Source organism: Streptomyces sp. NPDC018610, from assembly GCF_044391765.1.
Lineage (GTDB): Bacteria > Actinomycetota > Actinomycetes > Streptomycetales > Streptomycetaceae > Streptomyces.
The window spans coordinates 148,357-202,768 of record NZ_JBISAL010000014.1; the positions used below are offsets into that span (position 1 = coordinate 148,357).

Genomic DNA, 54,412 nt, shown 5'->3' on the forward strand with positions numbered 1-54,412 from the left:
GCCCCCCCGGCGGCCCCCCCGGGGCCCCCCCCCCGGGGGCCCCCCCCCCCCCCGGGGGGGGCGGGGGGGGGGCCCCCCCCCCCGGGGCCCGCGGGGGGGGCCCCCCCCCCCCCCCCCGCCGCGCAAGGCTTCAGGCTTCCTCAGGACTTGAAGGTGTCCTTGGTCTTCTCCTTGGCCTGACGGGCGTCGCCCTTCGACTTCTCGGCCTGGCCCTCGGCCGTCATGCGCTCGTTGCCCAGCGTCCGGCCGACCGTCTCCTTGGCCTTGCCCTTCATCTGTTCCTTCTTGGCCTTGCCCTTTTCGTCACCAGCCACTGTCGCTCACTCCAAGCCGCAATCGACGTCGGTGTCCACGGCCTCGGGTGTCCGGCCCGGCGGCCGGCAAACCCGCGCGCCGGCCGTCGTTGCCCGCGCGGCGCCCCTGGGTACCCGGCGCCCAGCAACAGGAGAGGAGCGTCGCCATGCCCGAGATCCTGACCGTCGACGCCCGCGAGCACGGCCTGGCCGGCGACGGGGTGACCAACGATCAGCCGGCCTTCCAGCGCCTGGTGGACGCGCTGGGCGCCGCCCGCGCCGCCGACGGTCGGCCGCGGGTCCTGCGCGTGCCCGCCGGGCGCTATCTCCTGCGCGACCGGCCCACCCTCTGGCGCAGCGGCGTCTCCCTGCTCGGCGCGGGACGGGGCGCCACCTGTTTCGTGCTGGCCAACCCGGGCGCCCCCACGACGCCCGTGCCCCTGGCGTGGTTCACCACCGCGCAGCACGGCGCCGGCCGGGACGACCACCTCGCGGACCTCACCTTCGCCCACTTCGAGATCGACGGCTCGGGCGTGGTCACCGAGGAGTACGACCCGCTGGCCAAGGGGCTCGGGCTCCAGTACGTGCTGCGCGGCCGGTTCAGCGACCTGTACATCCACGACACCGCGGCCACCGGCCTCGGCTGCGACTTCCTCCAGGACACGGTCGTGGAGGGCGTACTGGCCGAGCGGTGCGGGCGGCAGGACAGCGGCGAGCAGATGGGCGGCGCGGGGATCGGCATCGGCATCGGCGGCTGGGGCCGCGTCGAACGGCTCACCGTCACCGCCTGCACCGCCGTCGGCAACGGCACCAACGGGATCTTCCTGGAGCTGCAGAGCGACGACTGGCCGCTGCCCAGCGGCATCCGGATCACCGCCTGTCACGCCGAGGACAACCGGTTCGGCATCTCCGACTGGGGCGCCGACGGCCTGCTGGTCACCTCCTCCACCATGATCGGCAACCATGAGGCGGGGTTCGACGTGTCCTCGCAGGGGACCTCGAAGACCGGCGGCCGGGGCGGCATCGTGACCGGCTGCGTCATCGACGGGAACATCCGCGACGGCGTGGGGCTGGGCAACACCCCCGGCCCCTACGCCCTGCGCGGCAACCGGATCAGCGGCAACGGGCGGCACGGCTACTGGCAGCACGACCTGGCCGGCGGGGACCACGGGCCGGCCGCGGACGTCGTGCTGGAGGCCAACGACATCCGGGACAACGCCCTCGACGGTGTGCGCGTGGACGCCGCCCTGCGGGACTGCGCCATCGTGGGCAACCGGATCCGGGAGAACGGCCGGCGCGGCGCGGACGCCGCGTCGGGCGGCGGCGACGGGGTGCGCTGCGCCTCGCTGTCCCTGACCGACGAGGGCGCCGACTGGCCTTCGGACGGGCACCGGGGCAAGGAGGTGACCGTGGGGGCCCAGGCGGCCGTGGTGACCCGCAACACCGCGACCGAGCTGACCTTGGCCCCTCACCGGCCCGGTGCGGACACCGCCTGGCCGGACGGCGTCCCCGCGCCCGGGTCGCGCTATCGGCTGCCTGCCGCCCCGGACATGCGCGCCGGACTGGCCGTCGGCGCCGCCGTGACACGGGCGGAGATGCACGGCAACACGATCGGCGACGGCCGGGCCGCCCCGACGCAGACCCACGGCATGGGCGTCACGGCGGACGGCGCCTGGACCGACGGCCGGGTCTGCGACAACGATCTCCGCGGGAACGCGGTCGCGGCCACCCTGTTCGAGACACCGCCCTCGGGCGGCCGGTGGCGCGACAACGACGAGTGACGCGGTGCGTCGGCCCGCCCAGGGAAAGCCCCTGGCCCCTCGCGGGCGGAGGCGGGTCACCCCGGCCGGTCTCACTCCCGGCCGGTCTCACCCCCGCCCGGGGGCCCGGCAGGCCGGTGCGGGCTCGTCGGCGGGGCGCCGCGGATGCCCCGACGGCCGGCCGACGTGGTCGTGGCGCCAGTCGGCGACCGCCACCGCCAGGGCCGCCAGCATGGCCACCAGGGCGGCGCCCACCGACAGCGCCACCGCCTCGCGGTAGTCGCGGCCGGTGGCGGCGAGCACCGTGTAGAACAGGCCCGGCAGGGCCGCCGTGCCGATCGCGCCGCCCAGGCGCTGCCCGGTCTGCAGCGCGCCGCCCGCCGCTCCGGCCATCCGCACCGGCACGTCGCGCAGGGTCATGGTCACGTTCGGGGAGATCACGCAGCCGCTGCCCAGGCCACCGACGAACAGGGCGGGCGCGGCCAGCCAGGTCATGACGCCGGTGGGCGCGGACCACAGGATCCACGCCGACACGCCCAGGCCCGCGATCACGCCCACCAGCCCGCACAGGGTCAGCAGCCGCCCCGACCGCTCGACCAGCCGCCCGGACAGCACCGCGCCGAGGGCCGAGCCGATCGCGAACGGCGTCACCGCCAGTCCGGAGCGCAGCGGCTCGTAGCCGAGGCCGTTCTGGAAGAACAGCGCGAACACCAGCCAGACCCCGCTGAACCCCACGAAGTACAGGGCGCCCAGCGCCGTGCCGGCGGCGTAGCCGCGCGTGCTGGTGAGCAGCCGCGGATCCAGCAGCGGCCGGCCGTCGCGGGCCGCGACCCGCGTCTCCCAGCGGGCGAAGACGACCAGCAGTGCCAGACCGACGGGGAAGAGCCACCACAGCCGGCTCAGTCCCCCGCTCTCGGCGAACACCAGGGGCAGCATCAGGGCGAGCACCCCCGCGCCGAGCAGGGCCACGCCCGGCAGGTCGAGCCGTTCCCGGCGGCCGGGGGCCACCCGGGGCAGCAGCCGCAGCCCCAGCACGAGGGCGAGGGCCCCGACGGGCACGTTGACGTAGAAGATCCAGCGCCAGCCCTGGGCGCCGTGCGCGAGGGCCAGGATCAGGCCGCCGGTGACGGGGCCCACCGCACTGGAGACGCCCACCGTCGCACCGAACAGGCCGAAGGCCCGGCCGCGCTCGGCGCCGCGGAACATCTGCTGGATCAGGGCGGAGTTCTGCGGCGCCAGGCATCCCGCGCAGGCGCCCTGTGCGAGCCGGGCGGCCACCAGCCATCCGATCGTGGGCGCCGCGCCGGCCGCGGCGCTGCAGATCACGAAGCCCGCCAGGGCGCACAGGAAGATCCGGCGGCGGCCCACCGCGTCGCCGAGCCGGCCGGCCGGCACGAGGACCAGGGCGAACGCCAGGGCGTACCCGGACACCACCCACTGCACGGCGGACGCCGAGGCGCCGAGGTCGTGCTGCATCGACGGCAGGGCCACGGCCACGATCGTCACGTCGAGCAGGCTCATGAAACCGGTCGCCAGGGTGACCCACAGGGCCTTCCAGCGCCTGGGGTCGGGGCCGCCGCCGGGTCCGCTCGGCCGCGCTTTGCTGTTCACGAACGCTCCTCCTGGTCGCGTCCCGAGCACGCACCGGCCGTCGTGGCTGTGCGCCGAAGTGGCGCGTTCCCCCGTGGCGGCGGGCGGAACACCTCATCCACACGATCGCCGCATCCGGCGGCCGGGGCCACTTCGGCCGCCGTCCGGGGCCTTCCGGGTCGGGCCGGCTTCGGACGCGGAACACCGGGTAGCCGTAGCCAGGTCGGAGAGCACGAACCAAGACGAGCGGTGCAAAACGGTACTCCTATGATCACCCACCTGGGCAAGAAGGCGCCGGACGAGCGGGAGCGGAACAGCCCCGCCGCCGCGCTGCGCTACGGCGCGGCGTGGGTCGCCGGGGCCACTCGCACCGCCGACGCGCGGCGGGCCGTGCACGCCTTCCTCGCCCTGGCCGTCCGGACCGCCCAGGCCCGCGTCCCCCAGCGTGCCGAGCAGGACGCGCAACTCGTGGTGAGCGAGCTGGTCGCCAACGCCACGCGGCACGCGCCGGGGCCGTGCGGCCTGATGCTGGAGCTGTCCGCGGACCGCGCGCGGCTCGGCATCACCGTCTGGGACACCTCCCCCGCGCTGCCGCGGGTGCACGAGCGGGACGGGGCGCGCGTCGGCGGGCACGGCCTGTACCTGGTGCGGGCGTGCAGCCGGGCCGTGCGCGCCGTCGCCGGGCCGGGCGGCAAGCGGATCACCGCCGAGGTGGCCCTGTAGGCGAAGACGGGGCGCGGGCCGCGTATGCGCGTCCCCCGACCGGGGTACTCCGCACGGGTCCGGACTCCGCACGGCCTCCTCGTGTCACGGGGCGCGATCCCCCGGACGGACCCGATGCCGCCCCGCCCGGAACACGGCGCGGCGCCACCGGCCCGGACAGCCCGGTCCGGCACCCCTGCGGCACAGTCCCCGAAGAGCAAAGACGGGCCCCGTCCCGTCGGGCAAGGATCCCCATGGCCGCCTTCGACGACGACGTCATCGACCTGCATTTCCTCGGCACCGCGACGGTCCTGCTGCGGTACGGCGACCTCACCCTGCTGACGGATCCGAACTTCCTGCACCGCGGCGAGGCGGCCCATCTCGGGTACGGGCTGGTGAGCCGGCGCGTCACGGAGCCGGCGCTGGACGTCGCCGAGCTGCCGCGCCTGGACGCCGTGGTCCTCTCCCACCTGCACGGCGACCACTGGGACCGGCGGGCCCGGCGGGGCATGGACCGTTCGGTGCCGATCGTCACCACCCCGCACGCCGCCCGGCGGCTGAGCGGCTGGCAGGGCTTCCGGCACGCCGGCGGTCTGCGCACCTGGGAGAGCGGCGTCTTCCGGCGCGGCGCGTCGCAGGTGCGGGTGACGGCACTGCCCGGCCGGCACTCGCTGCATCCGGTGCTGCGCCGGATGCTGCCGCCGGTGATGGGCAGCATGCTGGAGTTCGGCCCGACCGGCGGGCCGGTGCGGCAGCGGCTGTACCTGTCGGGCGACACGTTGCTGTACGACGGCCTGGACGAGATCGCCCGCCGCTTCCCCACCGCCGACCTGGCCGTGCTCCACCTGGGCGGCACCCGGCTGCCGGGCGGTTTCGTGGTCACCATGGACGGCGCGCAGGGCGCGGAACTCGCCCGCCGCCTGGGACCGCGGCGCATCATGCCGGTGCATTACGACGACTATCCCGTCTTCCGCTCCCCGCTCGGCGACTTCCTGACCGAGGCGCGCCGGCTCGGCCTCGCCGAGCGGCTCGTCCACTGCCCCCGCGGACAGCACGCCCGGCTGCTCCCGCACGCCGACCGCGCCACGGTGCACTGACCCGGGCCCTGGCGGACGAGAGGCCCCGGGCGGCCGCCCGAGGTCCCCGACCGGACAGGCAGCGGCTGCCGGACCGCCGCCGAGGTGTTTTCCTCGTGGGGTGAGGGCAACTCGGCCCGCGCCTTGGCCCCGCACCGTCCCCGCAGCCGCTCCCCGGCCCCACGCAACCGGAGTCCCGGATGACCACTTCACCGCACCGGCCGCCCCGCTCACGGGCCCCGCGCATCGGCCTGCTGGGCTCCTACGGCGGCTACAACGTCGGCGACGAAGCCATCCTGCAGTGCGTCCTGGGCTGTCTGCGCGGTCACCGGCCCGGGGCGCGCCTGATCGTCTTCAGCCGCGACGCCGAGCACACCCGCGCGCACCAGCCGATGGCCGACGAGGTGGTGGCCTGGGAGGGCGTCCCGCAGAAGCAGGTCACCGACGTGCTGGCCGGTCTGGACCTGCTGGTGCTCGGCGGGGGCGGCATCCTCTACGACGGCGAGGCGCGCCGCTACCTGAAACTCGTCCGGGCGGCCCAGCTGCGCGGGGTGCGCACGTTCGCCTACGCGGTCGGCGCGGGCCCGCTGCACGAGAGCGACGACCGGGAGGCGGTGCGCACCGTGCTGGCGGACATGGACGAGGTGGTCGTGCGCGACCAGGAGTCGCGGCTCGTCCTGGAGGAGGTCGGCGTCGAGCGGGACCTCGTCGTCACCGCCGACCCGGCGCTGCTGCTGCCGCCCGAGCCCTTCACCGTGGAGATGATGCGCCAGGAAGGCGTGCCGGCCCACGCCCGGCTGGTGGGGATGTCGGTGCGCGAGCCGGGCCGGGCCGCGGAGAAGCTGGACGAGGGCGACTACCACGCGCTGCTCGCCGACGTGGCCGACTTCCTGGTGCGCCGCCTGGACGCGCATGTGGTGTTCATGCCGATGGAGCGCCACGACGTGCGCCACGCCCATGCCGTGCTGTCCCGGATGACCGCGCCGGACCGGGGCCGGATCCTGCACAGCGCCTACACGCCCGGGCAGGTGCTCGGTCTGATGAGCCATCTGGACCTGGTGGTCGGCATGCGTCTGCACTTCCTGATCTTCGCGGCCGTCTCCGGGCTGCCGGTCCTGCCGCTGCCGTACGCGGGCAAGGTCTTCGACTTCGCCCGCCGGCTGGGGGCGCCGGCGCTGGTCGGTGTGGCCCGCGAGCAGGTCGGGCTGCTGCTGGCGGAGGTGGACCGGCTGTGGGACGAGTTCCCGCAGCGCCGGGTGGACCTCGGAGCGCGGGTGCGCGAGCTGAGGGAACTGGCCGGGGAGACCTGCGCGCGGTGCGGACTCCTGCTGGACGACATGGACCGGCGGGCGGACCGCGCCGGCGATCCCCGGACCGAGGCCGCGCAGGGCGAGGGTGCGACGGCGGCGGTCGAGGGCGAGGACCCTGCCGGGCCGGCGGAGGGCGCGAGCCCGGCCGGTGCGGCGCAGGCCGCTCCCGGGCCCGGTGACCCGGGAGGATCCGACGCTCCCCGGGGGCCGGCCGAGGACGCCGCCGTGCCGGCCCCGCACGGTCTGCATCTGCTGGAAGCGGGGCCCGAGGACGGCGCGGTACGCAGCGGCGGCGCCGGACAGGAGGCGTGATGCCGGTCCTGCGCCGTCCCGAGCAGCCGCTGACCGTCGACCTGCCGCCGCGCACGGCCCGGCACGCGGGGCGCACGGACGTCCTGGTGGTGGGCGGCGGCCCGGCCGGGACCGCGGCGGCCTGCGCGGCGGCCGAGGCCGGCGCCGAGGTGATCCTGGTCGAGCGCTACGCGTTCCTCGGCGGCAACGCCACGGTCGCGCTGGTGATGCCGCTGATGTCGTTCCACAACGAGCACAAGCAGGCCGTGTTCGGAAAGGACGCGGCCCGGGAGCGGCTGCTGCCCACCGACCACGGCGAGGGCGAGCCGGTGGTCGCCGGCTTCCTGTGGCGGCTGCTGGACCGGCTCACCGCGTGCGGCGGCTGCATTCCGCCGTCCCTGCTGACGGGCTACACCGTGCCGTTCGACCCGGAGCTGTTCAAGCTGGTCCTGCTGGACCTGATGGACGAGGCCGGGGTGCGGCTGCTGTTCCACTCCTTCGCCTCGGGCGCGCTGCCGCTGGAGGACGGCTGGCGGGTCGTCTTCGAGACGAAGTCCGGCCCGGTGGTGATCGACGCGGGGGTCGTCGTGGACGGCACCGGCGACGGTGACGTGGCCGCCGCGTGCGGGGCGCCGTTCGAGGTGGGGCGCTCGGAGGACGGGCGGGTCCAGCCGATGACGCTGATGTTCCGGATGGCCGATTTCGCCCAGGAGCGCTTCAGCGGGTACGTCCGCGACCACCCCGACCAGTGGCGGGGCGTGCACGGGCTGTGGGACCTGGTGCAGGAGGCAGCCGAGGCGGGCGAGCTGAGGCTGCCGCGCGAGGACATCCTGTTCTTCGGCACCCCGCACCCGCGCGAGGTCGCCGTCAACAGCACCCGGGTGACCGGCGCGCTCGGCATCGACGTGTGGGACCTGAGCCGGGCCGAATGGACGGCGCGGCGCCAGCTGGCCGAGATCGACCGGTTCCTGCGCTCGCGGGTGCCGGGGTTCGAGGAGGCGTACGCGGTGCAGAGCGGCACCCAGATCGGGGTGCGCGAGACCCGCCGGGTGATGGGCGACTACCGGCTGACCGGCTACGACATCCTCGACGCCCGTTCCTTCCCGGACGTGGTCGCGCACGGCGCCTATCCCATCGACATCCACAACCCGGAGGGCACCGGTACGGTGATCAGGCGCGTCCCGCGGGGCCGCTTCTACGACATCCCGCTGCGCTGCCTGCTGCCGGCCGGGACCGACCGGCTGCTGGTCGCGGGACGGTGCATCTCGGGTTCGCACGTGGCGCACTCGTCGTACCGGGTGATGCCGATCGCCATGGCCACCGGCCAGGCGGCGGGGGTCTGCGCCGCGCTGGCCGGCCGCCTGGGGCGTTCCCCCCGCGAGGTGCCGTACGGCCTGGTGCAGCAGGAGCTGGCCCGTCAGGGCGCCCGGCTGCGGCTGCCCGAGGCCGGCCCCGGGGCCGCTCAGACCGTGTAGGCGTCGGTGTCCAGGTCGCGCCGTCCGCCGCGCAGCTCGTAGCGGGCGCGCAGGACGGCGGCGGCCTTCTCGCGGGGCACCGCGAGAAGCCCGAAGTGCTGACGGGCGTACTCCAGGACGTCGTCGACGGTGACCCGCCCGCGCGGTTCGCGCTCGCCGGGACCGGACCGCGGGGTGTTCTGCGCTCCGGCCAGGGCGCGGCGCCGGGCCGTGATGGCGATGTCGGCGGCGACCCCCAGTTGCGCCCGCACGTGCCGGGCCCGCTGTGCCGCCCGCTCGCGCGGCGACCGGCCGCCCAGACGATGGACCAGACGTCTCATCCCAACCCCCTGTCCTCGCGGCGCCGCGCCCCGGCCCGGGACGCGGCGCGATGATCACGTGCCGGGCCCCGGCTACCCCCGGGCGCGCCGATCAGGCTTCGTGGCGTGCATCACACGGACCGCTGGAGAAATAATGGGTGTGAGGTTTCGCGAGGGGGGTAGACGCTGCGGAGCCCGCCCGTGATCACGGGGCGGTCTTGGCAGGAAACACGTATCAGTCGGCGAAGGAGGACCGCACGATGGCGGTGACCACAGAGGTGAAGGCGACTCGGGCTCGGACGGAGCTGCCGGAGGTGGCCGACCCCTCCCAGGTCGCGCCGACCGACGCGCGGGCTCTGTCGCGGGTGTTCTTCGACCGGCTGGCGAGCCTGGAAGAGGGCACGCACGAGTACCAGTACGCCCGCAACACGCTGATCGAGATGAACATGTCCCTGGTCCGCTACGCGGCCGGCCGGTTCCGCAGCCGGGGCCCGCAGGAGATGGAGGACATCGTCCAGGTCGGCATGATCGGACTGATCAAGGCGATCGACCGGTTCGAGCTGGCCCGCGAGGTGGAGTTCACCTCCTTCGCGGTGCCGTACATCGTCGGCGAGATCAAGCGTTTCTTCCGCGACACGTCGTGGGCGGTGCACGTGCCGCGGCGGCTGCAGGAGGCCCGGGTCGAGCTGGCCAAGGCGACCGAGGAGCTGAGCAGCCGGCTGGGCCGCAAGCCCAGCACCAAGGAGCTGGCCGAGCTGATGAACCTCCCGGAGCCGGAGGTCGTCGACGCGATGGTGGCCTCCAACGGCTACACCTCCGCCTCGCTGGACGCCGCGGTGGGCGGCAGCGAGGACGGCGAGAGCGTCCTGGCCGACTTCATCGGCGCCGAGGACATGTCGATGGAGCTGGTGGAGGACCTCCACAGCCTGGCGCCGCTGCTGGCCGAGCTCGACGAGCGGGACCGGCAGATCATCCACATGCGGTTCGTGGAGGAGCTGACCCAGGCGCAGATCGGCGAGCGGCTCGGCATCTCCCAGATGCACGTCTCCCGTCTGCTCAACCGTCTGCTGGCGCGGCTGCGGCAGGGTCTGCTGACCACGCGCTGAGCCCCGGTTCGAGGGCCGGACGCCGCCGTCCTGGGGAGGTGGGCGGCGTCCGGCCCTTTCGCGTGCCGTCCGCGCCGGTCAGCGGGTGACGACGTGCCGTTCGTCGGGGACGCAGTGGGTCATGGTGAGGCCCTCGACGTCGCGCGGCGGGTTCTTGCCGAGGTTGGACAGGCGCTTGCGGTCCTCGTCCGTGAGGTCCTGTCCGGCCAGCGGCTCGAGCCCGGCGACGTCCTCGGGAGAGATGCCCAGGCGCTCGCCGACCTTCAGGCCGAGGTCGTTCTCGACCAGCAGGAAGTGCCACACCATGCGCTCCTGCACCGGCCGGTCGCACCGGGAGAGCAGGGCGACGAAGTTCCTCACCAGGTCGTCGCGCTCCCACTCCTCCAGCAGCAGGTAGCGCTGGCCGGCCTGGAGGTAGTCGTTGGCGCGCGGGATGCGCTTGCGGGTGAGCCGGCCGCGGATCTCGGGTCCCTGCTCGTCGTGGCGCGGGAGCGGGGCCTCATGGAGGCCGCCGGTGATCGACGGTTCGTAGTTGACGATGGGGTTGGCCCCGCCGCCGTCGACGTGGTACGTCATCTGCCCGTCGCGCTGGTTGGTGCGCACCTGGGCGTTCTTCGGCTGGTTGACCGGGAGCTGGAGATAGTTGGGGCCGACCCGGTAGCGCTGGGTGTCGCTGTAGGAGAAGGTCCGGCCGACGAGCATCTTGTCGTCGGAGAAGTCGAGGCCGTCGACGAGCACGCCGGTGCCGAAGGAGATCTGCTCGTTCTCCGCGAAGTAGTCCTGCGGCATCCGGTCGAGCACCATCCGGCCGACCGGTTTCGGCGGGAAGTCCTGCTCGGGCCAGGTCTTGGTGTCGTCCAGCGGATCGAAGTCCAGCTCCGGGTGGTCGTGGTCGTCCATCATCTGCACGAGCAGTTCCCACTCTGGGTACTCGCCCCGCTCGATCGCCTCGTACAGGTCCTTGGTGGCGTGGCCGAGGGAGTCCGCCTGGACGTTGGCGGCGTCCTCCTCGGTCATGCTGTGCACGCCCTGCTTGGGCATCCAGTGGTACTTCACCAGGACGGTGCGGCCCTCCTCGTCCACCCACTTGTAGGTGTTGACGCCGAAGCCCTGCATGTGCCGGTAGTCGGCGGGGATGCCGCGCGGGCTGAACAGATTCACCAGCATGTGCATGGACTCCGGGGTCTGCGACATGAAGTCGAAGATCCTGCGGGGCTGCTGCTCGAAGGTGACCGGGTCGGGCTTGAGGGCGTGGATGACGTCGGGGAACTTGATGGCGTCCCGGATGAAGAAGACGCCGAGGTTGTTGCCGACGAGGTCCCAGTTGCCGTCCTCGGTGTAGAACTTCACCGCGAAGCCGCGCGGGTCGCGGGCGGCCTCGGAGGAGTCCCGGCCGCCGATCACCGTGGAGAAACGGACCGCGACGTCGGTGCGCTTGCCGCGCTCCTGGAAGAGCTTGGCCCTGGTGTAGCGGCTGACGGGCTCGTCGCCCCAGGCGCCGTACGCCTCGAAGTAGCCGTACGCCGTCACGCCCCGGGCGTGCACGACGCGCTCCGGGATGCGTTCGCGGTCGAAGTGGCTGATCTTCTCCAGGAACTGGTAGTTCTCCAGCGTGGCCGGGCCACGGGCGCCGACGGTGCGCTGGTTCTGGTTGTCGTGGACGGGGTGGCCCTGCCGGTTGGTGAGGACCTTGCGGTCGCCGCCCGGGGCGGACCCCTTGCTGGATACGTCCGTCATGCCCGTGGACTCCTTCGACTTCGACTCGTCTCGTCCCTGCGGTTGCGGCGCGGACGCGGGCCGCGCGGCACTCGCCGTCCGGCGCGGCGCGGCGGGCCGGACACCCTCGGGGCCCGGCTTGCCCTGTCTCACGCGGATACGGCCACCTTCGCACCCCCGGGGCGGTTCCAGCGGCCGGGGTTAGGCCGAACGGCGCGGGTGCCGCGGCCCAGGGTGCTCCGTCCACAGCCGCCAGGCCGACCACAGCCACAGGGCGCCGAAGGACGCCAGCAGGGCGAGCAGGACGAGGACCTGCCGTACGTCGGCGTCATGGCCGAGCACCGCCGCGAAGAGCGCAAGGGTCCACAGGCCCGTGCCGGCCGCGTACACGTCGTACAGCCGGCGCAGCCGGTCCGCGGCCGTCGCGCCGGACGGGGAGGGAGCCACCGTAGGAGTCATGGGCTGCCGGTTACCCCGCGCCGCCGTTCGTATGACCGTGTGACCGCCAACAGCTGTGGGCGCGGGGTCAGTCGGAGGTGCGGACGGCCGGCTCGTCGCCGGCCAGGGTCTCCTGGGCGTGCGGGACGACACGGGTCAGGCGCAGGACCCCCCACAGGATGAGTCCGGTGCCCAGGAGTTCGGGCACGAGCCAGACGCCGGTGCGGATGTGCTCGCCGAAGAGCAGGACGCCCAGCAGCAGGCTCACCGTCGCGTCGCCGATGGTCAGCGCGGGCTGGGAGGCCGCCAGCGAACCGGCCTGCAGCGCGTTCTCGAGCAGCAGCAGCGAGCTGACGCCGAGGACGGCGAACCCGTACGTCTGCCAGGTGGTGAGGAAGGCGACGAAGCCCTCGGTCTCCAGGGTGGCGCTCGCGGACTTCAGCATCGCGGCGGTCAGCGCGTTGCCGGTCGCGGCGGCGGCCGCCAGTACGGCGGCCTTGAACAGCGACGACCGCGTCGCACGGGCGAGGGCGACCGCTGTCACCATCGCCCCGAGGCACAGGGCCAGTGCGGGCAGCCACCGCACCATGGGCGCCTGGTCGTGGGAGCCGGAGGGGGCGGCCGCGACCAGCACCAGCGCCAGGCCCCCCACCATGCCGCCCACGGCCCACCAGCCGGCGGCCGGCAGCTTCTTGCGCATGAGCAGCCCCGCGATGAACAGGGCGAACGGCAGCTCCATGATGAACAGCGGCTGCACCAGCGCCATCGGCCCGTTGACCAGCGCAAGCGCCTGGAACATGGCGGAGCACACCACCCCGGCGATGCCGGCCAGCCAGACCGGGTGCCGGGCGAGTGTCATCATCAGCCGCAGTCCGCCGCCGGAGGGTACGGTGGCGGCGGCCTTGCGCTGGCAGGCCGTGCCCACGGCGTTGCTGGCGGCTCCCAGGAGGGCGAAGCAGGCGGCCAGTCCGATCACAGACTCCACCATGCCCGACCGGAGGCGTCCCGTCCTGCCGCGGCGCTCCTCGCCGCGCGTTCACGATCATTACCGCGGCTTTGATCAGGCATAACCGTGCCTTATGACCTCATAGACGGGACCCGCGTACCAAGTTAGGCATGCCTCAGTTTAGGGTTGCCGACGAGTCCGCCCATCCCCGCTCGAAGGGAACCTGATCATGCCGCGCCCACTGCGGGTAGCCATCGTCGGAGCCGGCCCCGCCGGCATCTACGCCGCCGACGCCCTGCTCAAGTCCGGCGTGGCCGCCGAGCCGGGCGTGTCCATCGACCTCTTCGAGAGGATGCCGGCCCCGTTCGGCCTGATCCGCTACGGCGTCGCCCCCGACCATCCTCGGATCAAGGGCATCGTCACCGCGCTCCACCAGGTGCTCGACAAGCCCCAGATCCGGCTGTTCGGCAACGTCGACTACCCGAACGACATCGGCCTGGACGACCTGCGCGCCTTCTACGACGCGGTGATCTTCTCCACCGGCGCCACGGCCGACCGGGCGCTGCCGATACCCGGCGTCGACCTCGACGGCTCCTACGGGGCCGCCGACTTCGTCTCCTGGTACGACGGCCACCCGGACGTGCCGCGCACCTGGCCGCTGGAGGCCGAGAAGGTCGCCGTGCTCGGCGTCGGCAACGTGGCCCTCGACGTGGCCCGGATCCTGGCCAAGACGGCCGACGAACTGCTGCCCACCGAGATCCCGCCGAACGTGTACGACGGCCTGAAGGCCAACAAGGCGCTGGAGATCCACGTGTTCGGCCGGCGCGGTCCCGCGCAGGCGAAGTTCAGCCCGATGGAGCTGCGGGAGCTGGATCACTCCCCCAACATCGAGGTCATCGTCGACCCCGAGGACATCGACTACGACGAGGGCTCGATCGCCACCCGGCGCGGCAACAAGCAGGCCGACATGGTCGCCAAGACCCTGGAGAACTGGGCGATCCGCGACATCGGCGACCGTCCGCACAAGCTGTTCCTGCACTTCTTCGAGTCGCCGGCGGAGATCCTCGGCGAGGACGGCAAGGTGGCCGGGCTGCGCACCGAGCGCACCGAGCTCGACGGCACCGGCAACGTCAAGGGCACCGGCGCCTTCAAGGACTGGGACGTCACCGCGGTCTACCGAGCCGTCGGCTACCTCTCCGACCGGCTGCCGAAGCTGCCGTGGGACGAGGCCTCGGGCACGGTTCCCGACGAGGGCGGCCGGGTCGTCGGCGAGACCGGCGAGCACGTCCGGTCGACGTATGTCACCGGCTGGATCCGGCGCGGCCCCATCGGTCTCATCGGCCACACCAAGGGCGACGCCAACGAGACGGTCGCCAACCTGCTGGACGACCACGCGAACGGGCGGCTGCACACGCCCGCCTCGCCCGCCCCGGAGGCCGTCGACGCCTTCCTCACCGAGCGCCAGGTCCGCTTCACCACCTGGGAGGGCTGGTACCGGCTGGACGCCGCCGAGAAGGCCCTGGGCGAACCGCAGGGCCGCGAACGCGTGAAGATCGTCGAGCGCGAGGACATGCTGCGGGAGAGCGGCGCGTAGGGCGACGGCTGTTCGCCTGACGGGCGGTCGCCGACCCGGGCCGCCCCACCCCACAGCGGCCCGGGCCGCCGCCCCGGCCCGCCACGGCCGGGGCGGCGGCCGTCCGTCCGCTCCGGCTCGGCCCTCACGGGCCGCGGGGCGGTGCGCCGCCGTCCCGGCGGAACACACGCGGGCCCGCCACGCGTGTTTGCGGGCTGTGCGGACACCCGGACAGCATGAACCGTCTGCACCTTCCCGGTCGCCGGGACCACTCCACCGGCAAGGACGCCCGACAGCACGACGGGCGGGCCGTGCGCGACGAGGACGACGGGCGGAAGAGCGACCGCGGCTCGCGGCGGCCGCCCGACGCCGCGGGGGCGTCGCCCGACGCGGCGGACAGGTCGCCCGACGCGTTCGGGCCGGACGCCGCGGCCGAGCGGGACGCGCCCGACTCGCCCACGGAGCTGCCCGGCCGTTCCTGGCTCGCGGTGCTGCGGCGGGTCCTCGCGGAGTTCAAGGACGACGAGCTGACCGACCGCGCCGCGGCGCTCACGTACTACGGGGTGCTGGCGCTGTTCCCGGCGCTGCTCGTGCTGGTCTCCCTGCTCGGCATCGCCGGTCACTCGGCCACCGAGCGGGTGCTGGACAACCTGCAGAAACTGGCGCCGGGTCCCGCGCGGGACATCATCGTCAACGCGGTGCACCAGTTGCAGAACAGCGCCGGGCTGGGCTCGGTGCTGGCGGTGGTGGGCGTGCTCGGCGCGGTGTGGTCGGCGTCCGGCTACGTCGCCGCGTTCATCCGGGCGGCCAACGCCGTGTACGACGTCCCGGAGGGCCGCCCGGTGTGGAAGGTGCTGCCGCTCAGGGTGGTGCTGACCGTCTCGCTGATGCTGCTCGCCGTGGCCAGCGCGCTGATCGTGGTGTTCACCGGCAGCCTGGCCCGTCAGGCGGGGACCGCGGTGGGCCTCGGCGACGCGGGGATGACCGTGTGGTCCATCGCGAAGTGGCCGGTCCTGGTCGTCCTGGTCACAATGATGATCGCGCTGCTGTACTGGGCCACCCCCAACGCCAAGGTCCGGGGCTTCAGGTGGATCACCCCCGGCAGTGTGCTCGCCCTGCTGATCTGGCTGGCTGCCTCGGCCGGCTTCGCCTTCTACGTCGCCAACTTCGGCTCGTACAACAAGACGTACGGTGCGCTGGCCGGAGTCATCGTCTTCCTCGTGTGGCTGTGGGTCACCAATCTGGCCATCCTGCTGGGGCTGGAGTTCGACGCGGAGATGGCGCGGCAGCGTGTGATCGACGGCGGGCACCCGGCGGACGAGGAGCCCTATGTGGAGCCCCGGGACACGCGTGCCTGGGACGAGCAGGACCAGCGCCGCATGGACGAGGGCTGCTGAGCCCGCACGGCCGCCGGTCCCGCGGGGCCTGCCCGGCGGCGCCTCCCCGTAGGAGCGGGACCGTCGCGGGCGGAGGGTTTCGCCACGAGGACGCCGAGGAGCGGTCGTGCCGCGGTCCCGGATCCCCCGGTACCGCGAGCGCGGGTCGCCCGCGCACGAGCCGTGCCCCGGACAGGGGCACGGCTCGTCGCGTCGGCTGCCCCCGGGCTCCTGCGCCCGCCGGTGCGGGCGTGAGCGGGCCCGGACGGGGAAGCCGAAGCGGACCGAGCACACACCGACGAACCCCTGTGGGAGGAGAGAACTGTGTCGCGAGCACGGATCGCAACCGCCGTCGCCACGCTGAGCCTGGTGTTAGGGGTGAGCGCCTGCGGCAACGGCTCCGGGAACGGGGCGGGCAAGGGCGCTTCCACCGGAGCGGGGGCGAGCACGACCCCCAGGGCCGAGGCCGTCCAGGACGCGTACCGCAAGACCGTGGCCGCCGACAGCGCGCGGATGACGCTCACCAGCGAGGCCGTCACCGAGGGGCAGAAGGTCACCGCGCACGGCGACGGCGTGGTGGACCTGAAGGACCGCGCCAGCCGCATGACCCTCACCTCGCAGGGCAGCACGGTCGAGCAGCGCGTCGTCCACGACACCGTGTACCAGAAGCCGTCCGACACGAAGCGGACCGGCCTGCCCGCCGGCAAGACCTGGACGAGCATCGACCTGAAGCGCCTGGTCCGCTCCGGGTCCGCGAGCAGTTCCCGGGCGAGCGACCCGGCCGAACCGCTCGGCTACATCGAGCACGTCCGCCCGCAGGACGTCACCCACGTCGGCGAAGACACGGTGGACGGCGCGTCCACCGCCCACTACCGGGTCGACGTGCCGGTGTCGACGCTGGCCAAGGGCAACGCCGCACAGGCCGACGAGCTGCGCCGGCAGCTCGGCGCCACGTCGCTGCCCGTGGACCTGTGGCTGGACGACGAGGGCCGGCTGCGGCAGGAGAGCGTGCGGATGACCCTGCGGCCCCTGAAGCAGCGGACGCCGGGCCGGGAGAACACGCGGCTGACGAGCACCACGGTGCTGAAGTTCTCCGACTTCGGCACCGACGCCGACGTGACGCCGCCGCCCGCCCGGGACACCGCGGACGTCACCGACAAGCTGATCAAGAGCGACGGGTCCGCGGCGCTGCGGGACTGACCTCGGCGGCGGCCCTGAGGACGGGAGCGCCGGGGGCCGGGGCCGCGCCCGACGCGCCGGGCGCGCGGGCCCCGGGCGACCGATCATGATCCGCTACCGTGATACTGGCAGTCGTACGCCGTCCCCGCCCGCAGATTGGCCCATGTCGAACTCTTCCTCACCCCGTCCCCCGGCGCCGCCCACGGTGTGGTCGGCGCGCGGCCGCCACACCGGTCCGGCCGCGGCGGACGCCGTACGGCGCCATCTGGAGCGGCTCAAGGCCGGGCACGTCATCCTCAGTCACCTGGAACCGGACGACGCCCAGTCCGAAAGCGAGCAGGTGTTCGAGGCGCGCTGGCTGGCACCCGGCGAGGTGACCGTGCGCGCCCGGCTGGCCCTGTCGCCGCACCGCGGTTCCGCCACGGACCGGCAGTGGGTGCTGGTGGCGGAGGCGGAACAGCCCTGGGACGTCCGGTGGCCGTCCCCCGCGGCGATGTTCTGGCCCCAGGAGCCCGGCTCCGGCTGGGACCACGAGGCCGGCACCGGTCTGCGCCTGGGGGACGCGAACGACCTCCCCGAGGACGACAAGGAACTCCGGCGGGTCCTGCGGCACGCGGTGCGCGACACCTGGTGCGTGCACCTCGTCGTGCACGAGGCCATGACGCCCGACGAACGCGGCCGGGCCGCCCTGGTGCGGCTGCTGCCCGAAGGGCTGCGGCACCGGGTCGTGGAGCACCGCGCCGCGCCGCACCGCCTCCGGGCCGTCAACTGGGTGCTGGACGACTTCGGCACCCGGGTGCCCCGGGGCGGCGCGGTCGTCCTGCCCGGCGCCTCGGCCGCGGCCGGACACGACGCGCAGGAGTTCTCCGTACGCAGCGTCTTCCTGGACGGCGAGGAGCCGACGGAGGTGCTCGACGCGGTCACCCGGTTCGCCGCGCTGCCGCTGCCCCTGCCGGACGGCGCTCGGACGGCGCTGACCGCGCTGCGCGAGCAGTGGCACCTGATGACGCTGGAGGAGGAGCTGGTCCGCGCGCGGGAGCTGGTCGCCATGTACGCCGAGGCGCTGGACGCGATGACGAAGTCCCGGGACCTGTACCGCGAGGCGGCGGAGCGGGCCAACGAGGCCCTCGCCGTCTACCGCGAGGCCGCCGGCGCCCAGGGCGCGCTGCCCGCGCAGAAGCCGGTCCGCGCGTCGGCCGGTTCGCCGTTCCGGCAGCTGGCGCGCGGCTTCGGACGGCTCAGGGGGACGGCCCTGTCGCTGCGGCCCGGGCCCGCCGGGGAGGCCACGCCGGCCGGCGCCGGTGCGCCGCCGCGCGCCTCCTCCCCGCAGGCTCCCCCGCTCGGCGGCGCCGACGGTCCGGCGAAGGACGCCGCCTCGCCGGCGGACGCCCCCGCCCCTCGCCCGGCCGGGGACTGAGTCCGGCTCCCGGCGCGCTCCGGCGTGCCGGGACGTGTCAGCGGCCGCAGGCTGGATACGCGGTCCTGCACACACGGCGGCACGGCACGCCGGGGAAGGTCATCCACGCCATGGGCAGTGAAACTCACCGTTCCGCAACGACACTCCGGGTCAACGGCAAACCCCACACGCTCGTCCTGGACAACCGGCGCGTCCTGCTGGACGTGCTGCGCGACGATCTGGACCTCACCGGGGCCAAGAAGGGCTGCGACCACGGCCAGTGCGGCGCGTGCACGGTCCTGGTCGACGGGCGCCGGCTCAACAGCTGCCTGCAGCTCGCCGTCGCCCTGGACGGCTGCGAGGTGACCACGGTCGAAGGCCTGGCGGGCGACGGCGAGGAGCTGCACCCACTGCAGAAGGCCTTCCTGGAGCGGGACGCCTTCCAGTGCGGCTACTGCACGCCGGGCCAGATCTGCTCGGCCGTGGGAGCGCTCGCGGAGGCCGCCGCCGGGCATCCCTCGCACGTCACCGACCCCGCCGCGCCGTCCGGCCGGCCCGTCCCGCTGGACCCGGACGAGATCCGCGAGCGGCTCAGCGGCAACCTGTGCCGCTGCGGCGCGTATCCGCGCATCGTCGAGGCCGTCGAGGACGTGGCCCGGTGAACCCGCTGGGATACGTCCGCGCCACCACCGTCGAGGAGGCCGCCGAGGCCTGCGCCGCGCACCCCGGCGCCCGCTACCTCGGCGGCGGCACCAACCTCGTGGACCTGATGAAACTGGGCGTGGAAGAGCCCACCCTGCTCGTGGACGTCAACCGGCTGCCGCTGGACACGGTGGAGGAGCTGCCGGACGGTTCGCTGCGGGTGGGCGCCCTGGTCCGCAACAGCGACCTCGCGGCGCACCCCCTGGTCCGCGACCGCTACCCGGCGCTGTCGCAGGCGCTGCTCGCGGGCGCCTCCGGCCAGCTGCGCAACGCGGCCACGACCGGCGGCAACCTGCTCCAGCGCACCCGCTGCACGTACTTCCAGGACCTGTCCAAGCCCTGCAACAAGCGGGAGCCCGGCAGCGGCTGCGGCGCCCGGGAGGGCGTGCACCGCGACCACGCGGTCCTCGGGTACTCCGAGCAGTGCATCGCCACCCACCCCTCGGACATGGCCGTCGCCCTGGCCGCCCTGGGCGCGACGGTGGAGCTGTACGGCGAGCGGGGCGCCCGCGGCGTCCCGGCGGACGAGTTCCACCGGCTGCCCGGGGACCGTCCGGAGCGGGACACCGAGATCCTGCCCGGCGAGCTGATCACCGGCGTGGTCCTCCCGGCGGCCTCCGCCGGACTGCCCTCGGCCTACCGCAAGGCCCGCGACCGGGCGTCGTACGCGTTCGCCCTGGCCTCGGTCGCGGTGGTGCTGCGGGTGTCGGACGGCACGGTCGAGCACGTCGGCCTCGCCTTCGGCGCGCTGGCCCACCGGCCCTGGCGGGCGAGGGAGGCCGAGCGGGCGCTGCTGGGCGGCCCCGCCGACCCGGCCGCTTTCGGACACGCCGTCGATCTGGAACTCGCCGCGGCCCGGCCGCTGCGCGACAACGCCTACAAGGTGCCTCTCGCCCGCAACCTCGCCGTGGACGTCCTGACCCGGCTCGCGGCGGACGCCGGAGCCTGATACCGGAACGCCCGCGTCCGCCTTGCCGCCGGCCCGAACCGTCATGTCACAGGAGGACTCATGGTCGCCACCGCCACCGCGCTGGGCGCCCCCGCCGAGCGCCGCGAGGGGCGCCTGAAGGTCACCGGCGTCGCGCGCTACGCCGCCGAGCACCCGCTGCCGGACCGGGCGCAGGCCTGGCCGGTGCCGGCCGCCGTCGCCCGGGGCCGGGTGACGGCGGTCGACACCACCGCGGCCCTGGCCGTGCCGGGCGTGCTCGCCGTGCTCACCCACGAGAACGCCCCCCGGCTCACCGAGCCCGAGGACCCCGTGCTGGCCGTCCTGCAGAACCCGGACGTGCCGCACCGGGGCTGGTTCGTCGCCCTCGTCGTGGCGGACTCCCTGGAGACCGCGCGCGCCGCCGCGGCGCAGGTCCGGATCGAGTACGCCGAGGAGCCGCACGACGTCACGCTGACGCCGGACCACCCGGACGCCTACGAGCCGGAGACCGCCAACGGCGGCTTCCCGGGCCGCCGCGAGCACGGGCATCCCGACAGCTCCTTCGGCGCCGCCGACGTCCGTGTGGACGTCGCCTACCGCGTCCCGCCGCTGCACAACCACCCCATGGAGCCGCACACCAGTACGGCTCGGTGGGAGGCGGACCGTCTGACGGTGTACACCTCCAGCCAGGGCGGCAGCGATGTGCGCGACACCCTCGCCGCGCTGTTCGAACTGCCCGCGGAGCGGATCACGGTCGTCTCCGAGCACGTCGGCGGCGGTTTCGGTTCCAAGGGGACCGCGCGCCCGGACGTGGTGCTCGCCGTGATGGCCGCGCGGGAGACCGGCCGCCCCGTCACCGTGGCCCTCCCCCGCCGCTGCCTGCCCGCCGTGGTCGGGCACCGCGCGCCCACCCTGCACCGGCTGCGGCTGGGCGCCGGGTCCGACGGCCGTCTGACGTCCCTGACCCACGAGGTCCTCACGCACACCTCGCGCATCAAGGAGTTCGTGGAGCAGGCGGCGGTCCCGGCCCGCGTCATGTACGCCGTGCCGAACAGCCTCACCGCCCACCGGGTGGCCCGCCTCGACGTGCCCACCCCCTCCTGGATGCGGGCGCCGGGCGAGTGTCCCGGCATGTACGCGCTGGAGTCGGCCATGGACGAGCTGGCCACCGCGCTCGGTATGGACCCGGTCGAGCTGCGCGTCGTCAACGAGCCGGAGCGGGAGCCGGACAGCGGGAAGCCGTTCAGCAGCCGGCACCTCGTGGAATGCCTGCGGGAGGGGGCGCGGCGGTTCGGCTGGGCGCGGCGCGATCCGCGGCCCCGGTCCCGTCCGGAGGGCCGCCTGCTCGTCGGCACGGGGGTGGCCGCGGCCACCTACCCGGTGCTGGTGCAGCCCTCCACCGCCCAGGCGCGGACGCTGCCGGACGGCACCTTCGAGGTGCGGGTCAACGCCACCGACATCGGCACCGGGGCGCGTACCGTGCTGGCCCAGGTGGCGGCGGACGCGCTCGGCGTGCCGCTGGAGCGGGTGCGCGCCGAGGTGGGCAACAGCGACCTGCCGGCCGCGTCGCTGGCCGGCGGTTCCTCCGGGACGGCGTCGTGGGGCTGGGCCGTGCACGAGGCGTGCACCCGGCTGGCGGCGCGGCTCGCCGACCACGCCGGACCGCCGCCCGGCGCCGGGCTCAGCGCCCGCGCGGACACGGCGGGCCAGGCCGACGCGGAGAGTTCCTACGCGCGCCACGCGTTCGGGGCGCACTTCGCCGAGGTGGCCGTGGACACCGTGACCGGCGAGGTGCGGGTGCGCCGGATGCTGGGCGTCTTCGCCGCGGGACGGATCCTCAACGCCCGTACCGCGCGGTCCCAGTTCGTCGGCGGCATGATCATGGGTCTCGGCATGGCGCTGACCGAGGGCAGCACGATGGACGCCGTGTTCGGCGACTTCGTCGAGTCGGACCTGGCGTCGTACCACGTGCCCGCGCACGCCGACGTGCCGGCCGTCGAGGCGCACTGGATCGACGAGGTGGACACCCACCTGAACCCGATGGGGAGCAAGGGGATCGGCGAGATCGGCATCGTGGGCAGCGCCGCCGCCGTCGGCAACGCCGTCCACCACGCCACCGGCGTGCGCTTCAGGGAACTGCCGCTGACGCCGGACAAGGTGCTCGAAGGTCTGGCCGGCTGACGTACGTCCGCCCCGGCCGGCCGACGGTGCGTCCGTCGGCCGGCCGGGGCGGGTCGTGCGCGGTCCGCCGTGTTCAGTCGCAGCCCCGGGGCTCCGGGTGCCGCTCGGCGACGTGGACCATCAGGAGCAGGGAGAGCGCGGCGAGCGAGGCCAGCGAGGCGCACACCGCGGTGAGGCCGGCGCTCGTCGGCGGGGCGACCGTGATCGACAGCGCGTGGGACAATTCCCGCGGCGCGAACCGTCCTTCGACGTAACCGAGGCCCGCCAGCACCGCCGGCACGACCGATCCGGCGACCAGTGCGGCCACCCCGGCCCGCAGGACCAGCGCGACGGCCAGGGACCCGCACAGCGCGGACGCGGCGAGGGCGAGGCCGTAGACGAGCGGGGGCGCGCCCTCGTGGCGCAGCGGGAAGTGGGCGGCGGCGCACACCACCAACGCGGCGGCGGCGACCCAGCCGGGCCAGAAGACGAGCCGCGCGGCCCTCCCGCCGGACCCGGCGGCGCCGCAGGACGGCTCACCCGCCTCCTCCGGCGTGGCCTCCTCCAGCGTCCCGGCCGGGCCGCCGGGGCCGTCCTGGCCGAAGCGGTCGTCGCACGCGTCCGTACCGGCGCGGCCGTCGGAGCCGGACGCCCGGGCATGCCCGCCGAAGCCGGCCGTGCCGGAGTGCCCGCCGGGGCCGACGCAGGTGTGCTCGCCGGAAGCGGCCGCGGCCCCGGCGGACCCGTCGGGCGGCGTCGTGGCGCGGGCCCGCTCGTCGAGGGCGGTCGCGGCGGCGTGTCCGCCGGGGACGGGCGGGCCGGTCATCGGCTCCTCGCCCGGGGGGTACGGTTCCCGCCGGTGCGGGTGCGGCCCGCCGGGCCGGTACGGGTCCCGTGCCAGCCGTCCGATCAGCTCCACGAGGTCGTCGGCGCTGCGGGCGCCGAGGGCCGCGCGGGCGGCCGTGCGGCCGCAGTGCGGCCGCTGCGGCGCCCGGTGCAGCAACGCGACCAGACGGGTGACGTCCTCGACCGAGCGGTGCTCGACGGCGGCGCGGATCGTGTCGTCGGCGCGGTCGGCGGGGCCCGGCGGCCGGGTCAGCTCGGCGACCAGGCGGGCCACGTCCTCCACGGGGCGTTCCAGGGCGGCCGCGCGCAGGACCGGTCCGGCGGCCCGCGCGTACTGCGGGGACTGCTCCAGGAGGGTGACGAGCCGGAGGACGTCCTCGATCGGCCGGTCGCCCGCGGCGGCCCGCAGCGGGCCGGGACCGGGGGCCGGATCGCCGTCCGCCTGCTCGCCGTCCCCGCCGCCCGCCGGTTCACCGGGCGTGCCGGCCCAGGGGACCTCGTCGGTGAGGGCGATGACGGACTGGTTCGGCTGGGTTGGTGAAGAGCGGGTGGTCATCTGGGCTCCAGGGCAGGGATGCGGCCGCTCCTGCGCCCCCGAAGTGCGGCACGCGACTTACCCTGACCATTACTAGGGCGGGCCGTGCCGCACCGCCACCCGGACGGGGTGCGGGAGTGACCGGCCGAGGGGCGGCAAGAAGCAGGGGGACGGAAGCCGTACGGACGACAAGGGGGCGGGTCTTGGACTCCACCTCGAAGGTGCTCCTCCTCGCCGCCGTCCTGGCGGCCCTCGTGCTCGCCGTGGCCGCGGCGCTGCTGGTGCGGCTGGTGCGCGCCCGGCGGGACCTGCGGCGCGCCGGGCTGCCGACCGGGCCGCGCTGGGTGTTCTGGGGGGCCGTCCTCTATTTCGTCCTGCCGTTCGACGTGTTGCCCGACCCGGTGTACCTGGACGACATCGGCGTCCTGCTCCTGGCGCTGCGCACGCTGCACGGCGCCGTCGGCCACGAGGCGACGCCGCCCGTGCGCCGGCCGGGCCGCTTCGGGATCCGAAGGCAGCACCGGGCCGATGACTACGCTCCGTAAGGAAACCATTCACCCGTTCGATTCGTATAAGTCTCGGGAACCCGAAACAAAGTCAGCGGGCCAAGCGACGCCGCAAGGACGACCACCGCTTGATCGCGGCTGCACCGACAGGGGAGAGACGATGCAACCGTTCGCGCTCAACTACGCACGGCCGACCGTGGAGAGCGAGGCCGTGCTCCCGTACGTCTACGACTCCGGACTGCAGTTGAACGTGCTCCTGGACGGGCGGATCGCCGCCTCGGACGCCGCGCTGCTCAGGGAACTGGGCACCACGACCTCCACGGCGGGTTCCAAGACTCACTTCGACGACTGAACACGGCCGGCGACGATGACCGTACTGATCCTCACCGGCGAGGAGGACGTGACGGCGGACATGGTGGTGGTCCACCTGAACGCCGCATCGGTGCCCGTGGTCCGGCTCGACCCGGCCGACCTGACCGCGGGCGTCGCCCTGTCGGGCGAGTACGTGCACGGCTCCTTCCGCGGCCACCTGTCCGCCGGGGGGCGGCTGGTGGGCGTCGACGGCCTGCGTTCCGTCTGGGTGCGCAGGCCCGGAGCGCCGGCGTCCCGGGCGGCACGGCCCTCGGCCTGGCTCACCGAGGAGGCCGCACAGGCCCTCTACGGCATGCTGCGCGGCGCGGACGCGCGCTGGATGAACCATCCCGACGCGGCGCAGCGGGCCCGGCACAAGCCCTGGCAGCTGCGGCTCGCCCAGCGTTGCGGGCTGCCGGTGCCCGCCACGATCGTGACCACGTTCCCGCAGGCCGCCCGGGACTTCGCGGCGCGCTTCCCGGACCTGGTGGTCAAACCGGTCTCCGGCGCGCATCCGCAGGAGCCGCCGCGGGCCGTCCCCACCAGCAGGGTCGCGCCGGACACGGACTTCGGCGCGGTGGCCTACGGCCCCACGCTGCTGCAACGGCGGGTCGCCAAGCGGGCGGACATCCGTCTGACGGTGGTGGGCGAGACGCTGCTGGCCGCCCGCAAGGAGACTTCGGCGGACGCCGATCCCGACGAGGTGGACGTGCGCTTCGCCTCCTCCACCACACCGTGGCTGCCGGCCGAGGTCCCGCCTCGGGTGGCCACGTCGGTGCACGCCTATCTACGGGCCGCCGAACTGGCTTACGGCGCTTTCGACTTCGCGGAGGACGCCGACGGGACCTGGTGGTTCCTGGAATGCAACCAGTCGGGGCAGTTCGGATTCGTCGAGGTGGAGACGGGGCTGCCGGTGGCCCGCACCATCGCCGAGTGGCTCGCCCGGCCCGTGCCGCGGGAGCCCGGGTGCACGGACGAGCGGCGCGTCACGGCGCCCTGAACCGTGCGACGTTGCGACGGCCGGGCGGGGCGACGTCCGTGGCCGGAAGCGGGGCCCTCGGCCGGCCGTCGCCCCGGCACGCGGTGCCAACGCCGCCGTCAAACCGCCCCGCCGCCCGGCCCGTGGGTTCAGACCGCCAGCGACAGTCCGTTGTCGCCGTCGGCGTCCGCGGCGGCGCCCGCCGTGCGGCCGGCCGCGAGGAGCAGCGCGTCGGCCCGGGCGATGGCGTCATGGACGCTGGTGGCGCCCATCATGACGCACAGCGTGTAACTGACGTCCTCCAGCTCCCGGGCCGTCTCGGCCCGCTCCCTCTCCGCCTGAGCGATCTTCAGCGATGCGTACCGAGTCAGCAACGTCCTGACGACCTTCGGGTCCGGTACCAGCACGGAGCGCCCCTCTCTCGAATTTTTTCTGCGTATGCCCCAGGCACGCCGTGCCATGCACGCCGACCGCCCCACGGCAGGTGATTGACCGGTTTCAGTCGGTTTCCGGTGGGTCCGTAGCGGTTCCGCGCCGAAGCTCGCGCACGCCGGCCGTCACCGGCGGGTGCCGCCGGAGCCGCTGGGCGCCGCGGCGCGGCGCTCCCTTGCCGTCATCCCGCCCCAGACGCCGTCGTACTCACTGTTGCGCAGGGCGAACGCCCGGCACTCGCGCAGCACGGGGCACCGCAGACACACGGCACGGGCCCGCTCTATCTGGCGCAGCGACAGCACACCCTCCCCCAGCGGGAAGAACAGTTCCGGATCCTCCGACCGGCACGCGCCGCGCTCGCGCCAGTTCACGGCCGCCTCCCGGCCGCGACGGACACGGGCACCGCCCGGGAGGCGTGGACCGTCGCGGGACGGTGCCGCCCGCCGGGCTGGATTCGCTGGGTGACGCTCACCGGAACCTCCGCTGAACACTCGGCCGCACATGCCCGGGCAGCCCCCGTGCGCGGCGACAGGGCGCCGCACGACCCGGCAGAGGTATCCGCAATATAGGTGCTTTTCGGGCCTTCGGCCAAGATTGGACGTACGGCGCGCAGGGCGAGGACCGCAGAACACGGCGTCAGAGGCCGCCCGCGACGGACGGCTTCCGCCGGCCAAGGGGTCCTGGCAGTGAAATCTTCGTACGCGTGGCCGTATTCGTACGGTTCGGTCACCGCCGCCCGGGCCGCACCCCGGCGCGGTCCCGGCGGCGGTGGCCGCCCTCTCTGCAGCGACGCCTGCGGCGGTGCCGCTCCCGTCGGCGCGGGACGGGCACCATGCCGCCCTCTTCCGCCTCGCGACGCTCCCCCACTGCCTGAACGGCCTGGGGCGCCACCACCCGACCCCGCCTGCCGCCCCGGCCGAACTCAGACGAAAGGCCCTGAGGGCTGTCCCGAAGGGGCCGGAAGGCCATGCGGGCTGTCCCGAAGGGGCCGGAAGGCCATGCGGGCTGTCCCGAAGGGGCCGGAAGGCCATGCGGGTCCGGCTCATTCGGCGAGCGCGTCGGCCAGTTCGGTCGTGGCGCGTGCGAGTTCTCCGTCAGGCTCCGCCATCAGCGTGCGCAGGGCGCCGCGCCGGGCACGGACCGCCTGACGGGCCCGGCACTCCCACACCGCCGGGTTCTCACGGTGATTGAGGAGTTTGGGGTAGACCGCGGCGACGGACTCCCACTGCCGGGCGTCGGCGATGCTCTTGAGCAGCTGGATGATCTGCGGCCGACAGGTGACGTGCGGCAGCTGGGCGAGTTCCCACAGGAACGGGACGGTGGCGGCGGTCGCCTGCTCGACGACGAAGCCGTACTGGCAGACGCGCCTGCGCAGTTCCTCCAGCGCGGCCCGGGCGGAGGCGGCGTCGCCGCGGGCCACACGGCGCAGCAGCTGCGGGATGGCGGCGGCCGAGCCGGTGGAGTCCCTGATGTCGCTCCAGGGCACCTGTCCCAGCGCCGCGAGGGGCGCGCCGGCGCTCGCGCCGGTCGATGGGGTCGCGCGGTCGGTGCGCTGTGTGCTCGGCTGCTCCGTCGGTGCGGTGGGCATGGCGTCGGGCCTTTCCGCGGCGGTCATATGGGGGGACGGCGATTCAGTGGGGCGGGCGACGGGGCCGGATGCGATCCTGCGGTCCGCCGTACGGAGCCGGCGGGCGCCTTCCGCATCCGACGGGGTGCGGGGCGGAGCGGGGTGACGCGTGTGCCGCGGTCCCGGCGGGCGGGCCGCCGGATCCGTCCGCCCGCGGCGGAGCCGGCCCGACCGCGCCGGGTGGCGGGTGCGACGGCTTCGCCGATGAGAGCACGGCATCTCCCTGCTGACCTGATGCGATGTCATCGTGCTGCGCCTACCGAGGGGTTGACGCCCTCGCTATTATCCACCCTGTCAGCGTCCACGTGCAATTGCACGCGAAATTTCTCGTGAAAGTGCGCGGAATCAGCCACGGACCGGTCGGGCGCGGGCGGACCGGGGCACGAGGCCGGGCGGCCTCACGACGGGCAGGGTTCCTCGTCCGGATCAGGCCTGATCCGGACGAGGAACCCTCAGGGAACAGCAAGGAGAGTGCGGTGCCACCAGTGCGCAACGGAGTGCGGGCCAGTTCGTTGGACGCCCGCTGGATCAAGAGCAGGCACAGCAACGCCGAAGGCAACTGCGTGGAGGTCGCGACCCTGGCCGGCGGAGACATCGCGGTCCGCAACTCCCGCGACCCGGACGGCCCCGCGCTGGTCTACACCCCGGCGGAGGTGGCCGCGTTCCTGGCGGGCGCCAAGGACGGTGAGTTCGACCACCTGCTGTGAGGCGGCCGGCGGCCCGCCCCCGGCCGCCGTGAAGCGGAGGAGAATGTGCCGACTTCAACCAACAGGTGCCCGTCATCGGGAGGCTGTGCGATAGTCTGGGCCTCAAGTCTGCCGGTCCACTGGGGAGTCAGGATGTCCGCCGAGTCGCATCGCCTCTCCCGCCTCGAACCCTATCTCGACCGTTCGGAGCCGGCTCCGACGCTGCTGAAGATGCTGGTCGGAGTCCAGCTGGCCGGCTTCCGCGAGGACGCCGGCATGTCGCAGGAGCAGGCGGCGCGCGAACTCGGTTTCAGCGCCGCCAAGTTGTCGCGCATGGAGTCGGGCAAGGGCCGCCGTCCCCCGGCGGAGGGCGACGTCCAGGCACTGCTGCGACTGTACGGCACCGACGAGTACGAGACCTCGGTCCTGCTCAGGCTGCTGCGGCGCGCGGGCGAGCCCGGCTGGCGGCAGCGCTACGACAAGCGGCTGATGCCCGAGTGGTTCGACCGGCTGGTCGGGCTGCAGGAGGCGGCCGCCGCGATCCGCACCTTCGAGATCCAGTACGTCCCCGGACTCCTGCAGACCCCCGCCTACACCCGGGCGGTGGTGGAGCGCGGCCTGCCGGCCGCCACCGCCGGCGAGGTGCAGCGACGCGTCGAACTGCGCACGCGGCGCACGAAGTTGCTCGACCGGACGGACGCCCCGCAGCTGTGGGCGGTCGTCGACGAGTCGGTGCTGCTGCGGGTGCTGGGCAGCCGCGAGGTGATGCGGGAGCAGCTCGCCCGGCTGATCGAGATGGCCCAGCGTTCCAACGTGACCGTGCAGATCGTGCCGTTGGACGCGACGATGGCGTCCGCGCCCGCCATACCGGTCACCTATCTGCGCTTCGGCGGACTCGATCTGCCGGACGTCGTCTACCTGGAGCACATCAGGAGCGCCAACTTCCTGGAGGACCGGGACGAGACGGAGGAGTACCGGATCGCCCTGGACCGGCTGGCCGACGAGGCGCTGACGCCCACCGAGTCCCTGGCGCTGCTGCGCAGGACCATGGAGGAGCGCTACCCGGCGTCCTGAGCCAGGGCCCTGGGCGCGCCCCGGAGCGTCCCCCGGCGGGAGGGATCACCGTCGGCGGCCCTCGGGGGCGTGGCGGTCGCCATGGCCCGAAACGTCACCGGAGCAGTCCCACGCCCCCGAACTCCACCCACTCATGGGTGAGCTGGCGCGGTGCGACCTCGGTGTCGGGACGCCAGGTGGACACCTCCACCAGCCCCGGGTCCAGGAGCTCGAGGCCCTCGAACCACTCGGCGACGTCCTTCTCCTGCCGGACCCGGCCCCAGTGTCCCTCGGTGGCCCGGGCCATGAAGTCGGTGACGAAGTCACGCACTTCGGCTTCCTCGCTGACCAGCTGGCACATCAGCATGACGCTGCCGGGCGCGAGCCGCGCGCGGACCCGCTCGACCACGGCGAGCGGTCCGTCGGTGTCGCTGTCCGGGATGCAGTGGAACACCGAGTTGAACAGCACGGCCACCGGCTGCGAGAAGTCGATCAGCCGCTGGGTGTCCGGGTGCCCGAGGATCTCGTCGGTCTGCCGCATGTCGGCGTGGATGACCGCCGTGCGCTCGTCCTGCTGCAGCAGGGCCCGTCCGTGGACCAGCACCATGGGGTCGTTGTCCACGTAGACCACGTGGGTGTCCGGGGCGATGCGCTGGGCGACCTGGTGGACGTTGTCCTGGGTGGGCAGGCCGGAGCCGTGGTCGAGGAACTGCCGTATGCCGAATTCCTGGGTGAGCGTCCGGACGGCGCGCTGGAGGAAGCGCCGGTTGTTCAGGGCGAGCCGGCGGGTGCTGGGGACGACCTTGTCGAGTTCCTCGCACGCGGCGCGGTCGGCGGCGTAGTTGTCCTTGCCGCCCAGATAATGGTCGTACATGCGTGCGGCGGTCGGCACATTCTGGTCGATGGTCCTGGACAACTGGTTCTCCGCTGGCATCTTTCCCCCAGATTAGCCGAATCCACCGCGCCGACCACGGGCGGTTCCGATTGAGATTACATCCTATGGAACCTGCTTTTGCCCGAACCAGACCATAAGCAGCGGCAGTTGGCGGCTTCACGCCGGACGGCCACGATCGACACCGATTCTCCACTTTCCCGGGCCCATCAACGGCGCGGTTCGGAGCACCCGCCGTCCGAGTCGGACAAGGGGGCGTCGTGGTGATCGTCGCTGTTCTGCTGCTGCCGCTCGTCTCCGTGCTGCTTCTGGTCATGGACCGCATCGAGGAGCGCGTGTTCGAGCCCGCCCAGGAGCGGGGCCGGCACGCCGGCCGCCGCAGGCATCTGCGGCTGGTCCCGGGCGGCCGCCGGGCCGCCGGGGCGGGCCCGGGGCGCACGGAGGCCCCGAAGAACCCGCCGAAGGAGCGGCGGGCCGCCTGAGCCGCCGACGGTGGACACGGCATGCGGCCGGGCCGACGAACACGGCCCGGCCGCATGCCGTGAGGGGCGCCCGGAACGGGCGCCCCTCACGGCATGTTCATGTCACTCAGGCGTGGCGGTGGGAACTGCGGTTGCCCGTGACGAGGCGGTACAGCACGAGGAGGATCAGCGAGCCGACGATCGCCGCGATCCAGGTGGAGAGATCGAAGAAGCCGTCGATCGAGTCGACGCCGAATATCACCTTGCCCAGCCAGCCGCCGAGAAGTCCGCCCACGATGCCGATCAGCATCGTGACGATGATGCCGCCCGGGTCCTTGCCCGGAAGGAGCAGCTTGGCGATGGCGCCGGCGAGCAGACCGATCAGGATCCAGGCGATGATGCCCACTTTTCCTCCACAATCCATCGGAAGTATGTGCCTTTACCGGATGCGCGCATCGGGCGACGGTAAACCCTTCGTCCGCGAGTCCGGTCGAAGGGCGGGCCGTTCCGCCCCGCCCCGGCGGAGCCGGGCCGACCGTGATCGCACCCCGCCCGGGGCGCCGGATCGCGAGAGGCGGACTGCGGCGGCGCGTGCCCGGCGTGCGGGACGGGGGACGTCGTAGCAGCGTGGTGGGTGTGCTGAAGCTGCCTGTCCTGGTGCCGCGCCGGGATCCGCACCGGCGGGGCTGGCTGCGGGGCGCTCCGCCGCCCCGCTGGGTGCGGGTGCTGCCGGTCTTGCTGGTCGCCGCCGTGTGCGTGGCGACGCTGCTCAGCCCCGACCGGCTCGACATCGGCTTCCTGCTGGGCGCCATCCCGCCGCTGGCCGTGCTGTCGTACGGGCCGATCGCGACCGCGCTGCTGGGCTGTGTCGTGGTGGTTTTGCTGAGCGTGCCGGTCTTCGGACTGGACCATCCGGGCAATACGGATCTGGAGACGGTCGCTTTCGTGGCCGTGCTGAGCGTGTTCCTGTCCTTCGTGCGCAGTCGCCGCGACGAGCAGCTGGACCTCGAGCGCACGGTCGCCGAGGCCGCGCAGCGGGCCGTCGTCCCGCCGCTGCCCGAGCGGGTCGGTCCGGTGCGCTGCGCGGGCCTGTACCGGGCCGCGCAGCGCGGGACGCTGGTCGGCGGGGACTTCTTCGACGTGCGTCAGGGGCCACGGGGCGTACGGGCGGTCATGGGCGACGTCCAGGGGCACGGGCTGGCAGCGGTGTCCACGGTCGCCGCGTTGCTGGGCAGCTTCCGGGAGGCGGTGCTCGACCGCCCGGACCTGACGGCGGTCGCGGACGCCCTGGACCGACGGCTCGTGGTGGACTCGGCGGAGGTGCGGCACGCGGAGCTGTTCGCGACGGCGGTGCTGCTGGAGTTCTCCGGCGACGCCCGGTCGGTGCGGCTGGTGACGTGCGGCCATCCGCCCCCGATCCTGCTGCGCGACGGGACGGCCACGGAGATCGAGGTCGCGCCGTGGACCCCGCTGGGTCTCGGCCTCTGCGACGGCGTTCCGCACCAGGACGGGCACATCGTGCCGCTGCTCCCCGGTGACGTGCTGTTCCTGGCCTCCGACGGCGTCACCGAGGCCCGCGGCCCCGACGGGCGGTTCTATCCCCTGCTGGACCGGCTGCCGGGCCTCGCCGACCGCGACCCCGCCGTCCTGTCCGAGCTCGTCCTGGCCGACCTCCTCGCGCACTGCGGGGTCGTCCGCGACGACGTGACGATGCTCGTCCTGACGCCGTGTCCGTCCGACGGCCGCTGACCACCGGACGCGGCCTGCCGGGGCCGGCCGGTCCGGTCCCGTCGGCCGGCCTCCCGCCCGTGGTAGCCGGAACACGCGCGAGCGGCCGGGACGGCGGGTGCCGTCCCGGCCGCTCGGGCGGGCGGCGCGGTACGCCCGGGTGGTGCCGGTGGTGCGTACGCGCGGGTGGTGCAGGCGGTGCGGTTCGCGGTGGTGACGCAGGCGGTGCGGGGGTCGTGCGGGCGGTGCTGGACGCGCCGGGGTGAGCGGCGCGGATCAGGCCACCGGGACGCACCCCGCGGCGCAGAGCTCGCCGTGCCCGGGGGTCCGGCAGGCGGCGGGTGCGGCGGGCGCCTCGCGGCCGCCGGACAACGGCGCGTAGGTCACGGTGACCGGCTCCGGCAGGCCCGTGCCCCTGCCCTCGTCCACGACGGGGGCGCGGCGTGTGCGGCGGTCGTGCAGGACGGCGCCGGCGGTGATCGAGCCGGCGATGAGGACGCCGCCGGCCACCAGGGCGCCCCGGGCGCCCGCCGTCTGCATCAGCAGGCCCAGCAGCGGAGGGCCGACCAGACTCCAGCCGGTGCCGGCCGTGCGCCACACCCCGAGGACGCGGCCCCGCAGGTGCGGCGGCGGGTCGGTCTGCAGGACCGTCGTCCCCGCGGTGTCGGAGACGGACTCCACCACGGCCATCGGCGCGACGAGCAGCAGCAGGACCCACACGCTCGGGGAGAGTCCGGCGGCGATCTGCAGCACGGCCCCGGTGGCGGCGAGGGCGCCGACCATGCGCACGGACGGGCTGCGCAGACGGCCGGCCAGCACCGCGCCGGCCACACCGCCCACGGCCAGGACGGTCGACACCGTCCCGAAGGCCCCCGCCGCGCCGCCCAGCGGTCCGGTGACCAGTACGGCGAGGGTCAGGCCGTAGTTGCGGCCGAAGACGCTGCTGATCGCGGTGATGCCCGCCAGGGCGACCAGCCGCGGGCGGCGCAGGAAGAAGCCGAGGCCCTCGCGCGCCCCGGTGCCCCGTCGGGCGGGCGCCGGGCCCGCGGTCCGCGGCGCCGGCCGCCTGGGGGCCGCGGCCGGCGTCTGCGGTGCTGCGGCGGGATGCGGACGCAGGAAGGGGATCACCGCGGCGACGGCCAGGAAGGACAGTCCGTTGGCCGCGTACGCCGCTCCGGGCCCCCACCAGCTGACCACCACGCCGGCCAGGGCGGTGCCGCCCACCCGGCCGGCACCGCTCACGACCGAGCCCAGCGCGATCGAGGAGGGCACGTCCTTCGGCGGTACGAGGTCGTTGCCGAGCAGGGCGCAGGCGGGCGCGTCGACGGTGGCGATCAGGCCGGTGACGGCGGCGAGCCCCATGAGGACCGGCACCGTCAGGTGGCCGGTCGCGACCAGTGCGGCGGTGAGGAGGCCGACGAGGGCGAGAAGGACCTGGCTGACCGTGGCGGTGAGCCGGCGCGGCCAGGCGTCGACGACGGCGCCGCCGAGGACACCGAGCAGCAGACCGGGCGCGGCCTGCACGGACAGTGACAGTCCGGTCGCGGCGGCGGAGCCGGTGAGATGGAGCATCAGCAGGTTCTGGGCGGTCAGCTGCATCCAGGTGCCCGCGTTGGACACCATGTTGGCGGCCGACCACCAGCGCATGCCGGTGTGGCGCAGCGCCCGCCACGGGGCGCGGTCCTCCCCCGTCGCCGGCCGGCGGCCGGGACGGCGGGGCGAGGGCAGGACGACGCGGCGCGCCGCGGTCGCGGGCAGGACGGGGGAGGCAGAGGTGGGAGAAGCCACGAAAGGTCGCTTTGCGTGAGGGGCCGGACGACGTGCCGTGCTGTACCGCCAGGGGCGGCTCGACGGTGAGACGTGGCCGGGCACAGCGGCTGCCCATCTTCACAGAAGCCCCGGTCCGGTGGGTGCGCGCGCCCTCCGCCCGCTCGCCGCGTCCGCCCCAACCGGCCCGCGCCACAAGGGATTCGGACGTCCGGTGGTGTTCCTCACAGGAAGGCGCGGTCGCGGCCGGTCACCGTGGCGCTGTGACGCGCGCCTCCGTGCCGTGTGGGGGCCGGACCGGTCCCCCGTTCCGGTCCAGCCTCCCCGCGCGGTCCGCGGAGCGGCCCGCGGCCCGTCGAACCTATGCGCCCGGCCGGGCCGTCGGTACCGCGCCGATGCCCTTTCGGGCAGCCGGAGGACTCACCCGTGCACAGGTGAGTCCGCAATGCCCTCATTCATGTCCGCCGAGGGCGGGCGGTGCCAGGTCGCCCACGCACAGATGGGCCAGGACCACTTCGTACAGGTCGCTGCCGACGGTGAGGAGCCGGCGTTCCAGGACGGGCTCCACGCTCCGGACGTGTTCGCGTACGGTCTGCGCGTGGACGCCGAGGAGGTGGGCGGCGCGTTCGGCGTTGCCGCCGGCGGCGATCCAGGCGCGGAGTGTGCCGCGCACGTCCCGGGTGTCGACGGCCAGGCGTCCGAGCAGCTCGTGCGCCCAGGTGCGCAGCGCCGGGCCGTTCAGCAGGTCGCCGAGGCGTACGGCGCCGGCGACCGGCGCTGCAGGGGTGGCCGGCGCGGGGCCGAGGGCCGCCTCGGTGTTGAGGGCCAGGTGGACGGCGGCCCGCACGCTCAGGTGGGAGAAGTCCGTGCCGAGGAGTCTTTCGACCCGCTCCATCCGGGCGCGGACGGTGTTGCGGCTCACGCCGAGGACCCGGGCGACGCTGACCGCGGTGAACTCCAGGCCGAGCCGTGTGGTGGCGACCAGTTCGGCGCGGATGTGGTGGGGCAAGGTGTCCAGCGGGCGCAGCAGCAGGCCTGACCAGACGCGCAGCACCTCGGGGTCCATGAGGCGCTCGGGGTGGGTGCGCTCGGCGTACACGGCGGTGCCGTCCGGGCGGACCCGGGCGAGTACGAGGGCGCTGACCGCCTGCCCGTAGGCCGTGGCGGTCTGCGCGAGGGTGTGCCTGGTGCTGCCGCCGAGGAAGGTGTGCGGGCGCTCGCCGACCAGCGAGCGCAGCGCTCCGCCGGCGGTCTCGGCGGGGGCGACCACGATCACGTGGCCGTCGACGGCGGGGCAGCGGACGACCAGGGCCTGCCGGTCGGTGGCGGCCAGGCATTCGGCGGTGAGCCGGTCGCGTTCGTCGGGGTGGGTCTCCACGACGTAGACGGTGGCGGTGTCCGTGTCGAGCAGGCCCGGCCACAGGCCCGCGGCCACCCGGCGGGCCGAGACGGTGTCCTCCACCATCAGCAGTTGCAGGATGGCGAGCCGCAGCGCGGACGCGGCCTGTTCGAGCCGTCGTCCGGCCGCGCGGGTCTCGTGCGCCCGCAGCAGCAGGTCGATCACGCCCGCGGTGCGGCCGAGCATCTCGGCGGCCTGCCGGTCGAAGGGGGTGGCGCGGGCGACGGCCAGGATGCCGGCCGGGGGCGCGTGGGGGCGGCCCACGCGCACGGCGTGGACGTGCCGGTCCTGGTCCTGGAGCGCCGCGGAGGCGAGCCGGCCGGCGAGCAGACCGTCGAGCAGGCCGTCGGCCAGGGGCACGGGGTCTCCGGCGAGGAGGGCGCCGGCGCCGTCCAGCAGACAGGCCGTGCCGTGCGCGGCGTCGGCGAGCCAGGCCACGACCTTGCGCACGTCCCGCCCTGCCGGCCGCAGCTGGTCGAGGAGTTCCTCGGCCCAGGTCGCCGGCCGGTCCTCCCCGCCGTGCGCCAAGACGGCCCCATCCTCTCGGCCGGCCATGTCGGCCCTCTCCTCTCGCTCCCTGGGCACCGCACTGACCTCGGTGTTTCCCGTCGGGGACGTTATCAGTGGCGCTAGCGGCCGTCCTGGGCCGGGGACATGGTCGCGCGGCCCGGCGGCTGAGGAGGGGTGGCGGCTTCGCCGGCGGGTCACGGGGGGAGGTGAGCGGCCGGCGAAGCCGCGCGTCCGGGGCCGGGGGGACAGCACCCGAACGCTGTACACGTCTGGTTCCCCGCATCGCGCCGGGTAAGCCCACCGATTTCGACGCGGATCCGCGCGGGCCGCTCGCCCGCGGGGCGGGCGGTCCGCCGGGGCCGTCGGGGACCGCGGGCGGGGCCAGGTCCGGGGCGGGGCCGTGCCGGCGGCGGCGCGCGGCGACGGGGGCCGGGCCGGGCGGCGGCGGCCGGGTGCACGGCATAAGCTCGGCGGATGGCGAAGTACTTCGACGTGCACCCCGACAACCCCCAGCCGCGCGCCCTGCGCCAGGTCGCCGACAGCCTGCGCGAGGACGCGCTGATCGCGTACCCGACGGACTCCTGCTACGCCCTCGGCTGCCGGCTGGGCAGCCGGGACGGTGTCGAGCGCATCCGTGCGATCCGCGCTCTGGACGACCGGCACCATTTCACCCTGGTGTGCCAGGACTTCGCGCAGCTCGGCCAGTTCGTGCGGATCGACAACGACGTGTTCCGCGCGATCAAGGCGTCCACGCCCGGCAGTTACACCTTCATCCTCCCGGCCACCCGGGAGGTGCCGCGCATGTTGCAGCACCCGAAGAAGAAGACGGTCGGGGTGCGCATCCCGGACCATGTCGTGGCGCAGGCGCTGGTGGCGGAGCTGGGCGAGCCGCTGCTGTCCAGCACGCTGCTGCTGCCCGGCGAGGACGAGCCGATGACGCAGGGCTGGGAGATCAAGGACCGGCTCGACCACGTGCTGGACGCGGTGGTCGACTCGGGCGACTGCGGCACCGAGCCGACCACGGTCGTCGACTTCTCCGGCGGGGAGGCCGAGATCGTGCGACGGGGAGCGGGCGACACCTCGCGGTTCGAGTGAGACCGCACCACCGGCCTGGACGCTGCCCGCGCCTGTCGGCGGCTCAGCTCCCTTGAGAATCAGGGGAGTCGGCGCCGCCCCCGCCGTGGGCGGGCGGCACGGGCGTTGTTACGGTGCACCGCGTGTCTGACTCCTCACGCGATACCGTCGAAGGCGCCGGCTGGAACGCCGCCGAACGCGGCGAGTACCGGCGGCTGTTGCCCGGCCGGGTCGAGAAACTGTCGTGGCTGGACCCCCGCACGCTGTGGGCCGCCCGCAACGGGGTGGCCGCGTCCTGGTTCGGGGACCCCACCGGCGCCACCCGCGGTCGCTGGGTGGCGCAGCGGGCGGCGGCCGGAGCGCCCGCGGACAAGGTGATCCGCCGTCAGGAGGGCGACGTCTTCTCCTTCATGGTCGTCGGCGACACCGGCGAGGGCGACGAGTCCCAGTACGCCGTCGTCCCCGGTTTCCTGAAGGCGAGCCGGGGGACGTCGTTCGCGGTCATAGCCAGCGACGTGATCTATCCGGTGGGCAGCGCGGACGACTACGGCACGAAGTTCTTCCGCCCGTACCAGGACTACCCGGCCCCCGTGTACGCGGTCCCCGGCAACCACGACTGGTACGAGGACCTGAGCGGCTTCATGCGTGTGTTCTGCGGCGACGCCCCGCCGCTGGAGCCGGAGCCGCGGCCCCGCCCGCTGACCCGTGCCTGGTGGCGCGCGCTGCTGTGGCACCGGGCGCGCCCGGCCGACGAACAGGCCCTCGCCGAGGCGCGGAAGCTGAGGTCGGCCCCGGGCCAGCAGGCCGTCCAGCCGGGCCCGTACTGGGCGATCGACGCGGGACCGGTGCGGATCGTCGGCATCGACACCGGGCTGCTCGGCACGCTCGACGCCGAGCAGGGCGCGTGGCTGCGGGAGGTGTCCCGGGGACCCCGTCCCAAGATCCTCGTCACCGGTTCGCCGCTGTACGTGGACGGCGAGCACCGTCCCTGCGCCATCGAGGGCGGCGGCACCGTCGACGACGTCGTCCGCGATCCGTCCCACCACTACGTGGCGGCGATCGGTGGCGACATACACAACTACCAGCGCTACCCGGTGGACGTGGACGGCCGCACCGTCCAGTACGTCGTCTCCGGGGGCGGCGGCGCGTTCATGCACGCCACGCACACCATCCCGCGCGTGTCGGTGGCGAACGTGACAGAACGGGACTTCCGCTGCTACCCGCTGCGCGGCGACTCCCTCGCCTTCTACAGCGCGCTCTACGGCCGCCGGCTGCGGCTGCCCCGCTTCTTCACCCTCACCGAGGCCGAGGCGATGGCCGTGGTCGCCGAGCGGCTGGGCGTGCCGCCGGTCCGGGCCCAGGACGCGCCGGTGCGCGTCACCCGGCGCGTGCGCCTGGTGGCGAGTCTGCTGGGGGCGGGCCGGCGCCCGGACCGCAAGGCCCGTCTGCGCCTCCCGGTGCGCAAGATCTACACCCAGCTCTTCTCCCCCGGCTCGGCCACCTACAGCCCGCCGTTCTTCAAGTCCTTCCTGCGTCTGGACGTCACCGCGGAGGCGGTCCGGCTGCGCTGCTTCGCGGCCACGGGCAACCGGGCCCAGGAACTCGATCCGCCGGTCGAGGACGAGGTGGTCATCCCGCTGCTCTGACCGGACCCACGGGCCCGGCCGGACTCACCGGACACCCGGCGCGCTGCCCGTGACAGGGGTGGAGGGCCGGCCGTCGCCGCGCTCTCCGGGCAGGTCAGCCCATCGATGCGCGGGAGGGCCGGGCCGGAGGCGTCCCGCGCCGGCCCGTGCCCCGGGGGATCCGGGGTACCCGGAGCACGGTGGTGCACGCGGTGACCGGAAGGAGGCCCGGGGTGGGTGCGGACGAGCGGCTGCGGCAGTACCGCGGCAAGCGTGACTTCGGGCGGACCCGGGAGCCGTCGGGGCAGCGCGCCCCGGACGGCGCGGAACCGCGGTTCGTGGTGCAGATCCACGACGCCCGCCGGATGCACTTCGACTTCCGGCTCCAGGTGGGTGACGTGCTGAGATCCTGGTCGGTGCCGAAGGGCCCCTCCGGCGACCCGCACGACAAGCGGCTCGCGGTGCCCACCGAGGACCATCCGCTGGAGTACGAGCACTTCGAGGGAGTGATCCCGAAGGGCGAGTACGGCGGCGGCACGGTGATCGTCTGGGACCGGGGCACGTACGAGCCCCTGAGCCACGACCGCCGGGGACGGCCGGTCGGCTTCGCGGAGTCGCTGGAGCGCGGGCACGCCACCTTCCGGCTGCACGGCGCGAAGCTGCACGGCGAGTACGCCCTCACCCGCTTCCGCGACGGCCGGGGCGGCGAGGAGGAGGCCTGGCTGCTCGTGCGCAAGGGTCCGGGCCGGGCGGGCGGGCACGACGCCCCCGACCCGCGCCGGGCCCGCTCCGTGCGCACCGGGCGGACCCTCGCCCAGGTCGCGGCGGAGGGCGGCGAGGAGTAGGCGCCGCTCACCCGGGCGGCAGCGGCTGCTCGCACCAGATCGTCTTGCCCCGGCCGCTCGGCCTGCTGCCCCAGCGCTGGGTGAGCTGGGCGACCAGGAGCAGGCCGCGGCCTCCCTCGTCGTAGGCGTGGGCCCGGCGCAGGTGCGGTGAGGTGGAACTGGAGTCGGACACCTCGCAGATGAGGGTGCGGTCGCGGATCAGCCGCAGCTGGACGGGGGGGTCGCCGTAGCGGATGGCGTTGGTGACCAGTTCGCTGACGACCAGTTCGGTGACGAACGCGGTCTCCTCCAGGCCCCAGGCGGCCAATTGCTCGGCCGCCGCCTGCCGGGTGGCGGCCACCCGCGCCGGGTCCGGGGTGATCTCCCAGGTCGCGACCTGGTCGGCGCCCAGTGCCCGGGTGCGGGCCAGCAGGAGCACCACGTCGTCCCCGGACTCCTCCGGCAGGACGGCCTTCAGTACGCCGTCGGCCAGCTCCTCCAGCGAGTCGGCGGGCGCGCTCAGGGCGCGGCACAGTTCGGCGGTGGTGCGGTCCATGTCGCGTTCGAGGAGGCCGTCGGTGTACAGGGCGACGAGCGAGCCCTCGGGCAGCTCCAGTTCGATCGCCTCGAAGGGCAGGCCGCCCACCCCGAGCGGTGGCCCCGGGCTCATCGTCACCGGTTCGGCGGCGGCGCCGGGGAGGACCAGGACCGGTGCCGGGTGGCCGGCGGCGGCCAGGGAGAGGCGGCGGGCCACGGGGTCGTAGACGGCGTACAGACAGGTCGCGCCGAGTTCCGGAACGTCGTCGTCGTGGTCGCCGGCCAGGTGCGTCACCAGGTCGTCCAGGTGGGTGAGGAGCTCGTCCGGCGGCAGGTCCACGTCGGCGAGGGTCCGTACGGCGGTGCGCAGCCGGCCCATCGTCGCCTGCGCCTGGATGCCGTGGCCCACCACGTCCCCGACGACCAGCGCGACCCGGCTGCCGGAGAGGGGGATCACGTCGAACCAGTCGCCGCCGATGCCCGCCGGGGAGGCGCAGGGCAGGTAGCGGTGCGCCACCTCGACCGCGGCCTGGCCGCTGAGCCCGCGCGGGAGCAGGCTGTGCTGCAGGGCGAGGGCGATGGTGCGCTCGCGGGCGAAGCGGCGGGCGTTGTCGACGCAGACGGCTGCCCGGCTGGCGAGTTCCTCGACGAAGACGGCGTCGTCGGCGGCGTAGGCGTCCGGCTGGGTGATGCGGACCGCGACCATCACGCCCAGGGTGGTGCCGCGGGCCCGCAGCGGCACCGTGATCATCGAGTGGGCGCGGCTGCGGTAGACGTGCCCCGCGGGGCGGCGGGCCTCGCGGTCGGCGAGCCAGTCGATGAACTCCGGCTCGCCCGCGTGGCTGAAGACGGCCCGGCCCTCCCGCATCGCCCGCGCGGCGGCCGAGGAGGTGGGGCGTACGTCCCGCTCGCCCACGCGGACGGCCGCCTCGGGCGTGCCCTCGGTGCGGGAGCCGTGGGCGACCCGGCGCAGCGCGATCTCGCGGGCCGGCGCCGCGGGCGGCTCGTCGGCGCCCAGGACCCATTCCAGGAGGTCCACCGTGGCGAAGTCGGCGAACTGCGGCACCAGGAGTTCCACCACCTCCTCCGCGGTGCGCGCCATGTCCAGGGTGGTGCCGATGCCGGCCGCCGCCTCGTTCAGCAGGGCCAGCCGGCGCCGGGCCCAGTACTGCTCGCTGCTGTCCTGCGCCGCCAGGGCGACCCCGGTCAGCTCCCCGGACGCGTCGCGCACGGGCCACATCTCCACGCTCCAGGCGTGTTCGCGGTGGAGCGTGGGGATGCCGGTGAAGCTCTCGTAGCGCACCGGCCGGCCGGTCTCGGCGACCTGACGCAGGTGCTCCACGAATCCCTGGTCGGCCTCCCCGTACGCCACCGTCTCCAGGAAGGGGCGGCCGAGCAGGGCCGCCTCGATCACGCCCCTCCCCCGGCAGGCCGCCTCGTTGAGCCGCAGGTAGCGCTGCCGGGTGTCGAAGACGGACATCGGCATGGACGCCTGCTGGAAGGCCCGGCCGGCCAGGGTGGGCTCGGGCCGGTCCGCCGGTTCCGCGGTCACCACGTAGCGGTCGGGCCGGCCGTCGGCGCCCAGCACCGGGCAGGCGCGCAGCGCGGTGACGACGGTGGTGCCGTCGCGGTGCCGCAGGGCGGCGGTGCCCGCGAGCGCGGCCAGGGCGCCGGGCGGCGGCGGCTGGGCGAGCAGCTCGCGCGCCGGGCGGCCGACCGTCTCCTCGGCGGGGTGTCCGGTCAGTCGCCGGGCGCCCTCGCTCCAGCCCGTGACGACGCCGTGGGCATCGACGATCGCCGCAACGGAGGCCTGCTCCATGTTCTCAGGATGAGGCGCGCGTCACGGCCCCTCAAGCGCGGAGGGCCGGACCGGGCCGGGGCACGGGAGCCATGGGCGTCGGCCGCCGGTGCGCGCCGCCCGGGCAGGCGTCCCAGGCGTCGGCCGGCGCGTGGGGCGGGGGCCGTCGGGATCCCGGCTCCGAGATCGTGGCCCGGCCCACCGGAGATCCGGAGCCGGCGCCCGCTCGTGCGTGCCCTCACGCCTCGTCGCGCGCGCCCTTCGCGACGCCGCGGGCCCACAGCACGAGGGGCACCTGGAGGGGCAGACGGCCGAGGGCGGCCGCCTTCTGCGGGGCGGGGCGGTCGCGCCAGTCGACGGCCATCTTGACGTTGGCCGGGAAGACCCCGACGAAGAAGGCCGCCGTCGCGAGGGCCGCCGCGCGGCGGCTCCGGGGCAGCACCAGGCCGGCGGCGAGCGCGAGTTCGGCGACGCCGCTGGCGTAGGTCCAGGCTCGCGCGGTGCCCGGCAGGGTGCGCGGGACCGTCGCGTCGAACTGCCGCGGGGCGGCGAAGTGGGCGACGCCCGCCGTGGCGAGCAGGCCGGCGAGCAGCAGCGGTGAGCGTTCGGACCGGGGCACGGTTCCTCCTCGAATGGACGGCGGCGCAGATCCTACTGGACGGTAGGTCCGGTCCGGGTGACGCCCGTCCGGGCGAAAGTGACCGGGCCGGGGCTTGGCCGCGGAGCCGTCCGTCGAGACCTCAGCCGTGACCCTGCCGCTGATCGCGCCCATGCTCGCCACGCCCGGCGCCCTGCCGCCGGCCGCGCAGGACGCGCGCTGGGCGTACGAGACGAAGCAGGACGGCCAGCGGGTGGTGGCGTACCTGCCCGGCGACGGCTCCGTGGTGCTGCGGGCCCGCTCCGGCGAGGACATCACGGCCGCCTATCCGGAGCTCGGTGCGCTCGGCCGGGCCCTCGGCGCGACGCCCGCCGTCCTGGACGGCGAGATCCTCGCCCTGGACGAGAGCGGCCGGGCCAGCTTCCAGCTGCTCCAGGGCCGGATGGGACTGGCGCACGCCCCCGCCCTCGCGGCCCGACGGGCGGCCCGGGTCCCCGTCCACGTCGTGCTGTTCGACGTGCTGCACCTGGGGACGGAGCCCCTGCTCGGGCTCCCCTACGCGCGGCGGCGGGAGCGTCTGGAGGCGCTCGGTCTGGACGGGCGGAGCTGGTCGACGCCGAGGGCCATCGTGGGCCACGGCGCCGAGGCCCTGGCCGCCACCCGCGAACACGGCCTGGAGGGGCTGGTCTGCAAGCGGCTGGACTCGGTGTACGAGCCGGGGGTGCGCTCCCGGGCCTGGATCAAGATCCGCAACATGCTCAGCGAGGACGTCGTCGTGGGCGGCTGGCTGCCCGGCAAGGGGCGGCTGACCGGCCTGCCGGGCGCGGTGCTGGTGGGCCAGCGCGGCGGCGGACGGCTGCGGTACGTAGGCAGCGTGGGCACCGGCTGGAGCGAGGCCGAGCGGACCGAGCTGGCCGGTCTGCTCGCGGCACTAGCGGCGGACGCGTGTCCCTTCGACCCCGTGCCGGCGGTGCGCGGGGCGCACTGGGTGCTGCCCCGGCTGGTGGGCGAGGTGCGCTACAGCGTCCGCACCCGGGCGGGCCTGCTGCGCCAGCCGTCATGGCTGCGGCTGCGCCCCGATCTCGCTCCGGAGGAGTCGGCGGCGGACCTGCCCGGGGACACGCCGGGGTGAGGGCGCGTCAAGCACTCCAGCGGGCCGCGAGGCGGACGGCACCCGGGGACCGGGCCGAAGGTCTATCGTGTCCCGCATGTCCGTGCCCGAGCTGATCCGCATCGTCTCCCGTGACTCGCCGATGGCGCTCGCCCAGGTGGAGCGCGTCCGCGCCGAACTGGCCGTCCTGCATCCCGGTGTGCGCACCGAGGTGGTCCCCGTGAAGACCACCGGCGACAAGTGGCTCGGCGACCTGTCGAAGGTGGAGGGCAAGGGGGCGTTCACCAAGGAGGTGGACGCCGCGCTGCTGGCCGGTGCGGCGGACCTCGCGGTGCACTGCCTCAAGGACGTGCCGGCCGACCGGCCGCTGCCGGCGGGCACCACGTTCGCCGCGTTCCTGAAGCGGGACGACGTCCGCGACGCGCTCGTCCACCCCGGCGGGCTCACCCTCGACGAGCTTCCGGCCGGCACCAGGATCGGCACGTCGGCGGTGCGGAGGATCGCCCAGCTGGCCGCGACGCACCCGCACCTCTCCTGCGTGCCGTTCCGCGGCAACGCCAACCGGCGGCTGGCGAAGCTGGCGGCCGGCGAGGCGGACGCGCTGCTGCTGGCCGCGTCCGGTCTGGAGCGCATCGGACGGTCCGACGTGATCAGCGAGGTGCTGTCCCCGGAGACGATGATGCCGCCGATCGGCGCGGGCATCCTCGCCCTGCAGTGCCGCGAGGGGGACGGCGAGCTGATCGGCGCGGTGAGCGGCCTCGGCGATCCCGACACCCACCGCGCGGCCACCGCGGAGCGCATGTTCCTGCACGTGCTCCAAGGGCACTGCAACAGCCCGATCGCCGGGTACGCGCAGGTCGACCGGGGCGGGGAGCTGTCGCTGCGGGCGTGCGTGTTCACGCCGGACGGCAAGACGCGGCTGAACGCGCACGAGTGGGCGGGGCCCCTGGACGCCGCGACGCTCGGCACGTCGGTCGCCGTGACACTGCTGCGCCAGGGCGCCCGCGAGATCATCGACGGCATCCCGCACTGACGCGACGGGAGGTGGCCGGCACGGGGCGGTCCGCCCGTCCCGCGCGGGGGGTCAGCCCGTGGCGCCCGGTTCTGCCTGGTCGCGCAGGAAGTTGCTGATCTGGTGCGCCAGGCCGCCCTGGCCGGCGCAGCAGGGCGAGGCCGCGCCGACGGGCCCCTCCTGCACGCCGATGCCGCCGGACCACAGCCTGCGGCCGGTCCACTCGTCCTCGACGCGCAGCTGGACCTGGACGTCGATCTGGGAGAGGACGGCCTCCGGGGCCGCCGCGTACAGCACCGCCGTGGCCCGGCGCAGCGGGTGGACGTCGTAGCCCTCGATGAACTGCGAGTTGCGCCAGTCGACGAACGCGCTCTCCCCGTCCGGGCCGATCCGCACGTCGAGCTGGCCGTCCTCGAGGTGGACGCCGAAGGGCCGGGCGCCGCGGTTCTCGACGGTGACCCGGACCCGGAAGTACGTCAGCCCCTCGGCGGCGTCGTCGCGCCCGCGCGGCGGCTCGGCCTGCTCCAGGCTGTGGACGCGGACCCGCAGACCGGCATGCTCGTCGTACTCCTGCCAGTCCCCGACCACGTTCGGCTCGTACACAATGCAACCTCTCGACTTCAGAGCTGCTTCCTATCTGTGGGCCGAGCACACTGTCAAATGCGCGGAATGCGCCGCGGTCGGGGAATTCCGCCCCATTGATCGATGATCAAGCCGTGCGCTGGAGATATCCGTGATCGGGGCGTCGCCGCGGCCGGTTCGGGCGTGCCGCACATCACGTCGGGCCGCCTCCGCGGCGGGTCGGCCGGCCGGTCGTGCCGGCGGACCCGCCGCGGGCGGTCACCGGGCCAGCCGGCCCAGCAGGGCGGAGGCCGCCGCGATGCCGGCCGCCGCGGCCAGCGCGAGGACGCCGAAGTCGGCGGCCAGGTGCGCGGGCGTGCCGAGCAGCAGTCCGCGCAGGGCGTCGACCTGGTAGCTGAGCGGGTTCGCCTTGCTGACGGCCTGGAGCCAGCCGGGCATCACGCCGACGGGGTACAGGGCGTTGGAGCCGAAGAACAGCGGCATGGTGATCGCCTGTCCGATGCCCATCAGGCGGTCGCGGCTGAGCACGATGCCGGCGATGGTCATCGACAGGCAGGAGAAGAACGCCGAGCCGAGGACGACGGCCGCCGCGACGCCGAGCAGCTTGAGCGGGTTCCAGGTCAGCGCCACGCCGAGCAGGGCGGCGATCACGACGACGACCACGGCCTGGATCAGCGACTTCACCCCGGCCGCGAACGCCTTCCCGGTCACCAGCGCCGAGCGCGGGGTCGGGGTGACCAGCAGCTTGTTGAGGACGCCCGCGTCCCGCTCCCAGATGATCTGGATGCCGTAGAAGATGGCGATGAACATGGCGGACTGGGCGATGATGCCGGGCGCCATGAAGTCGATGTACGGGGTGCCGCCGGTGGGGATCGCCCGGATACGGGTGAAGGTCTGACCGAAGATCAGCAGCCACAGCGCGGGCTGGATCGCACGCGTGTACAGCTCGGTGCGGTCGTGGCGCAGCTTCTGCAGTTCCACCGCGCACATGGCGGCGACCCGCGCGGGCAGCAGCCGCCAGCCGGCGCGGGGTCGCGGCGGCCGCACCAGCAGGCCGATGCCGTCCGCGAGGGCGGGGTCAGCCGACACGCTGGGCGGTGCGGCGGGTGCTTCGGACATCGCGGAAATCTCCTGAACTGTCGTCGAGACCGCTGCCTGCCACGTCACGGAAGACGTCCTCCAGCGTGGGCGGCGTCTGCGCGGCGGGGCCGCCCTCGGCACGGCGTCGCTCGCCGAGCCCGCGGCGCAGCTCGGCCGGGGTGCCGAGGGCGCGGATGCGGCCGCGGTGCATGAGGCCGACCCGGTCGCAGTACTGATCCGCCTCGTCCATGTAGTGCGTGGTCACCAGGACGGTCATGCCGGTGGCTTCGCGTACGGCGTTGATGTGCCCCCACACTCCGGTGCGGGCGATGGGGTCCAGGCCGATGGTCGGTTCGTCCAGGATCAGCAGCCGGGGCGCGCTGACCAGGGCCTGGGCCAGTTCGAGGCGGCGGACCATGCCGCCGGAGTACGTCTTGGCCAGCCGGTCGGCGGCGTCGGTGAGGTCCACGGCGGCCAGCGCCTGGGCGACCCGGGCGGCCCGTTCGCGGCGCGGGACGTCGAAGACGCGGGCGAACAGCGTGACGTTCTCACGGCCGGTGAGGGCGGCGTCGGCGGACAGCTGCTGGGGGACGTAACCGAGCAGGCGGCGTACGGCCATCCGGTCGTCGGCGGGATCGTTGCCGAAGACGCGGACCATGCCCGCGGGGACCGGCAGGAGGGTGGTGATGCAGCGGATCGCCGTGGTCTTGCCCGCCCCGTTGGGGCCGAGCAGTCCGAACACCTCGCCCCGGCGCACGTCCAGGTCGAGGCCGTCGACGGCGTTGGTCCCGCCGAAGGCGTAGGCGAGCCCCGCGCAGGTGACGGCGTCGGGCGCCGGACCGGCGGCGGGGGGCACCGGGTCGGGGGCGGGGGGCACTGGGTCGGGGGCGGGGGACGCGGTGGCGTCGGCGCCGTCGTGCGCCGCTTCCTCGGTCAGGTCGGCGGGGTCACGGGTCATGGGCGGTCGGTCTCCTCGTGCAGGTTCTCGGCCAGCCTGCGCAGGGCGGGGACCGCCGCGCGCAGGGCGTCCCGGTCGGCCGGGTCGAGCCGGTCCACCTGGCTGCGGACGAGGGCGGCGCGGCGTTCGCGCCAGTCGCGCAGCCGTGCCCCGGCGGCCTCGGTGAGCAGCAGTCGGGCGGCCCGCCGGTCGGCGGGGTCCGTCTCCCGGACCAGCAGGCCGTCCCGGACCAGCTGGTTGACCAGCGTCGAGACGGAGTTGCCGGCCAGGTGCAGGTCCTTGGCGGCCTCCGAGACGCGGATGCCGGGGCGGGCCTCGACCAGGCGCAGCAGTTCGGTCTCGGCGCCGCGCAGCCGCGACACGGTCAGGCCGGCGCGCAGCCGGCGCCGGATCAGCCGCTGGACGCCGACCAGCGCGTCGGCCAGCTCCTCGGCGTACGTCTCGTCGTCCGGTTCGTCTCGTTCCACGCTCCGACATTACCTCTGTAGCAGAGGTAACTTCCTCCAAGGCGGGGTCAAGGCTCGGGTCCGGGAGCCCGGACCGCCCGGCGCGCGGGGCCCGGGGCGTCTCCCGCCGACCGGCCGGACCGGCCTCTTTCACCGGTCGTTGAAATGCACAGCATTCACTGCGGTGGCAATTCTCCGGCCCCGGGCCGACAATTGAGATTCATGCGGTCGCATACCGTCATGCATTCTCGGAATTGTTTTGGAATCGCCGACTTCGGGAATCCGCATTCCAGTGCTTCGGACCGGAGGCACGTCCGTGGGAGCCGGCGCGCCGGGGCCCCGACGTCTCTCCGCACGTCCCGTGCCCGCGCCTCCCGCGGTGTCCGTCCACCCAGCACCTGCTGAGGGAGGCGCAGCGTATGCGTACCACCGGCAGAACCAAGACCCATCCGCACGACGACGCCCCCGACACCGCGGCGGCGTTCGAGCGGCTCGCGGCCCTGCCCGACGGCCCTGAACGCAAGGCGCTCCGGGACGAGCTGGTCCAGGTGTGGCTGCCCATGGCCGAGCGGATCGCGGTCCGGTTCCGCGGACGCGGCGAGGCCCTGGAAGATCTGTACCAGGTGGCGGCGCTCGGCCTGGTCAAGGCCGTCGACCACTACGATCCGGGGCGCGGCTACGCGTTCGAGGCGTACGCCGTGCCGACGGTGACCGGCGAGATCAAGCGGCACTTCCGCGACCACATGTGGACCCTGCACGTGCCGCGCCGGGTGCAGGACCTGCGCAACCGGGTGCGGCGGGCCGCCAAGGAACTGGCCCAGACGACGCCGGGCCGGCCGCCGACCGTCGCCGAGATCGCCGAGTACACCCGGCTGAGCGTGGCCGACGTGCGCACCGGCATGGAGGCCCTGGACTGCTTCGCCGCGCTGTCGCTGGAGGCGGAGGTCCCGGGGACCGACGGCTACGCGCTCGGCGACGGCCTGGGCGAGGCCGACCCGCGCTACGACCTCGTGGTGGACCGGGTGGCGGTGCGGCCCTGTCTGGAGGCGCTGCCGGAACGCGAGCGCATGATCCTCTACCTGCGGTTCTTCCGCGGGATGACGCAGAGCCGGATCGCCCAGCAGCTCGGCATCTCGCAGATGCACGTCTCGCGGCTGCTCAGCGGCTGCTTCGCCCAGCTGCGCGAGGAGCTGCTCGCCGAGACGGGGTGACGGGGACGGGGCCGGTGACCGTCGGGCGCCGCACCGGGGCCCGGCGGCCGCCGTTTCGGCGACACGCGCGGGGTACTCGGCAGGCGCCTTCGGAGCGCCGGTCGGACACTGGTCCCAGACCGGTGGCCACCGGCCGACGAGACCAGGACGTGCCATGAACCACGACGCGACACCCTCCAGCCCCTCGACCGGTGGCGTCTCCACCCGCACGGTGTGCGGGGCGCCGTGCTGGGTCAGTCTGACCAGCCGCGACCTGAAGGCCACGGAGGAGTTCTACCGGGCGGTGCTGGGCTGGGAGTGGCGCTCGGCCAAGCTCGGCGACCGCTTCCGCATCGCTCTCGTCGACGGCGCGCCCGTCGCGGGGATCGCGGCGGTCGCCTCCATGTGGCAGATGGCGGTGGCGTGGACGCCGTACTTCGCCGTGCGGAGCGCCGACGACGCGGTCTCGCGGGTGCAGGAGCGCGGCGGCACGGCCGCGGTCGGCCCGATCTCCCTGCCGCCCGGACGGGCCGCGCTGCTGGCCGACCGGGACGGCGCGACCTTCGGGATCTGGGAGGGCGAGCTGTTCACCGACTGGGAGACCTGGCGCAAGGCCGCGCCGGCCTTCATCCGACTGCACACCCGTGACGCCTTCGACGCCGCGATCTTCTACGGCGAGGTCCTGGACTGGGCCTCGGAGCGGCCGGGCTGCGTCGAGGTGCGCTACGAGGGCGACGAGGTGGTGCTGCGCAGCCACGGCGAGATCGTGGCGCGCATCGAGTCGGGGGCGCTCGGGGCGGCGCCGGACCCGACGATCCGGCCGCACTGGCAGATCCACTTCCGGGTCGCGGACGTGGCCGCCTGCGCCCGGGCGGCCGAGAGCCACGGCGGCAGCGTGCTGCGCGAGGGCTCGCAGGAGGTCGTCCTGCGCGACGCCGACGGGGCGCAGTTCACGGTGACCTCCCGCCGCGAGGCCTGATCCGCCGCTCGCCCGGCACGTGTGCGAGGGCCGCCCCGGAGCATCGGGGCGGCCCTCGCACACGTGCCGGGCCGGTCAGCCGGGCCGCTCGGTCCTCGGCGGGCGGGAGAGCAGGACCAGGCTGCGCGGCTCCACGCACAGCTCGCCGCCGGGCTTGTGCTCCGCCTCGTCCGGCGGGCCCTGGGGCTCGGCGGTGTCGATGAGCGTCGTCCAGCGGTCCCCGTAGGCGGGGCCGGGCAGCCGGAAGTCGACCGGTTCCCAGTAGCCGTTGAGCAGCAGCAGGAACGAGTCGTCCACCACGGGCCGGCCCAGCGGATCGGGTTCGGCGATCGCGTCGCCGTTGAGGAAGACCATCACGGAGTGCGCGTCGGAGCGCCGCCAGTCCTCCTCGGCCATCTCGTGGCCGTCCGGCAGCAGCCACACCAGGTCGGGCAGCGGCTGGTCGTCGCGGGTCGGCGTCTCGCCCCGGAAGAAGCGGCGGCGGCGCAGCACGGGGTGGGCGGTGCGCAGGCCGATGACGTACCGGGTGAAGTCGGCGAGCCGGCGCTGCTCGCCGGTCAGCCGCCAGTCGATCCAGGAGACCTCGTCGTCCTGGCAGTAGGCGTTGTTGTTGCCGCCCTGGGTGCGGCCCAGCTCGTCGCCGTGGCAGAGCATCGGGATGCCCTGCGAGAGCAGCAGGGTGGCGAGGAAGTTGCGCTGCTGGCGGGCGCGCAGGGCCAGGATCTCCGGGTCCTTGGTGTCGCCCTCGGCGCCGCAGTTCCAGGACCGGTTGTTGTTCTCGCCGTCCCGGTTCCCCTCGCCGTTGGCCTCGTTGTGCTTGTCGTTGTACGAGACCAGGTCGCGCAGGGTGAAACCGTCGTGCGCTGTCACGAAGTTGACGCTGGCGCGCGGGCGGCGCCGGTTGTGGGCGTAGAGGTCGGAGGAGCCGGTCAGCCGGGACGCGAAGTCGCCGAGCGTGTGCTCCTCGCCACGCCAGAAGTCCCGTACCGCGTCGCGGTACAGGCCGTTCCACTCCGACCACAGCGGCGGGAAGTTGCCCACCTGGTAGCCGCCCTCGCCGACGTCCCAGGGCTCGGCGATCAGCTTGACGCGGCTGATCACCGGGTCCTGCTGGATCAGGTCGAAGAAGGCGGAGAGCCGGTCGACCTCGTGGAACTGCCGGGCCAGGGTGGCCGCGAGGTCGAAGCGGAAGCCGTCGACGTGCATCTCGGTGACCCAGTAGCGCAGCGAGTCCATGATCAGCTGGAGCACGTAGGGGTGACGCATCAGCAGGCTGTTGCCGGTGCCGGTGGTGTCGTAGTAGTGCGCCCAGTCGCCGTCCACGAGACGGTAGTACGAGGCGTTGTCGATGCCCCGGAAGGACAGCGTCGGGCCCTTCTCGTTGCCCTCGGCGGTGTGGTTGTAGACCACGTCGAGGATGACTTCGAGGCCGGCCGCGTGCAGCGCCTTGACCATCGACTTGAACTCGGCGACCTGCTGGCCGCGGGTGCCGTGGGCGGCGTAGTCGTTGTGCGGGGCGAAGAAGCCGATGGTGTTGTAGCCCCAGTAGTTGGTCAGGCCGCGGCCCTGGAGCACGCCGTCGTGCACGAACTGGTGGACCGGCATCAGCTCGACGGCCGTGACCCCCAGCCTGGTCAGGTGTTCGATCACCGCGGGGTGGGCCAGGCCGGCGTAGGTGCCGCGCAGTTCGGGCGGGACGTCGGGGTGGGTGCGGGTCAGGCCGCGTACGTGCGCCTCGTAGATCACGCTGTCCGAGTACGCGCGGCGCGGCGGGCGGTCGTCGCCCCAGTCGAAGGCCGGGTCGGTGACCACGCCGAGCATGGTGTGCCCGGCGCTGTCGTGGGGGTCGGGGCCGTGCGGAGCGCGCTCGTAGAGCGAGGGATGGTCGTCGAGCCGTCCGTCCACCGCCCGGGCGTAGGGATCCAGGAGCAGCTTCTTCGGGTTGCACCGGTGGCCGGCGGCCGGGTGCCAGGGGCCGTGTACCCGGTAGCCGTAGCGCTGTCCCGGGCCGACGCCGGGCAGGTAGCCGTGCCACACGAAGCCGTCGGCCTCGGTGAGCGCGACGCGGCGGTGGGCGCCGGCGTCGTCCACGAGGACGAGTTCGACGTGGTCGGCGACCTCGCTGAACAGGGCGAAGTTGGTGCCTTCCCCGTCGTAGGCGGCGCCCAGCGGATAGGGGTACCCGCTCCACACGGGCACGGGTGGCACGGGTACCCCTTTGCGCTTCTTGCGCGCCGTCACCGGGCCCCCTCCAGCACGGCCCGGGGGCCGCCGGCCGACTGGGCCAGTGCGACGACCGGCAGTTCGCGCGGCGTCTGCAGGCCCTCGGTGAGGGTCGGGGCCGGAGCCTTCGGCACCAGCGGCACGCGCACCCCGGCGCGGGCCCGCTGCGAGAACCAGATGATCTTGCTGCCGGTCTCCGAGGCGCAGCAGCCCCAGCCGTCGCTCGTCGCCGCGATCCGGGCGAGGCAGGCGCGCAGGTCCTGGTCGGGCCGCAGATCGTGGTTGTTCTCCCCGATCGCGGTGATGAGGTGCTGGCCGGTCCACCACATCTCGATGGACGTGTGCTTGTCCCTCGCGTGTTCGTCGATGGCCTTGAGCAGCATCTCGGCACCGCCGCACACGGGTTCGACAAGGTCCTCCAGGTCCCAGAACCGAAGGTGAGCGGCCAGGATGCGCCTGACCTGTCCGACCCGTTCCGGGCTGACTTCCACGTCGAGGTGGTAGTAGCAGGGCACTGCGGTCTTCATCGTCGTTGGCTCCTCACCGGCGAGGCCCGCGCTCCCGTTCCGCCCCTGTGGGCGAATCCCCGAGCACGAAGCGTGAGCATGTGTTGCCTCTGAGTCAGATCCACACTGCGGCCACTACGCCATTCGTGCAACACGAGCGGCTCCGACCGGGGCGAACGGGGCCGATGGCTGGTTGAAGTTCCAACAGGACGGTGAGTCGTTGAACGTGCACCATGAGTGAAAGTCTCGAGCGCCGTGAACGGGACCCGTGCCTGTGCGTGCGCGGTCTTGGCCCCGACCGTCGGGGAAACGTGCCCATCGAGCGCTTCCGAAAGGTGAACGGCGCCATGCTGCTACCCGCCAAGACCGAAGTCGCCCGGCATCTGCGGCGCTACCGGGCGTGGGAACGCGCGACGCTCGCGTCTCCCGAGGACCGCAGGGTGCGGGCCACGTTCGAGGACGCGGGCTACACGTTGTGCGTGCTGATGGGCAAGCGCTGCGCCCGTGAGGCGGCGGACGCCGCGGAGCGCTACCTGCGGACGAACCTCGTCACCTATCTGCGGGAGCAGAGCGCCCCCCGGCCGCACGTGGCCGCCGCCGCGGGCCGCGGCCGGCGCAGGGGCGGCAAGGGCCGTACGGCGCGGACCCGCACCGACGAGACCCCGTCCCCCGCCGGCGCGTAGGGCCCGCGCACCACCGGGCGGGACGCACCACCGAGCAGGATCCGGTTCCCGGCCGGGCGCGAGCCCGGCCGCAAGCACTGTGGAGGTGACACCATGAGTTCGACCCCGAGTCCGACCGCGGTCATCGGCCGCGTTCCGGTGCGGGACGTACGTCCGGCCGTGGAGTACGGCGGACGCCCGGCCAAGGCGGTGACCGGCGAGCCGTTCCAGGTCACCGCCACCGTGTTCCGCGAGGGCCACGACGCGGTGGCCGCGAACGTGGTGCTGACGGATCCCGAGGGCCGTCCGGGCCCGTGGACGCCGATGCGCGAGCTGGCCCCCGGCACGGACCGCTGGGGCGCCGAGGTGACGCCCGGGGCGCCGGGACGGTGGACCTACCACGTGGAGGCCTGGAGCGACCCGGTCGCCACCTGGCGGCACACGGCCGGCATCAAGGTGCCGGCCGGCATCGACGCCGGGCTGGTGCTGGAGGAGGGCGCCGAGCTGCACACCCGGGCGGCGGCCGGGGCGCCCCAGGGCCCGGAGCGCGAGACGGTGCTGGAGGCCGTCCGGGTGATGGAGGACGACTCGCTGCCGGTCATGACACGCCTGGCGGCGGCGTTGACGCCGGAGGTGGACGCGGTCCTGGCCCGCCACCCGCTGCGCGAGCTGGTCACCGCCTCCACGCCCCTGCCCCTCCAGGTCGAACGCGAACGCGCCCTGTACGGAGCCTGGTACGAGTTCTTCCCCCGCTCCGAGGGCACCCCCGAGCAGCCGCACGGCACCTTCACCACCGCCGCCCGCCGCCTGCCCGCCATCGCCGCCATGGGCTTCGACGTCGTCTACCTCCCCCCGATCCACCCCATCGGCACCACCCACCGCAAAGGCCCCAACAACACCCTCACCGCCACACCCGACGACGTCGGCGTCCCCTGGGCCATCGGCTCCCCCGAAGGCGGCCACGACACCGTCCACCCCGCCCTCGGCACCCTCGACGACTTCGACGCCTTCGTCGCCCGCGCGAGCGAACTCGGCATGGAGATCGCCCTCGACTTCGCCCTCCAGTGCTCCCCCGACCACCCCTGGGTCCACAAACACCCCGAGTGGTTCCACCACCGC

51 protein-coding genes are annotated in these 54,412 nt (G+C 74.3%); 29 read left to right on the top strand and 22 right to left on the bottom strand.

Annotation, left to right across the window (positions count from 1 at the left end):
- Positions 1-140: 140 nt before the first annotated feature.
- Positions 141-314: a CsbD family protein gene (locus ACH5A8_RS31265; protein WP_399007357.1), complete on the bottom strand. Its 174-nt coding sequence runs from the start codon at positions 312-314 to the stop codon at positions 141-143.
- Positions 315-460: 146 nt separating this feature from the next.
- Between ACH5A8_RS31265 and ACH5A8_RS31270 the strand changes: the two genes are divergently transcribed.
- The gene (locus tag ACH5A8_RS31270; RefSeq protein WP_399007358.1) at positions 461-2,074 is read left to right on the top strand and encodes a right-handed parallel beta-helix repeat-containing protein; all 1,614 of its coding nucleotides are present in this window, start codon (positions 461-463) and stop codon (positions 2,072-2,074) included.
- Positions 2,075-2,161: 87 nt separating this feature from the next.
- On the opposite strand, the gene ACH5A8_RS31275 is transcribed toward ACH5A8_RS31270, so the two are convergent.
- On the bottom strand, positions 2,162-3,664 hold the full coding sequence (locus ACH5A8_RS31275; protein ID WP_399007359.1) for an MFS transporter: 1,503 nt from the start codon (positions 3,662-3,664) through the stop codon (positions 2,162-2,164).
- A gap of 246 nt (positions 3,665-3,910) precedes the next feature.
- Between ACH5A8_RS31275 and ACH5A8_RS31280 the strand changes: the two genes are divergently transcribed.
- From ACH5A8_RS31280 to ACH5A8_RS31295, 4 genes are all read left to right on the top strand, one after another.
- Positions 3,911-4,366, top strand: a complete 456-nt coding sequence (locus tag ACH5A8_RS31280; protein WP_399007360.1) for an ATP-binding protein — start codon at positions 3,911-3,913, stop codon at positions 4,364-4,366.
- 233 nt (positions 4,367-4,599) lie between these two features.
- Complete coding sequence (locus ACH5A8_RS31285) at positions 4,600-5,442, top strand: MBL fold metallo-hydrolase (protein WP_399007361.1); 843 nt, start codon at positions 4,600-4,602, stop codon at positions 5,440-5,442.
- Positions 5,443-5,621: 179 nt separating this feature from the next.
- Positions 5,622-7,043: a polysaccharide pyruvyl transferase family protein gene (locus tag ACH5A8_RS31290; RefSeq protein WP_399007362.1), complete on the top strand. Its 1,422-nt coding sequence runs from the start codon at positions 5,622-5,624 to the stop codon at positions 7,041-7,043.
- Positions 7,043-8,497, top strand: coding sequence for an FAD-dependent oxidoreductase (locus tag ACH5A8_RS31295; RefSeq protein WP_399007363.1), 1,455 nt, complete (start codon positions 7,043-7,045; stop codon positions 8,495-8,497). The genes ACH5A8_RS31290 and ACH5A8_RS31295 overlap by 1 nt, the downstream gene beginning before the upstream one ends.
- On the opposite strand, the gene ACH5A8_RS31300 is transcribed toward ACH5A8_RS31295, so the two are convergent.
- Positions 8,485-8,817 carry a hypothetical protein gene (locus tag ACH5A8_RS31300; RefSeq protein ID WP_399007364.1) on the bottom strand — a complete coding sequence of 111 codons (333 nt, stop codon included), beginning with the start codon at positions 8,815-8,817 and terminating at the stop codon, positions 8,485-8,487. The two genes, ACH5A8_RS31295 and ACH5A8_RS31300, sit on opposite strands and share 13 nt — an antisense overlap.
- 239 nt (positions 8,818-9,056) lie before the next feature.
- Here ACH5A8_RS31300 and ACH5A8_RS31305 point away from each other — a divergent pair, with 239 nt between their 5' ends.
- Positions 9,057-9,902: an RNA polymerase sigma factor SigF gene (locus tag ACH5A8_RS31305; RefSeq protein ID WP_399007365.1), complete on the top strand. Its 846-nt coding sequence runs from the start codon at positions 9,057-9,059 to the stop codon at positions 9,900-9,902.
- 78 nt (positions 9,903-9,980) lie between these two features.
- On the opposite strand, the gene ACH5A8_RS31310 is transcribed toward ACH5A8_RS31305, so the two are convergent.
- From ACH5A8_RS31310 to ACH5A8_RS31320, 3 genes are all read right to left on the bottom strand, one after another.
- A complete protein-coding gene (locus ACH5A8_RS31310) occupies positions 9,981-11,639 on the bottom strand; it encodes a catalase (protein WP_399007366.1) in 1,659 nt (552 codons plus the stop codon).
- 180 nt (positions 11,640-11,819) lie between these two features.
- Entirely contained in the window at positions 11,820-12,077 is a 258-nt protein-coding gene (locus tag ACH5A8_RS31315; RefSeq protein WP_399007367.1) for a hypothetical protein, read from the bottom strand.
- Between the two features lie 67 nt (positions 12,078-12,144).
- Complete coding sequence (locus ACH5A8_RS31320) at positions 12,145-13,032, bottom strand: DMT family transporter (protein ID WP_399007368.1); 888 nt, start codon at positions 13,030-13,032, stop codon at positions 12,145-12,147.
- A gap of 199 nt (positions 13,033-13,231) precedes the next feature.
- On the opposite strand from ACH5A8_RS31320, the gene ACH5A8_RS31325 reads away from it, so the two are divergent.
- From ACH5A8_RS31325 to ACH5A8_RS31355, 7 genes are all read left to right on the top strand, one after another.
- On the top strand, positions 13,232-14,596 hold the full coding sequence (locus ACH5A8_RS31325) for an FAD-dependent oxidoreductase (RefSeq protein ID WP_399007369.1): 1,365 nt from the start codon (positions 13,232-13,234) through the stop codon (positions 14,594-14,596).
- A gap of 215 nt (positions 14,597-14,811) precedes the next feature.
- Positions 14,812-15,972 carry a YihY/virulence factor BrkB family protein gene (locus tag ACH5A8_RS31330; RefSeq protein ID WP_399007370.1) on the top strand — a complete coding sequence of 387 codons (1,161 nt, stop codon included), beginning with the start codon at positions 14,812-14,814 and terminating at the stop codon, positions 15,970-15,972.
- A 303-nt stretch (positions 15,973-16,275) separates the two neighbouring features.
- Positions 16,276-17,151: a hypothetical protein gene (locus ACH5A8_RS31335; RefSeq protein ID WP_399007371.1), complete on the top strand. Its 876-nt coding sequence runs from the start codon at positions 16,276-16,278 to the stop codon at positions 17,149-17,151.
- Between the two features lie 142 nt (positions 17,152-17,293).
- Positions 17,294-18,547 (top strand): hypothetical protein, encoded by a 1,254-nt coding sequence (locus ACH5A8_RS31340; protein WP_399007372.1) that lies wholly within the window; start codon positions 17,294-17,296, stop codon positions 18,545-18,547.
- 110 nt (positions 18,548-18,657) lie between these two features.
- Entirely contained in the window at positions 18,658-19,188 is a 531-nt protein-coding gene (locus tag ACH5A8_RS31345; RefSeq protein ID WP_399007373.1) for a 2Fe-2S iron-sulfur cluster-binding protein, read from the top strand.
- Positions 19,185-20,177: an FAD binding domain-containing protein gene (locus tag ACH5A8_RS31350; RefSeq protein WP_399007374.1), complete on the top strand. Its 993-nt coding sequence runs from the start codon at positions 19,185-19,187 to the stop codon at positions 20,175-20,177. Before ACH5A8_RS31345 ends, ACH5A8_RS31350 begins: the two co-directional genes overlap by 4 nt.
- A gap of 60 nt (positions 20,178-20,237) precedes the next feature.
- Entirely contained in the window at positions 20,238-22,337 is a 2,100-nt protein-coding gene (locus ACH5A8_RS31355; RefSeq protein ID WP_399007375.1) for a xanthine dehydrogenase family protein molybdopterin-binding subunit, read from the top strand.
- A gap of 73 nt (positions 22,338-22,410) precedes the next feature.
- Here the strand turns inward: ACH5A8_RS31355 and ACH5A8_RS31360 are convergent, their stop codons facing one another.
- On the bottom strand, positions 22,411-23,718 hold the full coding sequence (locus tag ACH5A8_RS31360) for a hypothetical protein (protein ID WP_399007376.1): 1,308 nt from the start codon (positions 23,716-23,718) through the stop codon (positions 22,411-22,413).
- A gap of 182 nt (positions 23,719-23,900) precedes the next feature.
- Here ACH5A8_RS31360 and ACH5A8_RS31365 point away from each other — a divergent pair, with 182 nt between their 5' ends.
- From ACH5A8_RS31365 to tgmB, 3 genes are all read left to right on the top strand, one after another.
- Positions 23,901-24,242: a YkvA family protein gene (locus ACH5A8_RS31365; RefSeq protein ID WP_399007377.1), complete on the top strand. Its 342-nt coding sequence runs from the start codon at positions 23,901-23,903 to the stop codon at positions 24,240-24,242.
- 121 nt (positions 24,243-24,363) lie between these two features.
- Positions 24,364-24,555, top strand: coding sequence for a putative ATP-grasp-modified RiPP (gene tgmA, locus ACH5A8_RS31370; RefSeq protein ID WP_399007378.1), 192 nt, complete (start codon positions 24,364-24,366; stop codon positions 24,553-24,555).
- Between the two features lie 15 nt (positions 24,556-24,570).
- The gene (gene tgmB, locus ACH5A8_RS31375; RefSeq protein ID WP_399007379.1) at positions 24,571-25,554 is read left to right on the top strand and encodes an ATP-grasp ribosomal peptide maturase; all 984 of its coding nucleotides are present in this window, start codon (positions 24,571-24,573) and stop codon (positions 25,552-25,554) included.
- Between the two features lie 128 nt (positions 25,555-25,682).
- Here the strand turns inward: tgmB and ACH5A8_RS31380 are convergent, their stop codons facing one another.
- The 3 genes from ACH5A8_RS31380 to ACH5A8_RS31390 all read right to left on the bottom strand — a co-directional run bounded on the left by ACH5A8_RS31380 (position 25,683) and on the right by ACH5A8_RS31390 (position 27,553).
- Positions 25,683-25,940 carry a DUF5133 domain-containing protein gene (locus ACH5A8_RS31380; RefSeq protein ID WP_399007380.1) on the bottom strand — a complete coding sequence of 86 codons (258 nt, stop codon included), beginning with the start codon at positions 25,938-25,940 and terminating at the stop codon, positions 25,683-25,685.
- A gap of 150 nt (positions 25,941-26,090) precedes the next feature.
- Positions 26,091-26,336: a WhiB family transcriptional regulator gene (locus ACH5A8_RS31385; RefSeq protein WP_399007381.1), complete on the bottom strand. Its 246-nt coding sequence runs from the start codon at positions 26,334-26,336 to the stop codon at positions 26,091-26,093.
- A 671-nt stretch (positions 26,337-27,007) separates the two neighbouring features.
- Positions 27,008-27,553: a hypothetical protein gene (locus ACH5A8_RS31390; protein WP_399007382.1), complete on the bottom strand. Its 546-nt coding sequence runs from the start codon at positions 27,551-27,553 to the stop codon at positions 27,008-27,010.
- 515 nt (positions 27,554-28,068) lie between these two features.
- Between ACH5A8_RS31390 and ACH5A8_RS31395 the strand changes: the two genes are divergently transcribed.
- The gene (locus ACH5A8_RS31395; RefSeq protein ID WP_399007383.1) at positions 28,069-28,299 is read left to right on the top strand and encodes a DUF397 domain-containing protein; all 231 of its coding nucleotides are present in this window, start codon (positions 28,069-28,071) and stop codon (positions 28,297-28,299) included.
- A 132-nt stretch (positions 28,300-28,431) separates the two neighbouring features.
- Positions 28,432-29,352 (top strand): helix-turn-helix domain-containing protein, encoded by a 921-nt coding sequence (locus ACH5A8_RS31400; protein WP_399007384.1) that lies wholly within the window; start codon positions 28,432-28,434, stop codon positions 29,350-29,352.
- Positions 29,353-29,446: 94 nt separating this feature from the next.
- On the opposite strand, the gene ACH5A8_RS31405 is transcribed toward ACH5A8_RS31400, so the two are convergent.
- Complete coding sequence (locus ACH5A8_RS31405; protein WP_399007385.1) at positions 29,447-30,265, bottom strand: SAM-dependent methyltransferase; 819 nt, start codon at positions 30,263-30,265, stop codon at positions 29,447-29,449.
- Positions 30,266-30,486: 221 nt separating this feature from the next.
- On the opposite strand from ACH5A8_RS31405, the gene ACH5A8_RS31410 reads away from it, so the two are divergent.
- Positions 30,487-30,705, top strand: a complete 219-nt coding sequence (locus tag ACH5A8_RS31410; RefSeq protein ID WP_399007386.1) for a hypothetical protein — start codon at positions 30,487-30,489, stop codon at positions 30,703-30,705.
- Positions 30,706-30,811: 106 nt separating this feature from the next.
- On the opposite strand, the gene ACH5A8_RS31415 is transcribed toward ACH5A8_RS31410, so the two are convergent.
- Entirely contained in the window at positions 30,812-31,090 is a 279-nt protein-coding gene (locus tag ACH5A8_RS31415) for a GlsB/YeaQ/YmgE family stress response membrane protein (RefSeq protein ID WP_399007387.1), read from the bottom strand.
- Positions 31,091-31,320: 230 nt separating this feature from the next.
- On the opposite strand from ACH5A8_RS31415, the gene ACH5A8_RS31420 reads away from it, so the two are divergent.
- Complete coding sequence (locus ACH5A8_RS31420; protein WP_399007388.1) at positions 31,321-32,433, top strand: PP2C family protein-serine/threonine phosphatase; 1,113 nt, start codon at positions 31,321-31,323, stop codon at positions 32,431-32,433.
- 255 nt (positions 32,434-32,688) lie between these two features.
- Here ACH5A8_RS31420 and ACH5A8_RS31425 read toward each other — a convergent pair whose 3' ends face one another.
- On the bottom strand, positions 32,689-34,059 hold the full coding sequence (locus ACH5A8_RS31425; RefSeq protein ID WP_399007408.1) for an MFS transporter: 1,371 nt from the start codon (positions 34,057-34,059) through the stop codon (positions 32,689-32,691).
- Between the two features lie 571 nt (positions 34,060-34,630).
- Complete coding sequence (locus ACH5A8_RS31430) at positions 34,631-36,106, bottom strand: helix-turn-helix domain-containing protein (protein ID WP_399007389.1); 1,476 nt, start codon at positions 36,104-36,106, stop codon at positions 34,631-34,633.
- Positions 36,107-36,562: 456 nt separating this feature from the next.
- On the opposite strand from ACH5A8_RS31430, the gene ACH5A8_RS31435 reads away from it, so the two are divergent.
- From ACH5A8_RS31435 to ACH5A8_RS31445, 3 genes are all read left to right on the top strand, one after another.
- Positions 36,563-37,183, top strand: a complete 621-nt coding sequence (locus ACH5A8_RS31435; protein WP_399007390.1) for an L-threonylcarbamoyladenylate synthase — start codon at positions 36,563-36,565, stop codon at positions 37,181-37,183.
- A gap of 122 nt (positions 37,184-37,305) precedes the next feature.
- The gene (locus ACH5A8_RS31440; RefSeq protein ID WP_399007391.1) at positions 37,306-38,808 is read left to right on the top strand and encodes a metallophosphoesterase family protein; all 1,503 of its coding nucleotides are present in this window, start codon (positions 37,306-37,308) and stop codon (positions 38,806-38,808) included.
- A 212-nt stretch (positions 38,809-39,020) separates the two neighbouring features.
- Positions 39,021-39,632, top strand: a complete 612-nt coding sequence (locus ACH5A8_RS31445) for a DNA polymerase ligase N-terminal domain-containing protein (protein ID WP_399007392.1) — start codon at positions 39,021-39,023, stop codon at positions 39,630-39,632.
- Between the two features lie 7 nt (positions 39,633-39,639).
- On the opposite strand, the gene ACH5A8_RS31450 is transcribed toward ACH5A8_RS31445, so the two are convergent.
- Together ACH5A8_RS31450 and ACH5A8_RS31455 are read right to left on the bottom strand one after the other, a co-directional pair.
- Positions 39,640-41,967 (bottom strand): SpoIIE family protein phosphatase, encoded by a 2,328-nt coding sequence (locus ACH5A8_RS31450; RefSeq protein WP_399007393.1) that lies wholly within the window; start codon positions 41,965-41,967, stop codon positions 39,640-39,642.
- Positions 41,968-42,184: 217 nt separating this feature from the next.
- Positions 42,185-42,565, bottom strand: a complete 381-nt coding sequence (locus ACH5A8_RS31455; protein ID WP_399007394.1) for a MauE/DoxX family redox-associated membrane protein — start codon at positions 42,563-42,565, stop codon at positions 42,185-42,187.
- A gap of 127 nt (positions 42,566-42,692) precedes the next feature.
- On the opposite strand from ACH5A8_RS31455, the gene ACH5A8_RS31460 reads away from it, so the two are divergent.
- Both ACH5A8_RS31460 and hemC read left to right on the top strand, forming a co-directional pair.
- Positions 42,693-43,676, top strand: a complete 984-nt coding sequence (locus tag ACH5A8_RS31460; RefSeq protein WP_399007395.1) for an ATP-dependent DNA ligase — start codon at positions 42,693-42,695, stop codon at positions 43,674-43,676.
- Positions 43,677-43,752: 76 nt separating this feature from the next.
- The gene (gene hemC / locus ACH5A8_RS31465; protein WP_399007396.1) at positions 43,753-44,688 is read left to right on the top strand and encodes a hydroxymethylbilane synthase; all 936 of its coding nucleotides are present in this window, start codon (positions 43,753-43,755) and stop codon (positions 44,686-44,688) included.
- A 51-nt stretch (positions 44,689-44,739) separates the two neighbouring features.
- Here the strand turns inward: hemC and ACH5A8_RS31470 are convergent, their stop codons facing one another.
- From ACH5A8_RS31470 to ACH5A8_RS31485, 4 genes are all read right to left on the bottom strand, one after another.
- The gene (locus ACH5A8_RS31470) at positions 44,740-45,270 is read right to left on the bottom strand and encodes a hypothetical protein (protein WP_399007397.1); all 531 of its coding nucleotides are present in this window, start codon (positions 45,268-45,270) and stop codon (positions 44,740-44,742) included.
- Between the two features lie 237 nt (positions 45,271-45,507).
- Positions 45,508-46,368, bottom strand: a complete 861-nt coding sequence (locus ACH5A8_RS31475) for an ABC transporter permease (RefSeq protein ID WP_399007398.1) — start codon at positions 46,366-46,368, stop codon at positions 45,508-45,510.
- The gene (locus tag ACH5A8_RS31480) at positions 46,328-47,287 is read right to left on the bottom strand and encodes an ABC transporter ATP-binding protein (RefSeq protein WP_399007399.1); all 960 of its coding nucleotides are present in this window, start codon (positions 47,285-47,287) and stop codon (positions 46,328-46,330) included. The genes ACH5A8_RS31475 and ACH5A8_RS31480 overlap by 41 nt, the downstream gene beginning before the upstream one ends.
- On the bottom strand, positions 47,284-47,754 hold the full coding sequence (locus tag ACH5A8_RS31485; protein WP_399007400.1) for a MarR family winged helix-turn-helix transcriptional regulator: 471 nt from the start codon (positions 47,752-47,754) through the stop codon (positions 47,284-47,286). Before ACH5A8_RS31485 ends, ACH5A8_RS31480 begins: the two co-directional genes overlap by 4 nt.
- Positions 47,755-48,152: 398 nt before the next feature.
- On the opposite strand from ACH5A8_RS31485, the gene ACH5A8_RS31490 reads away from it, so the two are divergent.
- The gene (locus ACH5A8_RS31490) at positions 48,153-48,944 is read left to right on the top strand and encodes a SigB/SigF/SigG family RNA polymerase sigma factor (protein ID WP_399007401.1); all 792 of its coding nucleotides are present in this window, start codon (positions 48,153-48,155) and stop codon (positions 48,942-48,944) included.
- Between the two features lie 154 nt (positions 48,945-49,098).
- Positions 49,099-49,902 carry a VOC family protein gene (locus ACH5A8_RS31495; RefSeq protein ID WP_399007402.1) on the top strand — a complete coding sequence of 268 codons (804 nt, stop codon included), beginning with the start codon at positions 49,099-49,101 and terminating at the stop codon, positions 49,900-49,902.
- A 75-nt stretch (positions 49,903-49,977) separates the two neighbouring features.
- Here the strand turns inward: ACH5A8_RS31495 and glgX are convergent, their stop codons facing one another.
- Positions 49,978-52,143: a glycogen debranching protein GlgX gene (gene glgX / locus ACH5A8_RS31500; protein ID WP_399007403.1), complete on the bottom strand. Its 2,166-nt coding sequence runs from the start codon at positions 52,141-52,143 to the stop codon at positions 49,978-49,980.
- Entirely contained in the window at positions 52,140-52,652 is a 513-nt protein-coding gene (locus tag ACH5A8_RS31505; protein ID WP_399007404.1) for a pep a2, read from the bottom strand. The genes glgX and ACH5A8_RS31505 overlap by 4 nt, the downstream gene beginning before the upstream one ends.
- 326 nt (positions 52,653-52,978) lie before the next feature.
- On the opposite strand from ACH5A8_RS31505, the gene ACH5A8_RS31510 reads away from it, so the two are divergent.
- Positions 52,979-53,314, top strand: coding sequence for a DUF5133 domain-containing protein (locus ACH5A8_RS31510; protein ID WP_399007405.1), 336 nt, complete (start codon positions 52,979-52,981; stop codon positions 53,312-53,314).
- Positions 53,315-53,407: 93 nt separating this feature from the next.
- The coding region (locus tag ACH5A8_RS31515) for a maltotransferase domain-containing protein (RefSeq protein WP_399007406.1) at positions 53,408-54,412 on the top strand (1,005 nt) is incomplete at its 3' end.

What these genes read in the sequence shown, in the direction of transcription:
- ACH5A8_RS31270 (WP_399007358.1), top strand. Translation starts at nt 461, where the DNA reads ATGCCCGAGATCCTGACCGTCGACGCCCGCGAGCACGGCCTGGCCGGC.
- ACH5A8_RS31280 (WP_399007360.1), top strand. Translation starts at nt 3,911, where the DNA reads ATGATCACCCACCTGGGCAAGAAGGCGCCGGACGAGCGGGAGCGGAAC.
- ACH5A8_RS31285 (WP_399007361.1), top strand. Translation starts at nt 4,600, where the DNA reads ATGGCCGCCTTCGACGACGACGTCATCGACCTGCATTTCCTCGGCACC.
- ACH5A8_RS31290 (WP_399007362.1), top strand. Translation starts at nt 5,622, where the DNA reads ATGACCACTTCACCGCACCGGCCGCCCCGCTCACGGGCCCCGCGCATC.
- ACH5A8_RS31295 (WP_399007363.1), top strand. Translation starts at nt 7,043, where the DNA reads ATGCCGGTCCTGCGCCGTCCCGAGCAGCCGCTGACCGTCGACCTGCCG.
- ACH5A8_RS31300 (WP_399007364.1), bottom strand. Translation starts at nt 8,817, where the DNA reads ATGAGACGTCTGGTCCATCGTCTGGGCGGCCGGTCGCCGCGCGAGCGG.
- ACH5A8_RS31305 (WP_399007365.1), top strand. Translation starts at nt 9,057, where the DNA reads ATGGCGGTGACCACAGAGGTGAAGGCGACTCGGGCTCGGACGGAGCTG.
- ACH5A8_RS31310 (WP_399007366.1), bottom strand. Translation starts at nt 11,639, where the DNA reads ATGACGGACGTATCCAGCAAGGGGTCCGCCCCGGGCGGCGACCGCAAG.
- ACH5A8_RS31315 (WP_399007367.1), bottom strand. Translation starts at nt 12,077, where the DNA reads ATGACTCCTACGGTGGCTCCCTCCCCGTCCGGCGCGACGGCCGCGGAC.
- ACH5A8_RS31325 (WP_399007369.1), top strand. Translation starts at nt 13,232, where the DNA reads ATGCCGCGCCCACTGCGGGTAGCCATCGTCGGAGCCGGCCCCGCCGGC.
- ACH5A8_RS31330 (WP_399007370.1), top strand. Translation starts at nt 14,812, where the DNA reads ATGAACCGTCTGCACCTTCCCGGTCGCCGGGACCACTCCACCGGCAAG.
- ACH5A8_RS31340 (WP_399007372.1), top strand. Translation starts at nt 17,294, where the DNA reads ATGTCGAACTCTTCCTCACCCCGTCCCCCGGCGCCGCCCACGGTGTGG.
- ACH5A8_RS31345 (WP_399007373.1), top strand. Translation starts at nt 18,658, where the DNA reads ATGGGCAGTGAAACTCACCGTTCCGCAACGACACTCCGGGTCAACGGC.
- ACH5A8_RS31355 (WP_399007375.1), top strand. Translation starts at nt 20,238, where the DNA reads ATGGTCGCCACCGCCACCGCGCTGGGCGCCCCCGCCGAGCGCCGCGAG.
- ACH5A8_RS31360 (WP_399007376.1), bottom strand. Translation starts at nt 23,718, where the DNA reads ATGACCACCCGCTCTTCACCAACCCAGCCGAACCAGTCCGTCATCGCC.
- tgmA (WP_399007378.1), top strand. Translation starts at nt 24,364, where the DNA reads ATGCAACCGTTCGCGCTCAACTACGCACGGCCGACCGTGGAGAGCGAG.
- tgmB (WP_399007379.1), top strand. Translation starts at nt 24,571, where the DNA reads ATGACCGTACTGATCCTCACCGGCGAGGAGGACGTGACGGCGGACATG.
- ACH5A8_RS31390 (WP_399007382.1), bottom strand. Translation starts at nt 27,553, where the DNA reads ATGCCCACCGCACCGACGGAGCAGCCGAGCACACAGCGCACCGACCGC.
- ACH5A8_RS31400 (WP_399007384.1), top strand. Translation starts at nt 28,432, where the DNA reads ATGTCCGCCGAGTCGCATCGCCTCTCCCGCCTCGAACCCTATCTCGAC.
- ACH5A8_RS31405 (WP_399007385.1), bottom strand. Translation starts at nt 30,265, where the DNA reads ATGCCAGCGGAGAACCAGTTGTCCAGGACCATCGACCAGAATGTGCCG.
- ACH5A8_RS31425 (WP_399007408.1), bottom strand. Translation starts at nt 34,059, where the DNA reads ATGCGCTGGTGGTCGGCCGCCAACATGGTGTCCAACGCGGGCACCTGG.
- ACH5A8_RS31435 (WP_399007390.1), top strand. Translation starts at nt 36,563, where the DNA reads ATGGCGAAGTACTTCGACGTGCACCCCGACAACCCCCAGCCGCGCGCC.
- ACH5A8_RS31450 (WP_399007393.1), bottom strand. Translation starts at nt 41,967, where the DNA reads ATGGAGCAGGCCTCCGTTGCGGCGATCGTCGATGCCCACGGCGTCGTC.
- hemC (WP_399007396.1), top strand. Translation starts at nt 43,753, where the DNA reads ATGTCCGTGCCCGAGCTGATCCGCATCGTCTCCCGTGACTCGCCGATG.
- ACH5A8_RS31475 (WP_399007398.1), bottom strand. Translation starts at nt 46,368, where the DNA reads ATGTCCGAAGCACCCGCCGCACCGCCCAGCGTGTCGGCTGACCCCGCC.
- ACH5A8_RS31480 (WP_399007399.1), bottom strand. Translation starts at nt 47,287, where the DNA reads ATGACCCGTGACCCCGCCGACCTGACCGAGGAAGCGGCGCACGACGGC.
- ACH5A8_RS31490 (WP_399007401.1), top strand. Translation starts at nt 48,153, where the DNA reads ATGCGTACCACCGGCAGAACCAAGACCCATCCGCACGACGACGCCCCC.
- ACH5A8_RS31495 (WP_399007402.1), top strand. Translation starts at nt 49,099, where the DNA reads ATGAACCACGACGCGACACCCTCCAGCCCCTCGACCGGTGGCGTCTCC.
- ACH5A8_RS31505 (WP_399007404.1), bottom strand. Translation starts at nt 52,652, where the DNA reads ATGAAGACCGCAGTGCCCTGCTACTACCACCTCGACGTGGAAGTCAGC.
- ACH5A8_RS31510 (WP_399007405.1), top strand. Translation starts at nt 52,979, where the DNA reads ATGCTGCTACCCGCCAAGACCGAAGTCGCCCGGCATCTGCGGCGCTAC.